Below are 56,797 nucleotides of genomic sequence, written 5' to 3'. Positions count from 1 at the left end.
ATGCCAGCTTCTTGAAGAAGGCTTACGGTTTGATCGTACAAGCCTGTTTTTTTGACGCTGCCTGATCCGTAAACGAGCAGGACCGTTTTGCCGTATTTGGAGGTTAATTGGCCTACTTGCTTGGCTGTACCTTCACCAAACACAATATGAGTTGGATTAACGAATTGAAATGAGTTCATCTTAATTCCTCCTAAAACTATTTAGATAACTAAAAAGGTAACTAAATATCTTTTGAGTTATGTATACGCCGTTTATTTTAGTGAATTCTACTCCATAAGTCAAGGTGGAGCAGGGAAGTGTTGAAAGGATAACTTTTTAGTTATATAATGATTTGAAATTAGCTAGAGACAGGGGAAGCAGCAATGGAAATTGAAGTGAGCAGCCGCAATATGAAGTTTCTTGAATGCTTCTCATCACACACACGGGTCAAAATGATTGAATTGCTAGGCGTGCAGCCTATGAATATAAAAAGCTTATCCGAGGCGCTAGATATAAAGTCTCCTATCGTTACAAGACATATTCATATGCTGGAGGAAGCCGGCATTGTTCGCAGCGAAAGCGTGGCGGGCAAGCGCGGCATGCAAAAGATATGCCATCTCCAGCTGTCGCAGGCGATGTTGGTTTTTAAGAGTGAACCCGTCACGGACGAAACGAAGCGTTACTCGGTTTCACTTCCCGTGGGACATTATTCATCGTACCAAATTAAACCAACCTGTGGACTGGCATCCGATACTCAAATGATCGGGATGTGCGATGATCCACGTTATTTTGCCGATCCAGAGCATGTCCATGCCAAAGTCTTATGGTTCGGTTCAGGATTTGTGGAATACCGTATACCTAATTATATGGTGAATAACGAAATGCCAGAGTCGCTCGAAATTGCGATGGAGATCTGTTCGGACACGCCTTGCAGCGTCAACCACCTGCCATCGGATATTGCTTTTACGATTAACGGTGTCGGTGTTGGAACGTGGACGTATCCAGGCGATTTTGGAAGCTCACGAGGGTTGTATACTCCCGAGTGGTGGCATAAAAATATTCAGTATGGATTTATGAAAACGATTCGCGTCAATCAGCAAGGATCTTACATTGACGGGATAAAAGTATCTGATGTTACGATTGGCGAGCTAATGCTCGCTTATGACAAAGAAATTTTATTCCGCATCTCATCCAGCACAACGACGAGAAATTGCGGCGGCGTTACGCTGTTTGGCAAAGGATTCGGGAATTATAACCAAGATATTGAAGTGACGCTGCGCTGCCAGTAAGGCATGCTGCGCAGTGTATATAATGAAGAGATGCCCCTTTAGGTTTTTTACAACCTTGAGGGGCATCTTTTTTTGTTTGTCCACTAAGTACATGCTTGCTGCCCGTAACTGTGGGAATAGCTTGTTTAGTCAAAAAAATAAAAAGAAAACGACAAATATACATTTTTGTTTGTGTTTGAAATAATCGTATTCAAACAGAAACAAATGTGATATGATCGATTCAAACAAATACAAAACATCATTCGGAGGTATATCCATGGTACAAAGTTTGTGGGAAAACGAAAAAGCATCGCAGTTGGAAGGCGGATTGGCTGAGCTCGTATATCGCTCCAACATCATTGGTGCAGATCGCAGAGTTTGCAATTACGGCGGCGGCAATACGTCTAGCAAAACAATCGTAAAAGATTTCCGCGGTCGCGACGTTGAAGTGATGTATGTAAAGGGCAGCGGTTCGGATCTTGCTTCTATGAAAGCAGGCAATTTTACTGGACTGCGGATGGATGATATCCGTCCATTATTTGAACGTGCTGAAATGCCGGACGAAGAGATGGTTGCTTACCTTGTCAACTGCATGATCGATTCGAAGCACCCGCGTGCGTCAATTGAAACGCTATTGCATGCTTTTCTTCCATTCAAACATGTGGATCATACACATCCCGATTCTATTATTAGCTTGTGCTGTGCGGATAACGGCAAAGCGCTTGCGAAGGAAATTTTCGGCGACCGTTTCGTCTGGGTTCCTTATGTACGTCCAGGCTTCAATCTCTCCAAAATGATTGCCGAAGGTGTTCTTGCCAATCCAAATGCCGAGCTAGTGCTGATGGAAAAGCACGGCCTTGTTACTTGGGGCGAGACAAGCGAGGAATGTTACGCACAAACGATCAAAATCATTTCCGAGGCAGAGGCATTCATTGAATCTCGTTTTGACGAGGCTTCGTTGTTTGGCGGCGTGAAATACGAGGTGCTCGAAGCCGATGTTCGCAAAAGCGTAGCTGCACAGGTTATGCCTACAATTCGCGGCGCAGTGAGCGATGCGAAGAAGATGATTTTGACATTTGACGATGAAGCGGATGTGCTTGCATTCGTAAGCGGGAATAATTCTCCAACATTATCGCAGGTCGGCGCTGCATGCCCGGATCATTTGGTGCATACGAAGGTTGTTCCATTGTTTATTGACTGGAAGCCAAATGCAGAGGATATCGATGGTTTGAAGGCGAAACTATCAGAAGGAATCGCTGCATACAAAGAGCAATATAAAGCTTATTTTGAACGCAACAAAAATGAAGGCGACGTCATGTTTGAAGCAGCGCCTCGCGTAATTCTAATTCCGGGTATCGGTATGATCAACACCGGCAAGAGCTGGGCGATGGCACAAGTGAGCGGAGCGCTATACCACCGTGCGATTGCCGTGATGCGCGGCGCAACAGCATTAGGTGATTTCGTATCGCTTAGCGAGAACGAGTCGTACAACGTGGAATACTGGCCATTAGAGCTATACAAATTGTCTCTTGCTCCAGCTGAAACGGAATTTTCACGCAAGGTTGCTTTCATTACAGGCGGCGCTGGCGGTATCGGAAGTGAAACAGCACGCCGTTTAGTATCAGAGGGTGCGCATGTTGTGCTTGCAGATCTTAATCTTGAAGGCGCGCAAAAGGTTGCCTCAGAGATTAACGAGAAATTTGGCGAATGCCGAGCAACAGCAGTGAAAATGGATGTAACGAGCGAAGAGCAGGTCAAAACTGCTTATGCAGAGACAGCACTTGCTTACGGCGGCGTGGACATTATCGTAAACAACGCTGGTCTTGCGACTTCAAGCCCATTCGATGAGACATCGCTTAAGGAATGGAATTTGAATATGAATGTGCTTGGAACAGGTTATTTCCTGGTCGCTCGCGAAGCGTTTAAATTAATGAAGCAGCAATGCATTGGCGGCAACATGGTGTTCATCGGATCGAAAAACTCTGTGTACGCGGGTAAAAATGCATCAGCTTATAGCTCAGCCAAGGCGCTTGAAGCTCATTTGGCACGCTGCATCGCAGCTGAGGGCGGCGAATTCGGCATTCGTGTAAATACGATTTTGCCGGATGCGATTTTGCAGGGGTCGGCGATTTGGAACGGCAGCTGGCGCAATGAACGTGCAGCGGCTTATGGCATTGAGCCAGATCAGCTGGAAGAATACTACCGCAAGCGCACGACGCTGCTCGTCAACATTTATCCGCGCGACATCGCAGAGGGCATTGCATTTTTTGCCTCCTCCAAAGCAGATAAAACGACAGGCTGTATGTTAACTATTGACGGCGGCGTACCCGCTGCATTCACCCGTTAGGAGGTTAGGCGATATGATCCAAGGGAGAGGCGAGAAATCTTGGTATATACCGGATGGTTATATACCGCCAGACAGCACGGGAACGCTTACCAGCCATGAATCGATATGCGTGTTGAATTGCTCCACCGAAGAAGCCATTATTCATATTACGATTTATTTTGAGGATCGCGAGCCGATGGAAGATATTCAAGTTGTTGTTCCTGGCAGACGAACAAACCATATACGCACCAGCACATTAATGAAGGAAGGGGCGTCGATTCCAATCGGCGTTCCTTACGCCATTGAGGTGCTGAGCAATATTCCAATCATTGTACAATACAGCAGATTAGATTCGACGCAGGCAGAGAATACGTTGATGTCTACGATGGCTTTTCCAATCAAATAGGTTGAAAATATAAATGAGAGGGTGTTCCATAATGACTGATCGCGCTTATACGTTTTTTGAGGAGCAGCAGAAAGAAAGAGGCATTAACATTGAAGAGGTAAAAGCAAAATTGAAAGCGCTCAAAATCGAAACCCCTTCATGGGGCTATGGTGATTCCGGTACTCGTTTTAAGGTATTTCAGAAGGAAGGCGTGCCTCGCAATCCGTTTGAGAAATTTGAGGATGCTGCACAGGTGCATCGTTTGACAGGAATCGCTCCGTCTATCGCTATCCATATTCCTTGGGATAAGGTAGAGGATTACGGCAAGCTTAGAAGCCATGCGGAAGATCTTGGACTCTCGATTGGAGCGGTAAATCCGAATCTATTCCAAGATGAAGACTATATGCTTGGAAGCGTAACGAATTCCGATGCTGCAGTGCGCCGGAAAGCGACTGATCACTTGCTTGAATGCGTGGATATTGCCAAGGAAACGGGCTCGCGTGAATTTAGCTTATGGTTCGCCGACGGTACAAACTATCCAGGTCAAGGACATATCCGCAAGCGTAAAGCTTGGATGCAGGAAGCTTTGGCCGAAATGTATAGTGCAATGACGCCGGACATGCGTATGCTCATTGAATACAAATGTTTCGAGCCGGCGTTCTATCATACGGATCTTGCCGACTGGGGCATGGCTTACAACTTGGCGCAAAAGCTAGGGCCGCAAGCGGAAGTGCTTGTTGATACTGGCCACCATCTGCCAGGCGCAAACATCGAGCATATCGTTGCTTATTTGCTGGACGAGAAACGTTTGGGAGGTTTCCACTTCAACAGCCGCAAATATGCGGATGATGATCTCATTGTAGGTTCTGTGAATCCTTATGAGCTGTTCTTGATTTTCTATCAAATCTTGAGTGCTGCAGGCGATGCGGATGCAGGTGTTCGCGGCAATGCAGAGAGCATTACTTATATGATTGACCAGTCGCATAATATCGAGCAAAAAATCCCTGCCATGCTCCGCTCCGTCCTGAATGTGCAAACCCAGCTGGCAAAGGCGCTGCTCATTAACCATGATGAAGTAAATGATGCTGCTGAACGCAATGATGTTCTTGGCGCTGAGGATGCTGTGCGCCGCGCATTCGAATTCGATGTTACACCGCTTTTGCACACGATTCGCGAAGAGCAGGGCTTGCCGCATGATCCAATGAAAGTATACCTAAGCAGCAGCTATGGCAAAGACATATTGGCGAGAGGCAAGGGCGGTGCCAGCTGGTGACCATCCTTGCTTACGATCTCGGAGCAAGCAGCGGAAGAGCGCTGCTTGGCAGGCTGAATAATGGCAAGATCGAGGTAGAGGAGCTGCACCGGTTCTCCAATGATCCGGTGCAGGTCGGCGATCGACTGCACTGGGATATTTTGCGACTGCTTCATGAGTTAAAGCAAGCGCTGCTGCTAGTTAAGCATCGCGACATTAGGCTGGACAGCCTTGCGATTGATTCTTGGGCCGTTGATTTTGGCTTGATAGGAAGCAATGGGGAGCTGCTTGGCAATCCTTATCATTATCGCGATCATCATACGGATGGCGTAATGGAGCAGGTAGTAGAGGAATTGACGGCAACGGGGATATTTGCGAAGACGGGTATTCAGTTTCTGCCGTTTAATACGATTTACCAGCTGGCTGCTTTGAAGAAGGCAGATTCACCGCTGCTGCGGGATGCCAAACATTTTCTAATGATTCCGGATTTGCTCCGATATTTTTTGACGGGTGAGAAATATAATGAGTTTTCCAACGCAACGACAACGCAGCTGTATAACCCTGTTGCTGGCAGCTGGGACGAGGAACTGATTCGCTCGATTGGCATTTCGCCGGAACTGTTTGGTGAGGTTGTACAGCCAGGGGCGAAGGTTGGCAGCTTGCGAGCTTCCCTTTGCGAGGAGCTTGGCATAGAGTCCGTTCCTGTTTATGCAGCAGCGGAGCATGATACGGGCTCAGCGGTTGCCGCAGTGCCTGCTCTTGAAAAGTCATTTGCTTACTTAAGCTGCGGCACTTGGTCGCTTATGGGTACAGAAGTCGACGAGCCAGTCATTAATGAATTGTCGCAGCAGCTAAACTTTACGAACGAAGGCGGCGTTTATGGCACGTATCGTTTGCTGAAGAACATTATGGGACTGTGGATTTTGCAGGAATGCAGACGTTCATGGGAGCGGGCAGGAATTTCTTATACGTTCCCCGAATTAGTAAAGCTTGCCGAAGAAGCTAAGCCATTTGCTGCGTTTATTGATCCGGATGATCCGTTGTTTTTGCACCCGGGTGATATGCCTGCTAGAATAACGGAGTATTGTTTGCGCACAAGGCAGACGGCACCTGCTGATACAGGGGCGATTGTTCGGTGTATTTTGGAGGGCTTAGCCTTGAAGTACCGAAATGTGCTAGAGTTAACAGAGCAATTGTCTGGTCAAGCGTTCAGCGGTTTGCATATGGTTGGCGGCGGCATTCAAAATACGCTGCTCTGCCAATGGACTGCAAATGCGATTGGCAAGCCGGTGTGGGCAGGACCCGTGGAAGGCAGCGCAATAGGCAACATGATTTTGCAGTGGATTGCCAATGGTCAGCTTGCTGACATTTGGGAAGCGCGCAAAGTGATACGCGAGTCATTCCCAGTTGATGTGTATGAGCCAGAGCAGCATGAGGCTTGGGAGAGCGCATATCGTGCTTTTAAAGAAACAACAGGAATCGCTTAAGCAGCGAATACAAATATAAGTAAGAAAGAGGTACGTTATGCTGGTCCATGAACGATACGATAAAATTGTACAGCTGGTAAATGAGAGAGGCAGCATCCGGGTTACGGAGCTGAGCGAGCTATGTCAGGTGACCGAGGAAACGATTCGGCGTGACCTTGACCGCTTGGAGCAAGCCGGACGTTTGCGCCGCTCCCATGGCGGTGCGGTTAGCGTAAAGGATCAGCAGCCGGAAATTCCGTATTTCGAGCGGGAGATTACGCATGCGGAGGAGAAAAAACGAATTGCTGTGGAAGCGATTAAGTTGATTCAGCCGAATGAGCGTATTTTGCTTGATGCGAGCTCGACGGCTTGGTATATGGCGGCAAGCATGCCGGATATTCCTCTAACGGTGCTAACCAACTCCATCAAAGTTGCGATGGAGCTGAGCAGCAAAGAGAAGATTGAAGTCATCTCGACGGGCGGCATTTTGGCTTCGCGTTCATTGTCCTATGTTGGTCCGTTAGCCGAGCGTTCTCTTGATGCATATCATGTGGATAAAGCATTTCTCTCCTGCAAAGGTGTCCATTTGGAGCGCGGCGTAAGCGAGTCGAACGAGCTGCAAGCACGCATCAAGCACAAAATGGTAGGTATGGCGGATCAAGTCATTCTGGTCGCCGACTCCAGCAAGTTCGGTGTTCAAGCGTTTACCCATGTGGCAGATTTAGATGATGTAGATGCAATTATTACGGATGAGCGGCTGCCAGCAGCGATCTTATCGCAGCTTAAGGAAAAACAAATTTCCGTTACAAAGGTGTAGAGCATAGGTGGCGCTGGCTTCAGTAGAAGCGCAGCGCCATTATTGTTGTATAGTATAGGGTTACTGGCGAAAGTGAGCTGTAAGAGTTTATATGTTCTTACAGCGTTGAAAGTCACGTTCATGAGTGTCTGTAAACACATATAGGTGCTTATTGAGCAACTTAACAGGCTGGTTACCTACGAAAGAGAGCTTTAAGCGCATATGTGTTCTTACAGCGGTAAAAGTGGAGTATCTGAGTGCTTGTAAGCACAAATAGGTGCTTATTGAGCAATTTAACTGGCAGGTTACCTACGAAAGAATGCTGTAAGCGCATATGTGCTCTTACAGCGGTAAGAGTGGCGTTTCAGAGTGCTTGTAAGCACATATAGGTGCTTATTGAACAACTTAAGAGGCAGGTTACCTACGAAAGAATGCTGTAAGCGCATATGTGTTCTTACAGCGTTAAAAGTGGCGTTTCTGAGTGCTTGTAAGCACAAACAGGTGCTTATTGTGCAACTTAACAGGCTGGTTACCCACGAAAGTGAGCTTTAAGCGCATATGTGTTCTTACAGCGGTAAAAGTGGCGTTTCAGAGTGCTTGAAAGCACCAATAGGTGCTTATTGAGCAATTTAACAAGCATGTTGCCTACGAAAGAGAGTTGTAAGTGCATATGTGTTCTTACAGCGGTAAAAGTAGCGTTTCTGATTGCTTGTAAGCACATATAGGTGCTTATTGAACAACTTAACAGGCTGGTTACCTACGAAAGAGAGCTTTAAGCGCATATGTGTTCTTACAGCGGTAAGAGTGGCGTTTCAGAGTGCTTGTAAGCACATATAGGTGCTTATTGTGCAATTTGACAGGCAGGTGACCTACGAAAGAGAGCTTTAAGCGCATATGTGTTCTTACAGCGTTAAAAGTTACATTGTTGAGAGTCTGTAAGCACATATAGGTGCTTATTGAGCAATTTAACTGGCAGGTTACCTACGAAAGAGAGCTTTAAGCGCATATGTGTTCTTACAGCGGTAAAAGAGGCGTTTCTGAGTGTTAGTAAGCACAAATAGGTGCTTATTGAGCAACTTAACAGGCTGGTTACCTACGAAAGAATGCTGTAAGCGCATATGTGTTCTTACAGCGGTAAAAGAGGCGTTTCAGAGTGCTTGTAAGCACCAATAGGTGCTTATTGAGCAACTTAACAGTCTGGTTACCTACGAAAGAGAGCTGTAAAGCGCATATGTGTTCTTACATCTAAAACATTTTTCACATAAAAAATTTTACCAAACTTGTCTGATAACCTGATATTATAAAAGTATAAGTTACGAAAGGGGTGCGGGTATGAAGGTCTCATTATTTATTACTTGCTTAAGCGATGCGTTATATCCAAGGGTCGGCGAAGCGATGGTGCGCTTGCTGGCAAAGTACGGTGTTTCATTAGAGTTTCCGACGGTACAAACCTGCTGCGGACAGCCGGCCTACAACAGCGGCTATTGGAAGGAAGCGAGGGAGTCTGCCAAAACGATATTGGATGCGTTTGAAGACAGCGACTTCGTTATTTCACCATCAGGCTCCTGCACGGGAATGATTCACCATTATCCGAAGCTGTTCGAGGATGATCCGGTCATGCTGAAACGGGCCAACAAGCTTCAGAGCAAGTCTTATGAATTTACACAGTTTCTGGTGCAGGTGCTCGGCGTTACCGATGTTGGCGCTRCATTTCCTCATAAAGTGACATATCATCCTTCCTGCCACGGCAGTCGGATACTTGGCGTAAAGGATGAGCCGCTTGCGCTTATTCAGAATGTGAAGGGACTTGAGCTCGTACCTCTCCCATTTGCTGAGGATTGCTGCGGCTTTGGCGGAACATTCGCTGTCAAGATGGCTGATATTTCTGGAGCAATGGTGACCGAGAAGGTCGATCATGTGCTGGAGACGGAAGCGGAAGTGTTGGTCGGGCTAGATATGGCTTGTTTACTCAACATTGCTGGAAACCTGCGTTATCGCAACGAACCCGTCCGTGTTATGCACTTGGCTGAGCTGCTATATGAAGGGGTGAAATAAGATGGCTGTCGTGAAAAAGGAAGCTACAGTAAAAGCAAGAGCGGATCTTGCCCTCAACGACGAGTTTTTGCGCAAAGCGGTGCGATTCACAACAGAACGGCTGCGCAATGGGAAGAAAAAAGCGACTGACGAACACGGGAATTGGGAAGAATGGCGGGAGCGGGGCAGACAAATTCGTCTCCATACGATCGCGCATTTGGATTATTATTTGAACTTGTTTGTGAACAATGCCCGCGCAAACGGTGTTCACATCCATTTTGCGAATACGGCTGAGGAAGCGGTCAAGCTGACGCTAGACATAGCAGAGCATGCGAATGCGAAGTCGGTCGTCAAATCCAAGTCAATGGTTTCAGAGGAGCTGCATCTTAATCATGCGCTTGAATCCATTGGCGTTGAAGCGGTAGAAACCGACTTAGGCGAATATATTATTCAGCTTGCAGGTGAAATGCCATCCCACATCGTCATCCCAGCCATTCACAAAAACCGTTATCAAATCGCCGAATTGCTGTCCAAGGAGGCTGGCTATACGCTGCCGCCGGATACGACGGCGCTTGCAGGTTTCGTTCGCAAAAAGCTGCGCGAGAAGTTTTTGGAGGCTGAGATCGGCATGACCGGCTGCAACTTTGCGATTGCGGAGACGGGATCGATGGTGCTTTTTGAAAATGAAGGCAATGCTCGGATGGTGAGTACCGTCCCTAAAACTCAAATAACGTTGATGGGTATGGAGCGAATCATTCCATCATGGTCTGATCTTGAGGTGATGGCTACATTGCTGCCGCGCTCGGCAACTGGACAAAAGCTGACGATGTATATGAATGGCATTACAGGCCCGCGCCGCTCCGAGGATGCAGACGGCCCGGACGAAATGCACATCATAATAATTGATAATGGCCGTTCTTTGCAGCTTGGCGATCCGGAGTTCCAAGAGCTGCTCAATTGTATTCGCTGCGGTGCATGTCTGAATGCTTGTCCGGTATATCGCCACATTGGCGGTCATGCTTATGGCAGCACGTATAGCGGACCAATTGGAGCCGTGCTTACGCCGTCCTTGAACAAAAACATCGCTGAATGGGATGATGTCGCCAATGCTTCCAGCTTATGCGGCGCTTGCTATGAGGCTTGTCCGGTGAAAATCCCCCTTCATGATATGCTTGTTTATTTACGCAGACGCAAGGTGGAAAGTGGAAATGGCAGCAAAATGGAGTCCATTGGTATGCAAGGCTTCGCCACCGTAATGGGCAATTCCTCGCGACTTGGCGGAGTACTGCGACTCGGTAAGCTCGGTCAGAAGCTCGTTGTACGAAGCGGCGTCATTAAGACGAAGCTTGGGCCGCTAAAGGGCTGGAACACCTATCGTGTAACACCTAGCCTGCCAAAGGAATCGTTCCGTGATCGCTGGGATACGCTTGATCAAGAGCTGAAGCAGGGTCTAAAACAGATGGAGCCGTCGATGCAAAATCGGATGGAGGAGCTTGTACGTAATCGTGAGCATGAGGAGAAGCAAGGTAAAGGAGGACATGGTCATGGCTGAGACACATAAACAATGGCTGGAAAAGCTTGAAGCAGATTCGCGGGTGAAACAGGAGCTTTTTATGAATGATATTGCGGCTAAGCTGAGACATCCACGAATGACACATAAGCCGCAGCATCCATTTCGCGGAGCTCCCGATTTCTGGAACTCATTCGAATGGACGGAAGAAGAGCGAATCAAACAGTTTACAGACAATTTTCTTTCAGTAGGCGGTCATGTAGCACGTCTTCCATCGATGGATGATGTGAAATCCTTTATCGTTTCCAAAGCGGAGGAAATGAGTGCTAAATATATTATTCGTCAAAATCAGCCAGAGCTGGATGAGCTCGATCTTGAAGGCGCTTTGAAGGATTCGCAGGTATCGGTGTGGAATACGGATGTTGAGCAGCATTGGCGCGCTCGTGCAGCTGAAGCAGATTTTGGCATCGTGATCGCGGATCATGCCGTTGCCTATACGGGTTCGGTTACTGTATTATCAGCTCCGAATAAAGGGCGGTCCGTTAGTTTGCTGCCAACCGTACTTATTATTATTATCCCGATCGAACGTTTAAAAACGAGGCTTGGCGAAGTGCTCGTGACGTTTGATGAAGCGGGACGCGAGCAGCTGCCAGCAGGTATTCATTTTATTACTGGCCCAAGCCGTTCATCCGATATTGAGAATGATTTGACTATCGGCGTTCACGGACCAGGCATCGTGTATGCGCTGTTAGTCGGGTAGCTATAAAGGTAAGGGTAGGAGAAGCGGCTTGGCGTTGTTAGAAGGCAGTGCATGCCGTTAAGGTTGGAGGTGAGAGTTTATTCCGTCATTAGAAGTAGAGAAGCTGTCAAAACGCAATCATTACGAGGAAATTACCGAGCAAGTGAAGCGTCTTATTATAGATGGCAAATTAAAAGTGGGAGATAAGCTTCCCTCTACGAAACAAATGTCCGAGCAATTTGGGGTAGGGCGCTCAACTACCCGTGAAGCGCTGAGCGCACTTAAAGCGATGGGCTTGATTGAAATTCGGCAAGGAGGCGGCTGTCGCGTCATTCGCAGCGTACCGATTGATATGGAGCTGCCGGAGCTAGCGTCTCTCCGTATGAACCGAAAGACGGTGCTGGAATTACTGGAAGCTCGCGAATCTCTTGAGGTTTCCAATGCTGCAATCGCGGCTGTAAAGCATACGGATGAGGATCATAAACAGCTGAGCCAAATTATCGATGAGATGGAGCGTGCCGCTGGTGATGAGTCCGAAGGTGAGAGACTGGATTTACGATTTCATCTCACGCTTGCCAATGCGACCCATAACACGATCATGGTACGTTTGTTCGAATCGATTATGAATCATATCGAAACAGCTATCCATGATATTAGGCGGGTGGAGCTTTATTCGAGCGCGGCGGTAGCGGAACGACTTCATAGGGAGCATTCTACAATAGTTGAAGCGATTGCGAAGAAGGACCCTGAGCTTGCAGCTGAGCAAATGAAGCAGCATTTGAAGCATGTTGAGAGCATCGTGCTGAAGCATTTGGGAGAGGGCTAGTTGATGGAGAATCCTTGAATAGCATGCGATAAGATGTTTTTCAAAAGTACTGTCGGCCAGTCAACATTTAAAAAGCCCGATTACCGCACATACCATCATTATGGCTGTCGGAATCGGGCTTTTTTTGTTATTTAGCTATTTTATTGTAGCCAGGTATTTATTAATGAATGCTTTGGCTTTGTCTGGATTTTTGCTGTCGACTCTGATGCCGATAATCATGTTTTCTTTGTACAGCGGAAGCTGGTTGACCAGTGCACTCTTGCTGAGGTCAATTCCGTATACATGCTCTTGTGTATCCTCGTCGGTCTTAAGCTTCTTCGAAAGGCTGTCAGTCATGTGCGGCTTGAACACTCCGTTAACATCGTCGTCTAGCTTCATAAGCATTCCCTGAACGCCGATCCAATCGAAAATGCTCTCATCCATAATATATACATCCGGATGCTCAGTAGCTAGTACGAGCACTGCTTTCTGCATATAGGCAAATTGCGATTGCTGGTCTTTAGGGACAAACGTAAGCGTAGAAACAAATCTTTTCCATTCGGGAAACGCTGTCAAAAGAGCGGTTTCAATCGGCTCTTTCTTAGGCGCATCATCCTTCAGCATGTAATTGCCCATAAATGAAACGTTCAAATCGACGGGCGGCAAATTAGCGAGCCGCTCTTGTTCTTCACGATAGTTCATGAAGCTGATTACACCATAAATAATAAGTGCTACCGCAGCGATGGCTCCGAGCGTGTGAAACTTGTAATAGCGCCAGAAATGATCCATTTTCTGAGCTTGTCCAGCCATCTTCTTGTATTTACCGTACTCTTGCTCGTTGAAGGCAGCGGTTAGCTTGCGATCCTCGTACTCTAGAATCAGTCGATATGCTTTCGTAATCGTTGCAAAAGATTCATCCGCATCCCCCGCGTTATCCTTCTGCAGCTGTGCTCTGGAGCGTGATTGACGCATAAGTGTCGTATAACGCTTCTCCACTTCCTCTTTGGCCGCAAGCTCTGGCAGCCCCATCGTTTCATAGGCTTGTTTTAACTCGTCCACTTGTGTCACCTCAATTAGTAAATAGCTCCTATATGATTCCTATCTATTAGTATACGGAATTCCGCGGGTAACGCAAATTTTGACGAATTTATTCGTATGGAATTTTTCTCGTATGCAGAACTAGAAGAGAGCCATCGAGTGAAAAAGATAATGCACTGCGCTCTTTCATAAGGCAATCAAACGCAGGTGGACTGAATTTTGAACAAAAACCCCTTCTATTTAACTTCCTATCTTGTCGTATTTTGATATTCTAGAATGACATAAATAAACCGTTAGGATGGTGCCTTCATGACTGTTTCGCTTAAGTTTGATTTTGGGATCGGCAGCGCTCCCGCTTCACCATATATACAAGTACTGCCGAATACGATCTATAACAAAGATGCAGGCTACGGTTTTGAGTCAACCCTGCGTATAGGCTCACGGAATAGAGAGGAGGCGGATCGTCTTCGCGGAGCTTTCTGTATTCCACTTGAAGCCGCGTTTGTTGTTGATCTGCCAAATGGCTGCTACACGATAACAGCTACGATAGGCGATGCCATTGCTCCAACCTCTACGACATTAAAATATGGCGTAGGGCGCATAGTGCTGCACAAGGCCGTTACATCAGCAGGACAATATGCGGTGCACAGCTTCACCGTCAAAGTAACCGATGGACGGCTGCGGCTTGCCTTCTCAGGGGTAGCGCCGCGAATAAATGCACTTCAGATTGACGAGGCGAAGCAAGCGACGACGATTTATTTGGCGGGAGACTCTACCGTAACCGATCAAGATACGTTCCCATATGCCGGATGGGGGCAGATGCTTCCGCTTTATTTTAAGACGGATGTAGCGATTGATAATCATGCTATGTCGGGAAGAAGCTCACGAAGCTTTATTAACGAAGGTCGATTGGCAGCAATCATGGAGCAAATAAAGCCGGGCGACTATTTATGGATTCAATTCGGACATAATGACGAGAAGCCGGATGAAGAGCGGGCAACTGAACCGTTTGGCAGCTTTAAGGAAATGCTGGCCGTTTATGTAGAGGAATCAAGAGCACGCGGTGCAAAACCTGTATTAATTACACCGATGCATCGCCGCAAATTCGACGAGCAAGGCAGGATTATCGATACTCATGGTGATTATTTGCTCGGAATGAAGCAGCTTGCGGCAGAGCTGGATGTTCCGCTGATCGATTTGGCTGCAAAGAGTAAGGATTTGTATGAGCGTTTGGGAGACGAGCCCTCTAAAGCGCTGTTCATGTGGGCTTATCCGGGAGAATTTATTCATTTTCCTGATGGCGCTCAGGACGACACACATTTTCAAGAGCTGGGCGGCATTCAAATTGCTGGATTAGTAGCAGAAGGCGTGCGTGAGCTCGCTTTATCGCCGCTGCTTTTATATTTAAAGGGGCGTTAGAAGCGGCAGCGGTGGTGAAGCTAAATAGCTGAATTATTGACATACGAAGAGGCTGCTCCACATGTAGATAAATCTACTTGAGGAGCAGCCTCTGTGGCTTCTTTTATGCTGAGAAACGATGGATGATGGCTGGAATTTCACGTAAATCATGACATATCGCATCTGGAAATTTAATCGAGTGGTCATTGCTCTTCAAAATCGTTCGCATCCCTAATTCGTTCGCCGGAATAATGTCAGCCTTGAGATTATCGCCAACAAAAACGGACTGCGCAGACGAAGAGCTTAAATTAGAGAGCGACAATTGAAAAATAGCATGATCAGGCTTTCGCAAATTGACCGCATCTGAAATCACAATATCATCAAAGAGCTCCATAATACCGAGAGCAGTTACTTTATTTCTCTGATAAAATTCCCTGCCATTCGTAATCATGCCTAATTTATATCCTCGCTGCTTTAAGGAGAGAAGCATTTCATTCATGCCGGGAAATCCGACGCTGTATTGATGAAAGTGATTGTTTAAATCATTAAGCAGCGGCGAAAATAGAGCGTCTTCAATCTTGAAAAATCCGATTAACTCGTTATAAACATCTTCTTTGGGTATGAGCCTATTATTTAATTCAGTAAACTTCGCTATAAAATCATCTCTGTTTGCAATGAGGGCATGGAGTGCAAAACGTTCATACTGATACTTTGCAAAGTTGATCAACGATTGGTTTTTATCAAGCAAGGTCTGGTCTAGGTCAAAGATAATCGTATCAATGGTGCTCAATGGATCACCTCCGTCTGTTCTTGCGAAACAACATCGTATTTACTAGGTGGGGTTTAATAGATCGCTATGCCTTCCATTTCATAAGGGTAATCCATTTGTATTTTAATACTTTTCACCTCATGCTCTTGTAAGAAAAAACCGATGATGTAAAGACCCAAATCAATCGAGGTGGCGACTCCTCCAGCTGTAATGACATTGCCGTCCCGTACAATTCGTGAGCGAATAACCTCTTTGCAGTAGGGCTCTAATAAATCATAGGCGAACGGATGGGTGGTCGCGTTTTTATTGGTCAGATAACCAGCAGCTCCAAGCAGCAGCGATCCTGTGCAAACCGATACGATATACGCTGCCTGCTGAGCCTCCTTTATCCAAGCAGTGAACGATTCATCAAACCTTAACGCTCTTGTTCCGAGTCCACCGGGAATGAAAATGAGGTCATATTGCATGAGATCCGGTTTGACTTGATTGACTTTAATCGTCATGCCAAGCTCATCCGTAACCTCATCCTGCAGCCCACAAATATCCCAAGAGAACTCTTTTGTTGATTCGTAGTACTTCAAGCGAGTGATGACATCATAGAAGCCGACAAAATCCAAAAAAGTAACGCCATCAAATAAAATAAAAGCTATTTTCATCGATGCAGCACCTCTTTTCTTTATTGCAATAATATTACAAATATGGACTTCGGTATAGATTAAAGTGTCAAAAAAGCGGATCGAAGGCTCGATTCTGTTTCTCTTATCGACTACAATAGCAAAGACGATATTGTAGTATAAGTGAGGGAAATCAATGTTTGATCCAACTGTTTATGAAAATTTGAAAGTAGTCTTTGAGAATCAGCTCTATGATTTGGATACGCTCGACCGGAAAATTGATATTATCAACCGGGTAGATCGTCTAGAGCTGGCGGTTATGTCGCGAGAATTTATGCTGGAGTTTAAGCTTGCTGAATATGCTGGGGTGTCTGCGGAAATTCAGCTGACTGCTTCGCTGAAGGATTTGGCGGCGGAAATATTGGAGCTGACGGRCGAGACCCCTGCATGCTCGCTTCGAATTCGTTTCTTCATGGAAGTGACGGATGTCACAACGCAGTGCAGCCAAATTAAGCAAGTCATGCAGCGTATTTGGGAGCCGGATATAGAACCGACACAAACGATAAGCTACCTTTTTGGCACGGAGCTGCCTACCTTTTCGAATGTAATCGAGCTTGGCTTTAGTCGCAAAATAGGCGAAGAGCAAATGGAGGATATTCCGGAGCTGATTGATCATGTCCTTAAGACATTGATGAAGCTGAAAGAGATTGCTGAATAGATGTTTTTTTATATTCCAGCCCTCTAAGTTCCTRATATTTACAGTGAAATACTGTCTGTTTCTTTAAGCAAGAAGCTATGCTATAGTACTTGTGAATGAACAACTGAAGAAGAAACTCCGAAGCTGTTGTCTACGGACAATTCTAGCTCTCGGGAGAGGTTCGCGAACTCCCTCTATAAAAAACTATGCGAAACGATTGTCCCATTAGGTGACATCGTCGTTTTCGCGTTCGGCGCGAAGCGGGTTTTTAACGCTTCGCGCCGTTTCTTTGGTTTTTTATGTACATACGAAGGAATTCAAGCGATCTCGGTCTTCTCACATCAGAGAGGGAGATGCAGCATGAAATCAGAAAAAGCGATCGTTGTGTTTAGCGGCGGTCAGGACAGCACGACCTGTTTATTTTGGGCAATGGAACGATTCGCGGAGGTAGAAGCCGTTACATTCAACTATGGACAGCGGCATAAGCTTGAGCTGGATTGCGCGGCGGATATCGCCAAGGAACTTCAGATCAAGCATCATATTCTTGATATGTCCCTTCTTAATCAATTAGCACCCAACGCACTCACAAGAGACGATATCGCGATTGAGCAAAAAGAAGGAGAGCTGCCTACAACTTTTGTTGATGGCCGCAATCTCTTATTTCTTACGTTCGCAGCAGTGCTTGCAAAGCAGCTTGGTGCGAAACATATCATAACAGGCGTATGCGAAACGGACTTTAGCGGATATCCGGACTGCCGGGATATATTCGTAAAGTCGTTGAATGTGACATTGAACTTGTCAATGGACTATCCGTTTGTGATCGATACGCCGCTTATGTGGCTGAACAAAGCCGAGACATGGAAGCTTGCGGATGAGCTGGGCGCCTTCGATTTTGTCCGTGAACGCACATTGACCTGTTATAACGGGATTATTGCGGATGGTTGCGGCGATTGTCCCGCTTGCCAGCTTCGAAAGAATGGGTTGGACGAATATTTAGTCCAGCGCATGTAGGGTGAAGCGATGATGCAGCAGATTTATCCGGCCGCACAGCATAGCTATAGTTATGAGCTTAATAAGGATTTTCACTTTGCAGCTGCTCACTTCGTACCGAGTGAAGAGGCTGGAAAATGCCAGCAGCTTCATGGCCATACGTATTATGCGAATGTAACAGTTGCAGGCGATGAGCTTGACGAGGCAGGTTTTCTTGTCAACTTCGCCATAATTAAAAGGTTGATTCATGATCGTTTTGACCATTCTTTGCTTAATGACGACAACGAGCACTTTAGCAATGTGTTGCCCGATCGTTTTCCTACGACTGAAGTGGTAGCACGAACGATTAGCGACATCGTTCAGCGCCATTTGGATGGTACTGTAAATCGTCCGCAATGCGTTCAAGTCTTTTTGCGTGAAACGCCGACGAGCTATTGTATTTATCGTCCGAAGCGGGAGGCGGTCTAACGATGCCATCCAATAAACGAATTCCTGTAATGGAAATATTCGGCCCTACGGTCCAAGGAGAAGGTATGGTAATTGGCCGGAAAACGATGTTTGTTCGTACTGCTGGCTGCGATTACAGCTGCTCTTGGTGCGATTCGGCATTTACTTGGGACGGCAGCGGCAAAGAAGATATTCGCATGCTGACAGCATTTGAAATGATAGAGCAATTAAAAGAAATAGGTGGAAATGCGTTTGAGCATGTGACGATTTCCGGTGGCAATCCCGCACTGCTCCCGCAGCTGGGTGAATTTGTTGATGAGCTCCATAAACAAAACATCAGCGTTGCACTGGAGACACAAGGGAGTCGTTGGCAGGACTGGTTTTGGTCGATTGATGAGCTCACTTTGTCGCCTAAGCCGCCGAGCTCTGGCATGAAGACAGACTGGTCGAAGCTCGATGAAATCGTGTCCAACCTGAATCGGAAATCAACTAGTTTTTGCTTAAAAACAGTCGTTTTCGACGAGGATGATCTAGAGTACGCGACATACGTTCACCTCAGGTATCCAATGGTTCCATTTTATTTGCAGGCAGGCAATGGAAACTTGCAGGAAACAGAGCCGCAGCTCATGCTTCCTTATTTATTGGAGCGTTATGAATGGCTGATCGAGAAGGTTATGCCGAATCAGGATTTAAAGCGGGTGCACGTTCTGCCGCAGCTTCATACCTGGGTATGGGGCAATAAGAAAGGCGTTTAATTCAAAACAGCTGAGAGAGGTGGAAACGAGCATGGAAGGAAGAAGCAAAGAGGAGCTGAGCGGTGTGACGCTGCTAGGCAATCAAGGAACACAATATTTGTTTAACTATGCACCGGAAATTTTGGAGGCCTTTGATAATAAGCATCCAAATCGCGATTATTTCGTGAAATTCAATTGTCCGGAATTTACGAGTCTTTGCCCAATGACGGGACAGCCGGATTTTGCAACCATTTATATATCATATATTCCAGGTGACAAAATGGTAGAGAGCAAGTCGCTTAAGCTGTATTTGTTCAGCTTCCGCAATCACGGTGATTTCCACGAGGATTGCATGAACATTATCATGAATGATTTAATTGCGCTGATGAGTCCAAGATATATAGAAGTTTGGGGCAAATTCACACCTCGTGGCGGCATATCCATCGATCCGTATTGCAATTATGGCCAGCCTGGCACAAAATATGAGCAAATGGCTGAGCATCGTCTCATGAATCATGATTTGTACCCAGAGAAAGTGGATAATCGTTAATTTAGAATTGCAGCTCAAATTAGTAAAAGAGATACATTTATGATAGATTTTTCTGAATTGCCCGACTAAGGTCTAGGTGAATTTCATGCCTGAAGTCCATTTCAATTATTCTATTAAAGTCTATACTTAGTTTAGAGTTATTAGAGAATAGGTGGACAAACGATGATTAAAAATGCGATTTGTATGTCTGTACTGCTTTGCACCATAGCATCTGCATTAACGAACTTTGGAGTATCTCCCGTTCGAGCGCTTGCAGCTCCAAGCGCGTCACAAGCTGAATATATTAGTATAGATAATATGATTGAGCCCTTCTTGTTGCAGCCAAAGCAGGATGAAAAGGCATGAAGGCTGTTTTAACACAAGCCTAAACTTGCATGAAAGCATGACTAATTAGTAAACGCCGCGACCTATATGGAAGCGGCGTTTGCTGTTTCTAATAGAATACAATCAGCTCAAGCGCTGTCTGTCCCTATAAGCAAAATGATTGGTTGGGCCATGACCGCTCCCAATCCCCAGCTTATCTTCAATAGCGGCTTGAATGAAGGCTTTGGCAGTTCTTATAGCTTCAAGTACAGGTTTGCCTTGAGCAATTTCTGCAGCAATCGCAGCGGAGAAAGTGCATCCAGTGCCGTGAGTATGCTTAGTGTCGATACGTTTGCTTTCCAAATATACAAATTGTTCTCCATCGTAGATGAGATCAACGAGCGGTTCGCTGCTTGAACCGTGGCCGCCCTTAATGACAACATAGCGGGAGCCCATCTGATGCAATATTCGGGCCGCTTCCTCTCGATCGCTTAACGTCCGGATCGGGATTCTTGCGATAAGCTCAGCTTCTGGAATGTTAGGAGTCGTTATAAGCGCGAGCGGCAGCAAATACGTAATCAGTGTCTGAATAGCTTCTTGCTGAAGCAGAGATGAGCCGCCTTTCGCCACCATGACAGGATCAATGATGAGATTATGCCAGTTATATTGCTTTACTTTCATTGCAACGATCTTTATAATCTCTGCGCTGAACAGCATGCCTGTCTTAACTGCGGATGGCTCCAGATCCTCGCCGATCGAATCGAGCTGGCAGCTAACAGCCTCAGCATCCAGCGGGTAGATGCCCTGAACGCCAAGCGTATTCTGCGCAGTCACTGCGGTAATAACCGACATGCCGTAGGTGCCGAGCTCTTGAAATGTTTTTAGATCAGCTTGAATACCTGCGCCGCCGCCGGAGTCCGAGCCTGCAATCGTAAGTGCTTGATATCTTCTCATCCGTGCATCTCCTTCGAAAGAGTAGAATTAATTTACAAGTTTGAAAAAGCATCCTCAGCCTTTATATTGTCTGGCAGCAAGTCGTTATCGACGAGCCAATCCCTAACATTAGACCAAGAAGCAGGCTCCTGATATCCAAATGATTGCTTCCCTGCATCCATGAGAGGCAGAAGAATGTCCAAGCTTTTTGTCTCGATTTCTTGATCGAGAGGGGAGGTCTGGTTCTCATGCTCAAATAAAATCGACAACGATTTTTGTTTATTTTCAGCTACAAATTGTTGACCCTCCGTAATGGCTGCGATGAAGCTTTTGAACAACGCCTGCTTCTCAGCTAGTCCTTGATCACTTGCTACAAGCACAAGCTCGTAATAATCCGGCACGCCAAAATCAGTTGGGTTTATCGCCGTCATGGGATGCCCTTCCTTGGCAAGCAGCAATTGCTCATGATTAATAAATCCACCGATGATCGCATCTACTTTGTTGGTTGCTATAGCCGGAATAAAGGAAAAACCAACGTCAATCATTTCCACATTTTGCGGGTCACCGCCGTCATGCTTAATCATGGTGCGCATCATTGCTTCATACAGAGGGATGGAGGAGAAGCCGACCTTTTTACCAACAAGTTCCTTGGGTGATTTGGCGCTTCCGCCTTCTGGTACCATTAGATGATTAAGTGGATGCCTGACGATTGCTGCAATGGATTTAACAGGAATTTCCTCGCCGCGAGCCATCAATACCTGTGGCTGGTAGCTGAGCGCCAAATCAACCTTGCCGGCAGCCACTAGCTTCAATGCATCATTCGTATCCGCGGGCATTTGAATGTTGACCTGTAAACCATGCTTCGCAAAATAACCGTTTGTTTGAGCCGCATAGAGGAAGGAATGCACCGCATTTGGATACCAGTCGAGCATAATGCTAATAGTCTGAGGATTCTGTTTTGCCGTAGTGTCCTCGGGTTTGTTTTCAGTTGGGACAGCGTTGCTGCTGCACCCGTTAAGTACGAGCAGCAGAGAAGCAAGCATCGGAATAATCCATTTCATTTTTGCTTTGATGATCATGTATTGAACCTCTTTCTCTTTAGTATTGATTTCTCCAATAGGACAATGGCAGCAAATAATAAGATGCCAATGAGGGATAGCAGAAAAACGGATGCAAACATGGAGTCGGCGTTCAAATTGCTGGACATTCGGCGGCTATAGTAGCCTAGGCCTTCACTGCCTCCAAGCCATTCACCGATGGTGGCGCCTACAACGCAATAAACGATCGATAACTTAAGCCCTGAGAAGAAGGACGGTAGGGCGATGGGGACTTGTATTTTTCTGAAAATACCCCAGCGCGTTGCTCCCATTGTGAGCAGCAGCTCTTCATATTCGCTACCGCTTTTCTTAAGCCCGTCATAGGTGCTCACAACGATAGGGAAAAAAGCAGTCAAAAAAACAACAGCGACCTTGCTCCAAATCGTATAGCCAAACCACATAATGAAAATTGGAGACAGAGCGATAAGCGGGATGGTCTGACTGATGACGACAAACGGGTACAGCGCCTTCTCCAGTATTCGGAAAGTGTGCATGCCTGCTGCGAGCGTAGTCCCAATAATAATCGACAATAGAAAACCGAGGGACACTTCTTTAAGCGTAGCCAGCAGATGGTTGCCAAGCAGCAGATGGCCATCTTCGATTAATGCCTGAGCTATTGAGCTAGGTGACGGCAGTATGTAGGGTGGAACCAATCCGAGCTGTGCGACCGCTTGCCAAACGAGCAGTAAGCTAATGAGCAGCAGTATGAATAGTCCGTAATGGCTCAGCCACTGGTTAATTAGAGGTTTGCGCATGCAGTCTTCGCTCCAAATCTTGCCGCAGCTTGATGAAGTCGGGTTCGTAATTTTGCTCATAGTGTCTTGGTCTCGGCAAAGGAACGACTATTTCCTGTATCCCTTGCGCCTCGTTAGCTGCACTTGGCAATAAATAAATGCGGTCGCTCAGCAATATCGCTTCCTCAAGATCATGTGTGATAAAGAGTACTGTTTTTCCAAGGTCGCTCCACAGCTCTAGCAGCCACTTATGCATACCGCGTTTGGTCATGGCGTCAAGCGCGCCAAACGGTTCGTCCAGCAGCAGCAGCTCTTGTCCGGTTACTAGTGTGCGCAGAAAAGCTGCCCGCTGTCGCATGCCGCCTGACAACTCGTCAGGGTAAGCTTGTTCATAGCCTGCCAGTCCGAAGCGCTCTAGCAGCTCCAAGATTTGGATCGTGTTATAATGGGGATTGCTGCGTGTCATCTCAAGTGGAAGCAGACAATTGCCGAGTATTGTTCTCCATGGCAGAAGAAGATCCTTTTGCGGCATATAAGCAATCTTGCCGAGACGATTGGGGGCAGGCTTGCCATACAGCCTAATTTCACCTTGGCTAGGCTGAAGCAATCCGGCCATGAGCTTAAAGAGCGTGCTTTTGCCTGAGCCGCTAGCACCGATGATAGAGACAAACTCACCTGAGTAGGCTTGAAGCGAAAGATTAGACAGTATAGATGTTTCAGCAAGCATGTCGTAGGTGTAGCTTACTTGGTGAAGTGAGATTATAGCTGTAATACGCATCCCTCCGTAAACAAATAAAGACCCACCCATTTCCGAGGGGAAATGAGCGGGTCTAACGATCACACAAGGCTTGCGCGCATGAATGAATGCTTTGCTGCTCCACTTCCCTCCGCTGGAATGATCCAGATCAGGTTCCAAGGGTCCGGAGCAGTTGCTCCATCTCAGCCGGTAGGCTCCCCTAGTGAAATAAATAGGTTTATATGCAATTTGTATTTTTTCTACTATAGCATACACTGGATAGATGTAAACCATAATTATCCGAAAAGGCGTTGGACAAATGAAAAATTTACTCGTAACGGGCTACCGAGCGCATGAGCTTAATATTTTTAGCCAGAAGCATGAGGGCATTGTTTATATAAAAAAAGCGCTGACAGGCAAGTTGGTTCCGCTTATAGAAGATGGGCTTGAGTGGGTGATTACCCCGGGGCAATATGGCGTGGATTTGTGGGCGTGCGAGGTCGTGATTGCGCTGAAGGAAATTTATCCTCATTTGAGACTTTCAATTATTTCGGCATACAGCAATCCGGAAGAGAAATGGAAGGATGATAAAAAGGAGTTTTATCAGCAGGTTTTAAAAGGGGTCGATTATTATGCTTCGGTCAGCAACCAGCCGTATAATGGCATTTGGCAGTTTACGGCTAGGGACGAGCTGCTGTTTCGGAAAACGGACGGTATTCTGCTCGTTTATGATGAGGATGCAGGCGAGGGCAGCCCCAAGTTTTTTAAAGAAAAAGCGTTAAAGAAACAGCAGGTTGAGGGTTATGGTTAYTTCAGCATAAGCTCGGAGGACATTCAGAGCATCGCGGATGACGACAACCTGTATTCGGAAAATTAACGATGCATGGCAGTTGAGTAAGAGGAGTTTATTTCATGCTGGCAGGCAGAGACCTGTCAGCTTTTTTTATGCGCAAAGCTGACAGTTTGTATTTTCGAGATTATTGTGTTTGACAAATAATAGGTGGCGTATTATTATCTGATTAGATAAACATCTAATTAGATGAAAGTTAAATTTGTTTGGTGGAGGAAGAGGTGGCGAACGGTGCAATTAGATAAGGTGGTAGCCTATCATAAGGCATTATCCGATCCGACGAGAATTAAATTGTTGATTATGCTGGCTGAAGGTGAGCTTAACGGACAGGTGCTCGCAGAGAAATTAGGCGTGACGCCTGCTACGATTACGCATCATGCAACCAAATTAAGAGAGGCCAGCTTAATTAATGAACGCAGAGAGAAAAATGCGATTTATTTTTCGTTGAACCATTATTTTATTAAGAGCAACGCTAATGCGGCGGCGGAGCTCATTTACCGGAATGCAGGTGCAGAGAAGGGAGTGGACAACATGGAGGATAGCAATAAGAAACTGAAGGATTCAGTCATCCGCAACTTTTTTACAGCTGAGGGTAAGCTGAAGCATATGCCGGCTCAGCATAAGAAAAAATTGATCGTGCTTCAGCTTATGGTTTCTCATTTGACGAGAGGGAAACAGTATACAGAGAAGGAAATTAACGAATTTATCAAAGGTTATCATGATGACTTCGCGACCATTCGCAGAGAGTTCATTATGCATCAATTAATGTTTAGAGAAAATGATATTTACGAATTGAATCCGCAAGAAATATGGGCGAAGTGGGAGATTCTTTCGTAAGCGGAAGTTGTTTTTGATAATAACGGACATCAGATGCCTTATTTGCTTTATTTCTCTCCTATTGGCCGTGGTTGCGGACATGAAGGCCGTTATTTGGCTCTAATCGTTATAAAAGGCTGCGATTTCTGCCAAATAACGGACTCTATGTCCGTTAGAAGTAAATATGAACTCATCGAGCGGTGATTGTGCTTACGCGTCATAAAGGAAAAGTAATTTTTTTATCGAATTTTTTTAATCATAAGAAATGGAAATAAGCAGGACCTGGGGGCTTGGGAGATGGGGAAGGCTGATGGGATTTACAATCAATTGGTAGCAGATATTTTTGAACATGGTAATTGGGACAAAGATCAAGCTGTTAGAACCAAATGGTCTGATGGTACGCCTGCCTACACAAAAAGCTTAATTTCTAAGCAGCTAACATTTGAAAATACAGAGGTGCCTATACTTACAACAAAAAGAGTAGCGTGGAAATCTGCCATTCATGAAATGTTATGKTTTTACGTAAAGCGAACAAGCGACTCCACTTATTTGGATGAACATGATGTGAAGATATGGAGAGAATGGACCAATTCTAATCATAATATCGGCAAGGCATACGGATATCAATTGGGAAAACCAATTATGCTAAAAGGCAAAATTACAAACCAAGTGCATCATTTGATTGATCAGCTCATCCAAAATCCTTCATCAAGGCGGCATGTCATATCACTCTGGAATATTGATGACCTTGATCAAATGGAGCTATATCCATGTGTTTGGAATAACCAATGGCTCATTAAGCAAGGTGCTCTTCATCTCATCGTAAATGCAAGGTCCAACGACATTGGCTTAGGGCATCCATTTAATGTGTTTCAATATTACGTTTTACAACGAATGATCGCTCAGGTGACAGGATATAAGTTAGGGACACTCACGTTTAATATTAATGACGCTCATATCTATGAAAGACATGAAGAACCATTAAAGGAGCAAATGTTGCGTGAGCCATATCCTGCTCCTGAGCTCTGGATAAATCCAGAAATCAAAAGATTTGATGATTTTACAATTCATGATTTTGAATTAAAAAATTACATATACCATCCATCTGTTAAGATGGAGATTGCGATTTAAATGGGAACATTAGGGAGTCGTAATGTGAAGAAGGTTACTTTGTTGTTATTGCTTGCAGCAATAGGAATAGTTGTAATTTTTCAAATTCAAAAGCCCATCCTAAGCGAATACAATGCTATGATCAAAGCAAAAGAATATGTGGACATCGTAAATGAAAAATTGAATTCTAAATTTGACACTGAGATTAATGCAAAGTATGTTGTCCTAGAGAAGAATACGATTTGGAACAAATTGTTGGGCAATCAACAATGGTCTTCTATGATTAATGGTGTCGTTGTAAATGTAGATGCTCATTCGGGGGAGTTTGTTCAAATGGTATTTCCCTTGGATGGCGTCATCAACAAGCTTCCAGAGTAAACATGTAGTAACATCTGAAGGATATCTGAAAGATAAAGTACATAATAAGAGTGGATTACAAAAGGAGCGAATACATATGACGTTGGCAGAAGGTACAAAAGAAAACCCATGGAAATTAAAAACACCCCCTCAGACATCTGAATATGAAATGTATAAGGATGAAAAGGACGGTATAGAAATTTTAGTATGCACAGTTGGGAAGACGGTCTTGCATTATGATTTCCGCTGCATTGATGACTTAAGCGCGATGCTCAAACAACATGGTGACTGGATTGAGCTTGGCAGCGCCGATGAGCAGAAGCCTGCTAAAGAGGGTACTGTTGAAGCATGGGGACGCTCGTCTGAAAACCCAATTGGCGGGTGGTATGGATTGAAAAAAGGGTTGCGCGGCAGATTCGGAATGTATCTTCCACCGTTAATGGAGAAGCTGGGACTTGCAGAAGTAGAGCATAATCCAAGGAATAATCGGATGAAGTCCATTTAATCGCAGTGGTGTGAAAACTTGAAATGGGACGAGAACCATACAATCCTAGTGTGAATGACTATTGAGTTTGAATGATTGGCTGCCGCAATGGCAGCTTTTTTTTATTGTAAGAGTGATTGAGAACTTACAAATATTTGTATATATTTATTTAAAAAGAATGATTAGGAGGGTTATTCCTTGACATCCTCACATTTGAAACCCGATAAACTAAAACCCGGAGATACCATTGGAATTGTTTCACCATCCTCGCCGGTTGCTTTTTATTGCCCTAACAGATTGAATCGTGGAATAAATGCTTTAGAAAATATGGGATTTAAAGTAATTACAGGACAGCATAGCAGGAAGAGAACAGGTCACACGGCTGGCAGCCTAAATAATCGTTTGGATGATTTTCATCATATGATTCGAGACCCTGATGTAAAAGCTATTATCGCTACAATAGGGGGATACAATTCACATCAGCTTCTTGAAGAATTAGATTATTCGCTCATTAGCAGCCATCCAAAAATTATAATGGGGTATAGTGATATCACTGCACTTTTAGCAGGCATACATGCGAAAACAAATCTTATTACATTTATGGGACCCGCTATTATGCCGCAATTCGGAGAATTTGGCGGACTCATTGATTTTACATACCATTCCTTTGTAAGAACCTTAATGAAAGATACACCAATAGGAATGATTGACTCCAGCGATCATTGGACAGAGGAACATTTAAGCTGGGACATTGACGATTCACGCCCAAGAGCGACCGTCCCTAATACAGGCATGAAGATTTTAAAGCCAGGGCAAGCGAGAGGGCCTATACTAGCTGCGAATATGGGTACACTTCTCCTGCTGGCAGGTACACCTTATTTACCAAGCTTCGAGGGCAAAATTTTGTGTCTTGAAGACGACGAGAGTGAGCACCCAAGTACAATTGATAGATATGTTACACAATTTCGCCAGATGGGTATTTATGATCAAATTTCCGGTCTGATTATTGGAAGATTCCATTCAAATGTAGGATTTAATGAAGAAGATTCATTGCAAGAGCTGCTGCAAAATGCAACGAGAGGATACGATTTTCCGGTTATATATGATGCGGATTTTGGCCACACGGACCCTATGATTGTACTTCCGAATGGTGTTATGGCAAGTTTGCAAGCCACTGAGGAACGAGGGGTACTTTTTTCGATTGAAGAATCCGCCGTGCAATAATAAAATCTACTATATGTCATTTATTTCAGTACATAATATTGTGAATATTATTTTGGACAGAAATCAGCTGCTGTTTTAAACTAGAATAGAATTCAAACGATAATTTGGAGGGTAAAATATGAAATTAGAAAATGAAAAAGAGATCCTGACAATCGTTAATTCAGATGTTACAGCTTCCAGCTTCAAAAATGTACGGGCAGAGCAGGTCACGCTTAACTGTTGTAATCTTAGCGGTATGAATATGAATGATGTGAATTTAACGGGATTACATATCTCCGATGCTAATTTGAGTGAGTTTGTCATTGACGGTGCACAGTGGGGCGGAGCCCATTTTCGCAACATTGGATTCGGCAATCCAAATCAGCCTGATGTTGAATTCAACAGAACACCTGTGCAATTAACCAATTGTAATTTACATCAAAGCGTATTTACGGATTGCAATTTAAAAAACGCTAAATTGGACAACTGCGATATTTCTGGTTTAACTATAAACGGAATTGATATCGAAGGTTTAATTAAACAGTTTGAAGCTATGGAGAAAAAATAGGAATAAAGCAACTTTATCCAGCGAGGCACAATCACTTAAAGCCGTAAAAAGTTCGCCAACAAGGCAGCCTTTTGCGGTTTTTTTTAGAATCAATGGTATGAGTTTTGCTAGTAGGAGTTGTTCACGATTTAGAAGTGTCAGTAACGGACATGGAGGACGCTATTTATGCGGTTAACGTACAATCGGTTTGCTAACGGACATAGGATACGTTATGGCTGTGAAAAGGAGGATAAATATAACTTTTGAAGCTGAATAAGGTCCTCTATGTCCGTTAGTTTGCAAAAAAGGGTGAAAATGCAGCAAATAGAGTACCTGATGTCCGTTAGCAAAGCAACATTGATCTAAATTGTCACGTCTCTATAATATCTGATCGAAAAATAGGAGGAGAGCAGCTATTCGAAACCATATTTTAACTGCTTTGCCGATTCATTTGTTGGCATGGGCAATGATTCTTTCGGCAATGTTATTTGATCCATTTCGTTGGTTTTTAAACCCCATCGTTAATAACACTCCAGCATTTTTAACTGTTTCAAGATGGTTGGCTCAATCATTATTCATAACGGGCCTAATTGGCTTTTCCATATATAAGTTAAGAACGAGTCCCCAGCTGACAAGAAAAGATTTGAATGTAGTTTCTGTACATGTTTTATTTTCTATTGTTCATATTGCAGTCGTTAGTGCGGGTATTTTTATAGCGGTCGGCTTTGAAGATTTATAGTAAATTTTTATCATAAATAAGCAAATGGATGCTGCGAATTAAATGTATTTTTATATGAAGGCTGCCGAAGGGCAGTCTTTTTGTATTGTTAGGTCGGCCTGATTGAGCAGAAAATGATGACTAAATAAAGCCGTTATTGCGAGTACTACGTAAATGTAGGGCTACACGAATCCATAAATCTCTTATAAAGTGGAGTAATCGAAGGTAAGTTAATGATGGAAGGAGAGATAACGTTGAGTATAACGTCCAATAAAGATGGTTTTGAGCTATTGGCATGCCTGCCTATGAAAGAGGATGAGCTTAGTGAGGATGTACCTTTGGCGGGATCATACGCGGTAATCAACTGTGGCGAGCGATTTCTTATTTGTTTTAACAAGTGGAGACAACAATGGGAAGTACCCGCAGGGGGAAGAGAGGAAGGGGAAACACCGAGGGAATGTGCAAGCAGGGAGTTATTCGAAGAAACATCGCAAATCGTTAATGACTTCGAGTTCATCGGGTTGATAAAAGTGAAGAAGCCTAATGGAGATATCAAATATAATCCCATTTATTATGCTAGTGTAGATAAGCTCGTCCCATTCCAAGCAAATGAAGAAACTGAGCAGATCGTACTTTGGGATTTAATTGAAGAAATTGGTCATATGGACGAAGTCGACAAAGCAGTTCTTGAGTGGTGCAAGGTTATCTCTGCTAAAGGTAAAAACGAATGAAATAATGTATGACAAAATAACGATGACAACCGAGCAAAGAAAAACTTAATAAATAAAATATATTTATTGACACTTTCATTTTTTAGCTGGTATACTATGGAACATTACTCATACCCGATTAAAAACATCGGAATTAGAAACATGGAGGCAATGTTCATGAAAAACACAAAAGCATCATACACAAAACTGCTAGTAGCACTCCTCTTATCTTTCTCTGTTATCTTTACACAATCAGCAGCCTTTGCGGCTCCGTCTGAAGCAGCGGCACTAAAGGAAGATGGCGCAGCACAGTATAAGCAGTTTTTGAAAGAAAAATTTAATGTCAGCCTCTCCAGCAAAGTGACGAAGGGTGAATTCATTGAAGCAGTAGCTGATATTCTTGGTTACGAGCCATCAGGCAAAGAGGTCACTTTCTCCGATGTAAAGTCAGATAACAAGCTTTATCCTGCAGCGGCGGCTTTGTATGAGAAAGGCATTTTGTCTGGCCCGGCCATTCAAGGCGATCAAGTACTTACAAGCGCTGTAGCGATTTCCATTGCGGTAAGAGCAGCAGATTTGAAGGAGCTTGCTTATACATACCCGGCTGTTAAAGTAAACAAAGTACTAACGAAGCTGAACGTTAAAAGCAGCGCGCTTGGCACAAAAGGTGCGCAAGAAGTTGCAGCAGCAGTAGATACTGGCTTGCTGCCAGCTGAATTTTACACAGGCTTCAAACCAAAAAATGCAGCAAGCGATCAATTGATCCACACATTGCTTGGTAAAGTGCTTATTACAAAAGGTCTTTACAAAAAGTATATCGGTTATGTTAACGACAACGATATTTTCCAAAAGCTAAGCAGCGCTTACGAAACTTCTGATATTATCGATGCGCCAAAGCTGCAAAAGCTGGTAAATACTGCTTTGGAGCAAAGCTTGATCACAGGCTACAACATCAAGGACTCCCGTTTCAATGCTAACTTCATCGATTCTTTGTCTCTAATTTACGGTCATTCCGATTTTAATCATGCGATTCAGCTTATTGGCTTGCTTCGCAGTGAAGGCTTAAATGCGAAAGTGCAATTTGAGCCAAAAACATCCGCATTTATTTTTCTAGCAGAATGGGGCAACCCTGGTCCAAACGTAGTTAAAATTGCAAATGGCAACTATATTTCGTATTCCAAAGAGTATGACCTTGAATTTGAATTTGCAACTGCGGCAGATAAAGCAGCTTTCCAAGATGTTGTTCTAGCTTATGCGAAGAAAGATGAAGAGGATCAAGCGGGACTTATCGTTGCATCATGGTGGCAGCCGCTTTACTACTCACAAACTGCACTGAAGGATTATGAAATTATTACGAACAACTTTATTACAGATCCAGACAGCCCTTATACAGTTAACCCGTTCTCGCTTAATGAGGATTCTGCGAAGGTCGTTGCAGGATTTAAAGCCATTGATCCTAATGTCAACATTATGCCTACTCAATTTTGGGTAGATAAGCCATTCTTTAGATATTTGCATAACGAAGCGGCTTAATAAGATTATTTGGCAAAATAGTTACGATGAAGCAGCCCTGACCATCATTGATGGTTAGGGCTGCTTTGTGTTATCGTTCAAGAAAAGGAGCTGGTATTTGATGACTGCAATTGCGCATGCTTTGGAAGCAAAGTTCAGGGAGCACGCCAATCCGGAGACGGCTCAGCCTATGGAGGCTTACATGCGCGACCAATTTATTTTTCTTGGCCTAAAGACTCCAGAGCGAACGCAGCTGCTGCGCGAGTTTTGGAAGCAAAATGAAAAGCCAAAGGGCGAGGAGCTGCTGCAAACTGCAGAGCAGCTATGGCAGCTGAACGAGCGAGAGTTCCATTATGTGGCGATGGGTTTGATGGAAAGATACAGCAAAGAGGCCGAGCCTTCACATATCGACAGGCTGGAGCGGTGGGTAACGACCCATTCTTGGTGGGATACCGTTGATTTTCTGGCAGCACATTTAGTCGGCAGTCAGCTCTCGAAATATCCGGAATTAACAGCGGAGTATACGGAGCGCTGGATCGATTCAGATCAGATGTGGCTCCGGAGAACTGCTTTGTTGTTTCAACTTAGGTACAAGCATGATACGGATACAGATCGGTTATTTGACTACATACGCCGCACGAAGGACGAAAGCGAGTTTTTCATTCGCAAAGCGATCGGCTGGGCGCTTAGAGAATATGCAAAAACCGATGCAGCCTGTGTGCATCGGTTTGTAGAAGAAACGCCGCTCTCGCCGCTTAGCAAGAAAGAGGCGTTAAAGCATATCGTTTAGCTTAACGTCGATTTGACTCATCGAGCTGCTGCTTTGAAGAGAAATAGTACAGCCACGATGCTGCAATGGCGAAGGCGGCAATGACGCCCATTCCCCAAAATATATTTGAAAATGCGCGGCCAAGCGGAACATTGCTTTGTGCCGCGAGAACGATACCGCTAATCGCTACGCTGAAAGCACCGCTAATGAATTGCGACAGCTGGAATAAGCCCATTCCAGCACCTACATGCTCACTTGGTAAAATTCTTGACAGCTCGTTCGAAACGCCCGAGTTTAACGCGGAGAAACTAACGCTCATCACGATATAAATTGCCATGACAACGTAGATGGATTGATCCGCGAACAAGGCGAAAGAAACAGCAGCGAGCAAGAGAAAGCAAGGAGTTAGCCGAAGCAGCAAGCTGTTGCCGTGTTGATCAATGATTTTTCCAATGCGATTGGAGGAAAGCATAGCTACAATGGCTCCCGGAAAAATAATGAGACCTGCTTGACCTGGTGTCAGCTTGAACAGGTGAATCAGCACCTGAGGCAGCAGAAAAAGTGTAGAAAAATTGTTAATGTAAGATACGACACCAAGTGTAATCAGACGAATATACCTTTTATTGCGGAACAGAGTAGGCTGAACAAAAGGATTTACTGCACGATTAATCCGTATCCAGAATAAGATTAGTGCAAGTATTCCGCCAATAAGAGCAATTAAGAAATGGTTCGTAATATAGAGCAGAACTCCTGTGGAGCCAATTCCGACAAGCGCGGCACCGAGAATATCGAAGGACCCCTTGTTCGATGGTTCAACCGGCAGCAGTCGATAAAACACAGGAATGAGTAAAAGTGAGATTCCGGTAACGATAAACAGATCGTTCCAGCCTAAATATTGTGTTATAGCACCGCCGATGACGGGGCCTAGACCAAGGCCGAGTGACGCAGCCGAAGTAATAAGTGCCATGGATTTGCCCCGGCGAGCAAGTGGAATGAATCGTGTAATGAGAACGATGGTTAAACTAAGGACGGAGCCCGCTCCGCAAGCTTGAATCAGGCGTGCGACAAGCAGCAGTACATAATGATGACTAAAATAACCAAGCACAGATGCGCCGCCCATGGCGATTAAGCCAATCGTGAGCAGCAGACGAATCGGAACAAAGTCAGAGAGTCTGCTGAAGGTAATCGATGAAATGGCAAATATAATGGAATAACCCGTTATGATCCATGAAGCTGCCGATGGGGATAGCATAAACTGAGCCGTTACTTGGGGCAAGGCCAGATTAAACATCATCGTATTCATGATCACAATAATTACGGTTAAACCTAGCAGCGGGATAACGAGACCGTCTCTAAAGGCGGGCCGCTCCTCGGTGAATACGGGTGGGACAGTAACAGCGGCACTGTTTCTCATATAGAACCTCCAAAGTTGTCTCTTTATCTATTTTCATTGTACGAATATTATCGTACAATGAAAATATAGCATGAGCTATGGTATAATGCAATAAGTACTTAATGAGAGAGGTGCGAATGCCTTTGAAAATATTATTCCATCCCAATCGTGAGGATATTGAGCTTACTTCTGTTTTATATGCATTAAGTGATCCTATTCGGCTTAGCATTGTTGTCGCTATTGTTAAGCATGGCGAGCAGTCCTGCGGCCACTTTGATCTTCCTGTCGTAAAGTCTACAATGACGCATCATTTTCGTACATTGCGTGAAGCGGGTGTAGTGAATGTTAGAAAGCAAGGCACCCAGCATTTTTTGACGCTGCGCACAGAGGATTTGGATGCTCGGTTTCCAGGCCTGTTAACGGCCGTTATTCAACCGGCTTCTGTATAGACGAAAGTAAGGACTATTTCTTTTCTCGCCCATATACGCTAAAATAAGGCTGTACTTTGGCAACGAGAGAAGGAACAACTGTGGGTACACGCAAAGGCTTAAAACTTCGATTCGTCTTGGGACTGTTCGTAATCGGCTCTGTTATCTTAACCGCCATCATCGGCGGTTATTTTGCATGGACGACAAATAAGACTTCACTAACGTCGGGTTATTTGGAAAGCAATTATCAATATGCGCAAAAGCTGTCCTCTAATACGAAAGAATTATTGGATATTATTAGCAACAATGTTGATGCCATAGCGGCAAGAGCAGGCATACAAAATATATCGCAAAAGGAATTGGATAGCTGGTACGATGCGAATGAGCAATATTTTAATGCGATTATCATTGTGGATTCCAATCGTAAAGTGATGTTATCTAGTTTGTCAAACGGAGGAGTCAAGGCAGGGGCAGTGCTGAACTCTTACGCATCGAAGCAAGCGGTTGAACAGAAACGCCCGCTTATTTCAGAGCCTTATGTGGGGACAACAACGAACCAGCTTCTTATGCTAATTTCTTCACCCATATTTAATGAACAAGGCGAATATGAAGGTTTTGTAGCTGGAACCATTTATTTGAGCGAGAGCAACGCGCTTAGCAAATTGCTCAACGAACATTTTTACGGAAACGGATCTTACGTCTACGTAGCAGATAAGCAAGGCCGCCTTATTTTCCATCCGGACCATCAGCGAATTAATGAAATAATTGCTTCAAATGAGGTTATTAATAAGGCGTTAGCTGGCCATAGCGGATCGCAGGAGATCGTTAATTCAAAGCAGAATCGTTATTTTGCGGGTTATGCGAACGAGTCGATAACCGGTTGGGCCATCGTAGCACAAACGCCTGCTTCAATTATTGATAAGCCGTTAAATGAATTGATATGGAGTATACTGCTGCAATTTCTCCCGTTATTTATCGTAATCCTGCTGCTTGCGTGGTATGTTTCCCATTTAATATCGAAGCCTCTATTTGAACTAGCTGCTTTCTCAGAGGAAGCGATTTTATCAACAAAGGCGATACGTTCCAAAATGCCCAAAACAAATTCTTACATCTATGAAGTGAGACAGCTTAATCAAAGTATAAATAACCATTTTAATTTACTGAACAAGGAAATTCGATTGGATGGGCTTACGGGACTTGCGAATAGGAAAACATTTGATTTGACCATTCAGGAGTGGATTGCCGAGGATATACCGTTTGCGCTTATACTGCTGGATGTTGACCATTTCAAAAAAATTAACGATCAGCACGGGCATCTTATAGGAGATGAAGTATTAATCTATACAGCTGCGCAAATAAAAGCATTTTCCAGAAGTCACGATCTTAGCTTCCGCTACGGCGGTGAAGAGTTTGGCATACTGGTTAAGCTAGGAAGCATTCCTACGGCAACCAATATTGCGGAGCGGCTTAGAGAAGGAATCGCTGCTGGCGCGAGTCCGACTGGCAGTCCAATCTACGTTTCAATCGGCATTTCAATGTCGAGTGGGAAGGCGAAGGATGCGAAGGAAATAATTGAMATGGCGGATCAAGCGCTTTATCGCTCGAAGGAAACAGGCAGAAACCGAACAACGGTTTACAACAATAAGCCATTAAGCGGACGAGAGGATTAGTTGTTCGGTTAAGGCTGCTCTGCTCCATACGCCATTCATCCTAAATAGAAAATCATACTGGTTTGTTTAACAGTACTCTAAAGCAATATAACGTTCCCCACATATTTGAGCTAATGGCAGTAAAGCTGGGCGTCGCCTCAAATTCGCCGCCATATGTGAGTCCTGCGGATTCGGCGGCGCGTTTGAGCTGCTGCAAGTCAACGGTCGGATAATCGAAGGTTAGCGCGATCCGGCCTCCTGGTTTCACTGTTCTTGCGAATTCTTTTAAGCTGAGGTCCTGATCTACATGTCTTAGATGCTCAAGCACAGAAATACAGAAGATGATGTCAAAATAATTATCCTCATAAGGAAGGTCAGTTATACTTGCCTGAGCATATTGAACCTTGGACCAACCCTGGTGGTTGGTTATTAACTGGAGAGCTGGCTGTCCTACGTCCTGAATAACTTCCTGAGAAATAGCCTCCCACGAGCTAATGCGCGCATCGAAATCGCAAGCATGCACCTCCTTGCAAACGCCACCCAAATAAAATTTTAATGGGTGCGAAATGCCGCAGGCTGCATCCAGTACGATATCATTTGGTGAAATGAGCGTTCGGCACCATTCATACTCATAGGGACGGCTCCACCAGGTTTCAGGCAAAGGATAGATAAGCGTATCTATCCTCGGATCAGTCGATGTGAAGAAGCGTGCTTCTTCGCGGCTGTGTTCATTTGGATTTAACATGCATTATTTTCCTCCCGCAAACGTGATTATATGGCAAGTTCACATGCAAGGCTCATTTTTCAAGCTTATGATGCAAGGGAAAGATTATGTATTTTACGTGTTTGTATGATGGGAAAAGGGGTTGAATAGATGGGTGCGTCATTCTCATTTCAGACGTTTCCGCGAATAGAGACGGATCGTTTTATTTTGCGAAAAACAGAGCAGCGGGATGTGCATGAATTGTTTGAGCTCTATTCCAATGATGATGTTGTCAAATATACACCGCTGCTGCCTTTCTCGGCAGAAGACGAGGCATGGCAGGAAATGAATTGGCATTTGGAGATTTATGCTCTACAAATAGGCATCAGATGGATAATTGAAGAGAAGAGCTCGGGTAAAGTAATCGGCACCTGTGGGTTTTTACATTACTTGAAGGAGCATGCGCGTACGGATTTAGGTTATGATCTATCTCCAAACTACTGGCGGAAAGGGATTATGAGTGAGGTAGCGGCGCCCATTATCGCTTTTGGCTTCAACAGCATGAAGCTCCATTGCATCGAGGCAAAGGTAGATCCGTCAAACACTGCATCGATCAACTTGCTCTGTAAGCTCGGTTTCAAACAGGATAGTCAGCCAAGGGAATTTGAGTTTGAGGATGGGAATTTTATTGAGCTGCTTGTATTTACGATGCTGCGCAAGGAGTTTGAATTATTGCACGCACGTTAGCGTCTTTCGCAAAGGACGTTTTCATCGTATAATAGGAGGAAGCGAGCCGCAGGAAGCTAAATGTATACTTGCTCGGCGGTGCTGCTTTATAATACTTTTTTTGGGAGGCATTACTAATGTCTATTAGCAAGGCGAGAAAAGCAAGGCAGAAGCTGGCGCAGCAAGGGCGCATGACGCCGGATGCACTGCGGGGCAGCTGGCTGGGCGTCAATCCAACGATCAAACGTACACCTACTTTGCAGGAGAAGCAGGCGAAGCTGAATAAGAAACACCGAAGGAATCACGCGAATTACAGCGATGGTTCCTTTTGTATTTATAGGGGTTGTTTGGTTTGGGAGAAGCAGGTTAGTTGACTTTGAATTTCGTGATTTTACTATGGTAATATGAAGACGTACATAATGAAAGCATGTTGCATTACATTGGGTTTGGTAAAAATTGATTTATGCCTATGTCATGCAACGGATACGAATCAATGACTCACAAACAGTCGTGCCAAGCAGGATTAAAAGTTAACTTTTGGGTATTAGTAAATTAACTTGCATCAAATCCTCGCTCCTCGCTATAATAAGAACAAACGTTCTTATTTGGAGGGGTGGCAATGGCCGCTAAAGAGGAAGAAGCCCGCGGAAAAGTCAGAATGGCAGCTAATCCACCGATACAGACCGAGGAAGAGCTTGTGCTGGTGAAGCAGTACGTTTTGCTTGGCATTGTTATGCGTATTTTGGATCATGATATACGTGTGATCGGCACTTCAGCCATTAAACTGCCGCGGTTTTATGAATCGATGATGCGCGGCATGCAGGATCGGGTGCTGCTTGACCTCGCTGGAATTAGAAGGAAATTCCGCGAAACAGGAATAAAGGTGTATGAGGAGAAGCGCGAAGCCGATGGTTTGCATGCCGAATATGTGTGCAGAGGGTACCATCATCGTTTTTTTATGCTCTGGGGCTTTGTAAAAGCGGAGTCTGAACGGGTGTTAAAACAGTATTTGTCCAGCTAATTTTGTAATTGTTCATGGTTTTGTCAAAATAACAAAAAAACTTTTCAGCTTTCCGTAGTTTAAGGTTGAGAACTTCGGACGATCTTATGTAATATAAGAGGTAGACATTATGATCGCAAAGGGGAGCACATAGCAATGCATAAGTGGATTATGTTTACTGTATTCGCAGCGGCGTCTTTGCTGGGCTTATATTTGCTCACATTCGCACTGCCAGCTAAGCCGGTTGATGAGTCTGCCTCGTTGCCAGAGGGCATGACTTTATTGAAGGTTGTAGCGTCCAACGATTTTGTATTTGATCAAAAAGAGTACAAAGTTAAAGTTGGAGACAAAGTTAGACTAAAACTTTCCAACAAAAGCGGTATCCACGGGATGCATATTGACGAGCTTCAAGTAGCTTTGGATAACGATCACCCGGAAACAGATTTGGAATTTAAAGAGCCAGGTACTTACAGAATCTATTGTTCCATTCCATGCGGTCAAGGACATACAACGATGGAATCGACTTTAGTGGTTGAAGCAGCCTAGTGCGTAATTGATTCATGTGCTGTAGAAATGAGAAAGGAGCCGAAAGGCTCCTTTTTGCCTAAAATAAAGCTATCGTGCTGAACGAGGATGATGCTCTTTATCACGACTGCGTACGATTAGAACGTCGGCGAGAAAGCCAAGCAGCGCCCATGTAGCAACAGTAAGCACATACATGAGCAAGACGTTAACCTCGTGCACGTCAACAAATAAATCAACGACCCAAGCGGGAATGCTAAACATGAAGAAAACAAGATTGTGCGGGTCGTAACCCGTGGAGTTGAACAAGCAGATAGCTAGTCCAATAATTGTTGCAACAATTGTAACCGGATAGCGCATAACGTACACCGAGCCCCTTCGTGTTAAAGATTGCCGTAATGCGACTGCATAGGTTATTATGTGACAAATAGACAAAAGTTATGCGTCAATATTAGAGGAGGAACTAAATAATGCTTACTCATATCGTATTTTTTAAATTAAAAGATGGCAGCGCAGAGAGCGTAGCGCGTACCGCACAAGTGCTTAGGGATATGGAAGGGCAAATCGAAGTATTAAAGTCGATTGAGGTTGGCGTGGATGTTGTGCATTCGGAGCGTTCTTACGATATCGCTCTTATTACGAAGTTCGAATCTTTGGAAGCGCTAGAAGTGTATCAAGTGCATCCTGTACATAAAAAAGTTATTGAACACATGATGCAAGTTCGTGAAGCTTCCGTCAGCGTTGATTTTGAAAGCTGAGAGGCAGGTTGAGCAGTTATGAGCGACATGAGGGATGTATACGAAATATTTACTTATTTGCTTGTTATCATATTTAGCAGCATTATTATGGTGGCGTGGCTGAAACGCAAAGGGAAAAAAAAGAAGCAAGGCTGAAAGCGGGCGACTGATTGATGTATTATGTGAATCGTGAACAAATAGCGGTAAGGTTGAATTCGATTACTGAAATTGCTTCGGCGCTGGACTCGCTTGCCGCTAATTGGCAGGGAACGGTGCTGGAGGGGCTGGCGCAGGAAAGAGCGCTGCATCTGGCTATTGAAACCGTAACAGATGTTGGCAGCTTCTTGATCGACGGGTTTATTTTGCGGGATGCGAGCAGCTATGAGGACATCATCGATATTACTGGCGAGGCAGGCGCGTTTCCGCTTGAAATGCAGGCGACGCTGACGGAGCTGGTGAAGCTTCGGAAGCCGTTAGTGCAGGACTATTATGTTTGGCCGAGAACTGAGCTTCATCCGCTTACGAAGACGCTTACTACTCTGCTGCCTGCCTTTAAGCAATCGATTGATGATTATTTAGAACGCGAGCTGTAGGCGTTTTTGCTATTTGCATGTAAACCATTACGATTGCAGAGCAAGCATAGATTATGACTTTATGATTGTTTTACGCTTGATTTACGAAAAACTAAAAATACGTTACAATGACGCTATCAAGCCTGCAAAGGTGGTGAAGGGTTGAAGCGGATGAAAACGGCAAGTGCATCAGATATAACGGCAGCTTCGCGCGGCGATCATTCCACGCGAGAGCGCATATTGATGCTGCTGAAAACAGGCGGCAGATTGAATGCTGGTTCCTTGTCAAGCGAGCTCGGACTAACGGAAATGGCAATCAGGCGGCATATGTATGCACTAGAGAGCGAAGGCAGCGTGAATATCGTATCGGTGCGGCAAGCCATGGGCAGACCGCTCCATGCGTATGAGCTGACAGCTGAGGCGGATGAGCTTTTCCCAAAAAATTATCATATGCTCGCACTCGACTTGCTGGGCGAGCTCGCTGATGACCCGGATACCGCAGCGCTTATTGACCGGATGTTTGATGGACGCAAGAACAAGCTGCTCGAGCGTTATGAGCCGCGGATGGCGGGCAAGAGCTTGGAGCAAAAGGTGAGTGAGCTCGCAGCGATTCAGAACGCTGGAGGGTATATGGCTGAAGTGGAACCACAAAGCGATGGCAGCTATATGTTGTATGAGTATAATTGTCCGATTGCTCAAGTAGCCGGCAAATATTTGCAAGCTTGCAAATGTGAGCTCTCCTTGTTTAAATCGCTGCTTGACGTGCCTGTTGAACGAACGGAATGTTTGGCGAAGGGCGGCGGCAAGTGCAGCTACCATATCGGTTGATGAAATAAATAGAGGTTGTCTTTGCAAATCGGAGAAGATTTGCTGAGGCAGCCTTTTTTTATTGCCAATGTGGAGAAAGCAGTGATGCTTTATCATTTTTATTTCGGTTGTGTCATGACAAGCCCATGCTGCTTATACTGTCATTACGCAAGTGGGCATTCGTCTAGGAGCATATACGTATGATCCTGCAATTGATAGAGGAGTAGGGATGCAGGCATGGTCATGATGTGGAGCGCAGCGGTAGTTGCTGGAGCATTTGTCATTCTAGTTGGCGGTATACTCATTGCCTTGCGGTCGGCGCTAAGCAGAGTGAAGCAAGTGCAGGCTGAAGCGGAGGTTATGAGGCAGGACCTCAGTAAGTTATCCGCTGAGATTAGCGGGCTTGTGCAGCCGACCGAGGAAGCGATTCGCGCGGTACACCGTCAGCTGCAAGCCATGAGCAAGCTATTTGAAGCGGCAGGGCAGGTCGGCGGAGCAATTGCCCACACGACATCGACGGTTGAGCGGGTAACGTCTATATTATCGGAGTCGGCTGAGCAGCATGCGAAGCGGCACGAGACGAAGCGGCAGGTCGGTGAGGCGCTTGAATGGGCAGAGCTAGGGATGGCGGCATGGCAGCTGTGGCAAACTAGCCGAAAGGCAGCAACGACTGCCGAAGATGAGCATGGACCTGTATTCGAATCGGAATCTTAAGTCAAGGTGCTAAGGTCGAAGAGCACGCTAAACACGAAAGGAGCAAAAACAATGACAACACGTAAACAAACAAAAGGATTTTTTCTCGGCGCATTAGCTGGAGGTGTTGTAGGCTCGATTGCTGCATTGTTGCTAGCACCGAAGCCGGGCAAGGAATTGCGTCAGGATATTTCAACAGGCGCGCAGAAGGTTGGAGAAACGACGGTTAGAGTTGCAGGTCAAGTAGGCGATACGACGGGCCGTATTGCTAAACAGATCAGCGGCCAAGCGATTCAAATTGCCGATCGTACGAAACAAGCGGCAAGCAGCGTTGTAAGCACGGTAAGAGGCCGCAACAAGGGTACAGAAGAAACAGAAGCGGTTAGTGGCGATATTGCATTTACAGAAGAGGGCAATGAGCAAGCAGCAAGCGCAATTGAAGCAGTAGAAGCCGGAGAAACAGAAGCTGCTACAGCAAAGGAACAATAGAGACTTAGCGGTAGATGCAACATACGTAAATTAGACAATGGGTAAAATGGTTCACTCGTATAATACAAAAAAACAAACGGCAGGGAGCGAAGTCTCCTGCCGTTTGTTTTTTTATTCACGAGTATGGATAGGGGTTAGCCAACAATATGGTTGTGAACGTAATTGGATACGGGACGAAGCAAGCTTGCGAGCGGCTCCATATTGTAGTCGTTCATCGATGGTGAAGTTGCGGTAATGGCTTCACCTGGCCCTACTACAGAAATTTCATCATCTAATCGACCGACGAACGCGCCGTCATGAATGATAGCACCTTCACCGATAATGGCGCGATGGAGCGTAACATTTCTTCCAATTCTGGCTCCCGGCATGATGATGCTCTCATAAATTTCGCTGTTTACGCCTATCGTAACGCCTGAGCAAATGATGGAGCGTGTTACTTCTGCTTCCACAGCGCAAGCGGGGTGGAGGATGGAGTCGGTAATTGATGCTTCGGGGCTTAAGTAAGGCTTTTCGCTAGACTGGTTTGTTCCGGATTGAGCTGTCCACTTGGTTGCGCCAAGCTTTAGCTCGCCATCCAGCAGATCCATGTTGGCTTCCCATAGGCTGTTGATTGTGCCGACATCCCGCCAGTAGCCGTTATAAGGATAAGCGATCATATTGGTTTTGGAGGAAAGAAGAGCAGGAATAATATCTTTGCCAAAATCATGAGTTGACGCTTCCGAAGCAGCATCTTCAATGAGTATTTTTTTCAAGTCTGCCCAGCGGAATAAATAAATGCCCATGGAAGCTAAGTTGCTGCGAGGATCCGAAGGTTTCTCATGAAAGGAATTGACCCGAAATTGTTCATCAGTTTCTAAAATACCGAAGCGGCTTGCTTCGCGCCAAGGAACTTGTTTAACGGCGATCGTAACGGCTGCACCGCGATTTTTGTGAAATTCAAGCATAGGCTTGTAGTCCATTTCGTAAATGTGGTCGCCCGAGAGGATTAGTACATGCTCAGGAGCTTTCTCATCGATAAAGTCGATGTTCTGATAAATAGCATCGGCCGTTCCTGCATAGCCCTCTAAACATTTGCTTGAAGAAGGGAGGAAGGCTACTCCGCTATTCGCTTGATCCGTTTGATAGCCGTTCGTGGATTGATTTACATATTTATGAACGCTTTCGGCGCAGTACTGCGTAAGCACGCCAATCGTAGTAATATTTGAGTTTGCACAATTGTTAAGTGGAAAATCAATCATTCGGAAGCGATCGCCAAAAGGTACGACAGGTTTGGCAAACTGACTTGTGAGCGGGGCTAGGCGCCGCCCTTCTCCACCGGCTAACAGCATAGCAATACATTCAGTATGGTTCTTCAATTCAATTTCCCCCCTGACCAGTAAGTGTAGTAGTGTTGGCTCTGTTTCTTATATGGAGTCATTAACCTTTCATGGTGACTTTGAAACCGATACGGAGAAAAAAAGGGGGAAATAGATAAGTGAAAAGGGCTCTTGCTCCGCCAGAAAGACGGTGCAAAAGCCCTCAAATGATTAGATATTTCTATACAAAATTCGGAAGTCATGCGGACTGAGCTCAAGCTGAAGCTGCTCTTCGAATGTGGTTACTTCTTCATTCGAGAGCGCATCTTTCCAGTCGTCCGCCTCCATTGGATGCGTAAGCTTAACGGTTTCTTCGGTATGGTTAATCCAGATGGTGAAATGTTGATTGGCGTTTAAGCGTTCATAAATGAAGGCGCCACGTTCGTTATCTGCAAATAAGAAGCGGAATCGTCCATCACGAAGGACGGTATGCTGCTTGCGTAGGGCAATGAGGAGCTGATAGAAATCAAACAGCTCGCGGTCCTGTTTGTCCGCATCCCATTCCATGCATTTGCGGCAGTCCGGATCATCGCCGCCATCCATTCCAATCTCGTCGCCATAATAGATGCAAGGGATACCCATAGAAGTCATCATGAATACAACGGCTTGCTTTAAACGCTGCTTGTCTCCATTTAAACGAGTTGACGCACGAGGTGTGTCATGACTGGATAGGAGGTTGAACATCGCCTCATTCGTTTGCTGAGGATATCGCATAAGTAAACGGTTGATTTGATCGGCGAAATCCGATGCTTTTCCTTCGGAGGAAGCAAAAAAATCCAAGATGTGCTGCGCAAATGGGTAATTCATCGAAGAGTCAAACTGATCGCCGTGCAGCCAGTTAAGAGCATTGCTCCATACCTCGCCGATAATAAAAGCATCCGGCTTTTCAGCCTTAACGGCATGACGGAAATCCCGCCAGAAAGCATGATCAATTTCGTTGGCAACATCGAGCCGCCATCCGTCGATATCTGCTTCCTTAATCCAGTGCACAGCAACATCAAGCAAAAATTGTTTTACTTCTGGGTTTGCGGTATTCAGCTTCGGCATATTGCCATAAAATCCAAACGTAGCATAATTTGCTGCACCGTCTTTGACCTCTACAGGGAAGCCATTCAGATGAAACCAATCCTTGTACTTCGAATTTTCTCCATTTGCCAGCACGTCTTGGAAAGGTGGAAACTGCTCGCTCGTATGATTAAAGACAGCATCCAAGACAACTCGGATATTTAGATCATGACAAGTGCTAACCAGCTTCTTAAGCTGCTCGGCATCTCCGAACTGCGGATCGATTTGCATATAATCGACCGTATCATATTTGTGATTTGACGGTGCTGTAAATAAAGGCGTCAAATAAATCGCCGTAACTCCGAGGTCCGTCAGATGCTTGAGATTATCCATTATGCCTTGCAGATCGCCGCCAAAGTGGCTTTCGCCGCTCGGCGCTTCACCCCAGGGCTGTATGTGGTCGGGGTCGTTGGCCGTATCGCCATTTGCGAAGCGGTCGGGCATAATTTGATAGAAAACAGCTTCCTTTGCCCATTCAGGCGCATCAAACAAATCGACCGTATGAATAAAAGGAATTTCAAAATATCCGCCAGCTGGGGTGGGCTGCTCCTCAAAGATGCCATTCTCGATGAGCCATAACGTTTCTTCGCCGCTGCGTACACGAAAGCCGTACGAAAAACGCCGAAACTCCGGCTTGATGGCAGCTTCCCAATAATCAAAGAGGGAATCGGCAGCTATTTTTTCCATCGGAACATCATGATGATGCTGATCCCAATCGTATTTATCTCCTGTTACCGCAACAGCCTCTTCAACGTCATTTCTTTTGGTGCGAAGTCTAAGATGGAAAGTATCACGATCGTATGCATATGCCCATTTCAGATCCGATGAATGATGTAAACATTCTTTAAACAATGGCGTTCGCCCCTTATCATATGGTCTTCTATCTATTCTTAATAATTGCTATCCGCGCAGCAAGGATTCTGCTCCGTCTATGTAAACAGTGGTACCTGAGACATGGTCCGAATCATCAGATGCGAGGAATAATGCAAGCTTGGCCACTTGAGCTGCGCTGCCAGGCCCATCTTCCAGCGGCTGGCTGCCATCTGGATATTCAACGGGAATCGACACACTCTCGAGCTCTGGCGTACGCTCTGTATTTTGCTCGATATTCGTCTCAATAGCTCCGGGGCAGATGGCATTCACGCGAATTTTGTACTGGGCAAGCTCCAAAGCAGCCATCTTGGCAAAAGCGACCTGTCCAGCCTTCGTGCTGCTGTAGGCGCTGAAACCGATATTCGAGAACACCCGATTACCATTTATGGAGCTGGTGATAATAATGCTTCCGCCTTTATCCTTTAACAATGGAATAGCGTGTTTTACAGTCAGGAATGTGCCGGTGAGATTAACTTGAAGCGTCGTATTCCAGTCTTCGATATCCATCAGTTCAATCGGTGTTAATACACCGTTAATACCTGCATTGGCAAATACAATGTCTAGGTGTCCATAATGCTCGCGTGCTTGTCGATAGGCGTCTGCAAGCTGAGCTTCATTGGAAATATCAGTTTCAATAGGCAGGCAGTCGACATTGTATTCTCGAACACTGCGGCATACCTGCTCCATGGCGGATTCTTTAACATCAAGCAGAACCAAATTGGCGCCTTCCTTCGCGAATTTCAAAGCTGCTGCCCTGCCAATACCAGAGCCTGCCCCGGTAATGAGAGCGACCTTTTCTTGTAAACGGCCGATCGGATATTTCACTTTTGTCATCTGAACGCCCTCCTTTTTGTTTTCAATCCAAATGCAATGCTCCACATTGTTTCTACACGTATGTACCCGATCCGAGATGATCTAAACCGAATGCAAAAGGCTGCACCCATTTATTCCTCTGCATTATTGCTGGATTAACCAAAAAAGGACTGTCAATGCTACGTAACGTAGTCATTGACGGTCCTTTGTCATTTACATTGAGCTTTCAATTTTAAATTTCAGACCGCTTGTCCGAAATGTCGATAAGATACTGGTACGTTTTTGTGCCTGTATTCATATGCTATTTTGTCTCTATTCATCACATTATGTTTAGGAAAGCGGTGTGTTTGTGCAGCAACCGATTGCAATACTGGACTCAGGCGTTGGCGGCCTCACCGTTGCCAAGGAAGTTATGCGCCAACTGCCGCGAGAAAAAATCCTTTACTTTGGAGACACGGCTCGAACGCCTTATGGACCGCGTTCTTCAGAAGAGATTGTTCGTTTTACGAGGGAAATCGTCGATTACTTAATTCAGTTTAATCCGAAAATGATTGTTATAGCATGTAACACAGCAACAGCGGCCGGACTTGAAGACATTCGCTCAAGAGTCGCGATCCCGGTTGTTGGCGTCATTGATCCTGGTGCAAGAGCAGCTATAGGCCTTACAGCTACGGGTTATGTTGGTGTCATCGGCACAGAGGGAACGATCAAAAGCGGTGCTTATGAGCAAGCTTTAAAGACGTTGTCGCCGAAGGTGCAAGTGATAAGCGAAGCGTGCCCGAGATTTGTGCCGCTAGTGGAAAAGGGGAATTTTCGTTCCTTTGAAACATACGAAACGGTGCAGAGCTCCATTGGGCATTTGCGGCTTTTTCCAATGGATACGTTAATACTTGGCTGCACGCATTATCCTTTTCTAGCAGAAACCATATCCGAGGTGATGGGCCAGAGCGTGAAGCTCATCAGCTCAGCGGACGAGACGACACGCGAGATCAGGAGTATTTTGGAAAACAATGACCAGCTTGCGAGCGAGGAGAGGGAACCGGTGCATCAATTTTTTTGCAGCGGAAATCCGCGGATGTTTCAATCCATTACTCAGCAGTGGCTTGGGAAGCAGATTGAACTGACGCCTGTAGTTTGGCAAATACCCAATATCATTTAAATGATAAGAAACTGAAGCCGGGCTTAAACATAGCAAGGCTTCTTTTTGTTGATTGCTACATAGGACAAGTAAGACCTTGCATAGCATGATAGGAGCAAATTTATGCAGCTGGGGGCGATGGTTATATACTCCTTACAAACGTATGGCTATCTTGATTTAGTGGAGGGTGTTCGGCAGCTATCAGGCAGATACTCGTTTTTATCGGCACATATTATTGGGGAGAGCGTAATGGGCAAGCCGTTATTGGCGCTCCGCTGCGGCAACGGCCCGCGTCAAATTCATATGAACGGCTCTTTTCATGCAAATGAATGGATTACCTCTGCACTGCTGATGCGCTTCGTTGCTGATTTGTCGGCAGCTTATTGCAGCGGGGAGCGAATGGGTGGACAGCAAGTGGCCGATTTGTGCAAAGACGTGACTTTATGGGCTGTCCCGATGGTAAACCCAGATGGTGTAGAGCTCGCACAATACGGAGCATTGCCGAGGCATCCTTATTATCAGCAGCTAATGGAGTGGAATGGCGGCTCCGATCAGTTCAGCAACTGGAAGGCCAACATTAGAGGTGTTGACTTAAATGATCAATTCCCTGCGTTTTGGGAAGAGGAGTGCAAGCGCAGAGGGGTAGAGGGACCTGGACCACGCGACTATCCAGGACCGTATCCGCTAAGTGAGCCGGAGGCGAATGCCATGGCTCAATTTACGAGTAGAATCGGTTTCGATGCGGTTCTTGCTCTTCATACGCAGGGGCGGGAAATCTATTGGAATTATCGTGATTATGAGCCTGCAAATGCAGAGCAGCTTGCCAAACGGCTCGCTCAGGCAAGTGGATATGAAGCGGTAAAGCTGACTGGCAGCGATGCGGGATATAAGGACTGGTTCATTCATCAGTTCCGCAGACCTGGCTTTACAGTGGAAGCGGGTTATGGCGAAAATCCGCTGCCGATGAGTAATTTTGATCAAATTTATGTGGAGCTGCAGCCGCTGCTGCTAGAGGCGCTTCGCCTTTAGCGGCCGCTGGCCTCTAGTAGTTAATTACGCCATGCTTATGCTATACTAATCGGAAAAGGTCAGCAAAGGTGGGATTTCATGCGTAAGTTGCTGTCGCTGCGCCATTGGCAGCGTACGTTTGTCCGTATTTTTCAGCTGCTTCGATCAAAGGATGTTTCACTGCTGGACAAGCTGATTTTTTCCGTGCCTGTTTTTCTTTACTGGGTTTTGCCGGACGTCATGCCGTTCATGCCGATTGACGACATCGCGGTTACGATGGTGCTTGCCGAATGGTTTGCCCGTAGAATGGAGAGCAAGTATAATATAAAATAATAACGATTGCCGAAAGGCCTAACGATAAGAGGAGCTGGATAATTTATGAACTGCAAAATTTCAAAAAATGCTGCTAAAGTTCTACAAGTAGAGCTGGACAAGCCTGAAAACGAAGGTAAAAAGCTGCGTATTTATGTCACTCATTCGCACGGCGACCATGCTCATTACGGTATGGGAATCGACGAGCCGACTGAGAAGGATATTGTTGTATCCACTGACAAAGGGATCGATGTTATTTTGGAGAAAGACAATGCTTTTCTGGACGGCGTTCGCATCGATTATTTCTATGTGCCTGAAGAAGGTTTTGCCGTTACGAATCCAACCAAGGGCAACCACGGTGATCACTAGCATTTTTCCGTATTCGGTTGAGACAGGACGATGAATAATGGCTAACGATATAATGGTTTGCGACAAATGCAAGCATACGAAGATCAAATCGATTTTGCCCAAGCTGCAGAAGCTGGCGCCGGACACAGAGGTTCGTGTAGGATGCAAGTCGTACTGCGGGCCATGTGCCCGCTATGCATTTATTTTTGTTAATGGACGGTACATTAAGGCGCCTTCAGAGGATGAGGTCATCGAGAAGATCATTCCTTACATCAAGAAATAAATAACAATATTAATATTATAGAACGACATACACGACAAGACCCTGCGACAGTTTGATTTCGTAGGGTCTTTGTATTTTCATACGAGGAGCCAAACGAAAGGAGTGCGAGCGTGGACATAACGACGCCTCAGCTTTTATATCATGGAACCACAAGCAACACTGTGCAATCATTTGGGCAGAAGCTGTTGAATTCACCCTATTGGCGGCCGGGGAAAGATTTTGGAGAAGGATTTTATACGACAATATCGGCTGAGCAAGCACGCAAATGGTCGCATAAGGCAGCAAAGGAGTCATGGGACGGCGGTCGTCCATGCGTGCTTGTCGTAGAACTGACCTCGGTACCGGAACAGGTCGAGCCTCTTTTGTTTTTATCCGATTCACCGGCATGGGCGTCCTTCATTCTTGCTCACCGCAAGGCAGCGGTCAAAGGTGCTGATCCCTGTGATGCACATCCAGATATCATCATCGGTCCTATGGCGGACAATGACACTGGAAAAATCGTACATAAAGCAGTACAATTAAAGAAAGATGAGCAATGGTTTTATGAGCAAATTACAGTGTCGCGCAAAGGCAGGAAGCTCGATTCGCTGCGGCTCGGCAATCAGGTCGTTTTTTGCTCCGAACGGTGGGAATCTCATTTGAAACTAGTCGGCTACCATATTTATACGGGAAGCAGGTGGATGTATCATGAAAGTGAAAACACAGGTCAGGTTAAGCTTATATGAACGCGGAATTGCTGAGGCTTTAGCTGCCGAATACGGCTATACCGCAGCGGATGCAAGAGAACTTGTCGTCGAATATATTCAGGTTATCCGCAAGCTTAGCGGGTATGACAATTGTGCCCAGTATGCTCAACTGCTCGATCGTGCACGTCGTATGAACCATTCCCCAGCGCAGTGGCTTGAACGTATCCAAAGCGTGGAGAAAGGCGAAATGAGAGACAGAGGCATTGATTCGGAACAGCGGCAATATTTGCAAATGAAATAGGACCCCGCGATGTGTATCGCCCGGGTCCTTTGTTTATCCTAAAAGAAATACATATGCTTCGTTTGAGAAAGCTTAGGGGGAAAAGAATGCTGAGGCCAGCACGTTATTACCTATTTGGACTAGTCCTAGCGCTTGTCTGTTTGGCTGCAGCAGAGCTCATTTGGCTGCCGGCCCCGCTGAAGACATCCGGCGGGATACAGTGGATAGAAATGATCGATTGGTTGTTCAATATATTAGCCCTTATACCGATTAGCTGGGCGGCTGGTGCCTTGCTCGGGGTTTGGCAGCAGCGGAAAAGAAAAGGCTGGACGCTTATTTTACAGCTAGTACGCATTATAATCGCTGGACTAGGCATAATCGGAGCAGGTTATGTGCTGTTTGCGCCAGAGATGCTGTTCCAGATGCTGCTGGTTATCGGCGCTGCTGCACCGCTAGTGTTTGTAGATATGCTTCTTACTGAAGCGTTAGAGCGGTCGCGAGCGGCGAGGGCATTGAATATAGGAGGGAATCGTTCGAACGCTCCCAAGAGGCTTCTAAGCCCTCTGTGGCTGCCAAAGCGCGGGGTGGTCACTCTAACGATTACGATAGTGCTTCTATTGGTTTTGCTCTGCCCTACCGGCTATCGCGTCACATACCCGGGGATGACGCTCAATATGAATCGTTATGCGCATGTAGAGAAGAGCGAAAACAGCGGAGGAACGGTAAACGGCATACTCGTATTCGAGAGGCCGGCCGTACCGGCTGATTGGTTGTATGCCAAGCTGCTTCCGATGTATAGCTTCGAGAAAATACCAGAAAATGAACCGCCGCTGACGGAATCGTACACACAAGTCGTTAATATGAAAACAGATGCGAATCGTGTTGCAGCAGCTGTTGCCATGCAGAAAGCAGGCGTTGGAGGCGGAATTAAGCCAGATGGCATTCGAATTGTTGCCATCGTAAAGGATAGTCCAGCCGAGCAGAAGCTGCAAGCTGGCGATATTATTGATGCGATGAATGGGCAAGCGGTTAAATCGATTGGCGAGATGACCGACTACATGGAGAAAGCGGTAAAGCCTGGCGAGTCCGTACAGATTACGCTAAGGAGAGCAGGGGTTCAGACACAAACGGAGGTTAAGACGAAGGCCTCAGCTGATTCGCCAGACCGAGCAGTGTTCGGCATTTCGGTGCAAACAGAGCTGCTTCTCGATATCCCGCTTAACATCGATTACAAACGCTTTATGGCGCATATTGGAGGTCCATCTCATGGAGCGATGCTGACGCTGGCTATTATTGATCAGCTGACACCAGGCGGCGTTACGTATGGCAATCAGGTGGCGGGTACAGGTACAATTGAAGCAGATGGCTCGATTGGATTAATTGGCGGCATCAAGCAAAAGGCTTATGCAATCAGCCGGACGGATGCGGATGTGTTTTTTGTGCCGGCAGAGCTGGAAGGAGACGCTCGCAGCGGAGCGCCTGATCTCAATATTGTGCCAGTGAACACGATTGACGATGTGCTGAATTGGCTGTCTGAGCATAAAAAGTAGCTAAATGTGAAGTAAATGATAAGAGTATAAAGGATATAAAAAAAGAACCTTGAAATCCGCTATTGAATGTGGATTTGAAGGTTCTTTTGTTTTGCTTTATCATAGCTATCCAAGCTGCAACGTTAACGACCAGCTGTCTCAAGCCCATTGCTGCTGCGAGCTTCTGTAGCGGTTTGCTCCTTGAAGTCAGCGATGAGATTGTTCATGACGATTTGATCCGACATGTTCAGCTCGGTGCGCGAGTCTTCAAAGGCACTTATGCAGCCGCTGACTGGTATGGATGCATTGTCTTGGATGTTCCAGCATGCTCCGTTCTCAGCGATGCCATCTGCTGAAGGCATAAAGTAGAGGGTACCATCAGTGAAGGCTCCGTTTCTTTGCACAACCTTCTTGCCAAGGAGAGGATTTTCCATAAGCAGAGGCATGCCAATTAAATATTGATCAGCCGTCGAGATGCCGAGCAGATGCATAATCGTAGGCGTTACATCCAGCTGACCGCCTACATTCGTATACGTTCCTGCATGCTCGTTCTTAGGCAAATGTATGAGCAGAGGTACCTGTTTCACAATCATTTGACGCTCTAAATCATTCAGCGGTTTGCCAAGGAAAGCCTCAAACAACGACCAGTCATTAATTGAGTTGTCGTGATCCCCGTACATGACGAGAATCGTATGATCCCAAAGCCCTTCTGCTTTCATTCGATCAACCAGCTCACCGAGCGCGGCGTCTACATAATGAATGGATTGCAAATAATCCCCCATTAATGTACCATCTAGCTCGCCAAGGTTAAGCTTTTGCTCCTCTTCCGGCATCGTGAACGGATAATGGCTGGAGAGTGTGATCAGAAAGGAGTAAAAGGGCTGTTTCTGATCGGCAATGACGTCAAAGGATTGTCGGAAGAAAGACTTGTCTCCGAGAGCCCAGCCGATTTTTTCATCTAGTTGAAAATGCTTTAAGCTGTAAAACTGATCATATTGCATGTTTTTGTACATCGTATTTCGGTTCCAAAAACCACCCTCATAAGAGTGGAAGACGGATGTCCCATAATCGTTTGCTTTCAAGGTGCTGGACATACAATCGAATTCGTTTGGTGCATATTGGATGAAAACCGAGCCGTTCGTGACGGGCTGCATGGAGCAGTTTGCCATGAAATCGGCATCCGAGGTTCTGCCTTGAGCGGTTTGTTGATAAAATTGACTGAAATAGGCGCTCTGCTCGATTAAATCGTTTAAATTCGGGGTAATTTCTTGACCGCCGATTGATTTGTTAACCATAAAGTTTTGGAAAGCTTCGAGCTGAAGCATAATGACATTGCTGTTTTTATATGCGCCAAATAAAGCATCCTGTTCAAACGTTTTCCGCTGGTCGCCGCGTTCTTGAATCCAGTTTTTTGCACCCGAATACTGCTCAGCGGTAACCGTCTCTGCATCCAGCCAGTGTTGTTTGACATACAGATACACATCATAGCCATGAAAACCAAGCGCACCCGTCATGTTGTAGATGGACAGATTCCACCAATTGCCGACCAAAATACCTTGTCCCCACGTACGCTTCGCTTCATTTACGTTTGTGAAAACAAGCGATGTTCCGATGCCAAAAATCACAGCGCTTAGAACGATGCGGACGATTGCCTTTTGCATGCCTGCAGGCTTGCGACGATACTCATTTGCTTGACGAAGATCGCTCCGCCCTCGCCATAATGCGTAGATCGCAAATGGAATGATAACAATCCAATCTAGGAACAAAATAAAATCCGTCGCTCGGAGAAGTGTGCCGATACTCTCGCCTAGGGAGTCCACTTGACTGAACTGAAGCAATACCGGAACGGAGATCAGATCTTGAAAGTAGCGATAATAAATAATATCGGCATACAAAACAAAGGATGCGATCAGGTTCAACACGATAAGTGCAACGATCCGTCCGCGTGCGGGCAGCCAAATGGTCCAGAAGCTGAACAATAAAATGGCTCCGAGCTCGATAAGGGCATCTTTATCGGTCATTTTCATTTTTGGTACGTCAAGAATGGCATTGAATAGATAAACCTTCGCCATCATCACAGCSACAAATAAAAGCAAGTCTACAGCCTTCAGCCGCTCGAGCCCTATCAGAATCTTGCTCATCAAGCGGCGTAAAGCTGAGTGGTTATTATATAACATCTATAAAATATCCTTCCTCTTTCGTTACTATCGATTTCCGCGAGGGGGAAGCGGGCCAAAAAATTGCAAGTAATTACACTCGATACGCCCATTAAACAGCTTCCGCTTCTTATCCGCAGGACGTCCGAAATAGTGCTCGATTGTCGTTGATGGGCTAATCGAGAAATACGACCAAGTTGGGTAATGGAGCGCAGTCAATCCGAACTGACGCAGCGCAGCCTCTGCTTGTACATCATCGCCGAGACGTTCGCCGTATGGCGGGTTCGTAATAATAACGCCGTAATCGCCTTCAAGCTTCACTTTGGCAACGGGCTGTACAGTAAGCTTGATTTCTTTGCCGAAACCCGCTTTCTTAATAGCAGCTTCTGCGATTTCAATCGCTCCTGGATCAATATCAGAACCTGCAATTTGAAGCGGAACATCATCTTTTACCAAATCAAATGCTTCATCGCGCGCTTCATCCCACAGCTCATTCGGAATAAGCGGCCAGCCTTCGCTGTTAAAGCTTCTGCGCAGTCCTGGTGCGATGTTCCAGCCAATCATTGCTGCTTCAATCAATATCGTACCGGAACCGCAAAATGGGTCATAAAGCGGCCGATCAGGACGCCAGCGGCTAAGCTGAACAAGAGCAGCGGCAAGCGTTTCCCTAATTGGAGCTTCGGTAGCTACTTTCCGGTATCCACGTTTATGCAAGCCATCGCCTGTAGTGTCCAGTGTCAGCATGGCACGGTCATTCATAAGCGTAACTTCTATTACATAACGTCCGCCGTTTTCGGGAAACCATTCGGTACCATAACGTGCAGACATTTTATCAACGACCGCTTTTTTTACGATACTTTGGCAGGCAGGTACACTTGTCAGCTGAGATTTTTGTGAGCGGCCATTTACAGGGAATTCACCGTCGTTCGGAATCCATGTCGGCCAATCAAGCGCTTTGGTGCCCTCAAACAATTCATCGAAGGTGGTAGCAGGGAATTCTCCCATTTTGATTAGAATTCTGCCTGCTGTGCGCAGCCAAAGATTGGTGCGGCAAATATCGATAGGACCGCCTGTGAAATTAACGCGTCCGTTCTCTACCTGAAGATCCGTATAACCTAGATCCTTCAATTCACGTGCAACAACCGCTTCAAGCCCCATTGGCGCAGTTGCGATCAATTGTAACTTTTCCATTTTACACTCTCTTTTCATTAATTCTTGGTGACCTTAGCTTCATATCTAAAGCATAAGCTTGTAACCCCGTGAACAAAAACATACAATCAAGTATAGGACAAACTAGCTTGTTTTTACAAATTGTAAAATTGGAGAGAGTAGAATGACGTTGCAAAATGAACAATATGTGGATTCGCTTTATGTGGCAGATGCTGATCTTGAGCGTACAAAAGCAGGTATAGCGGCTAATGGAATGCCGGATATATCAGTTGCTGATGGGTATGGCAGGTTGTTAACGATGCTTGTATCGCTGTCGAAAGCACAAAATATTATTGAAATTGGAGCACTAGGCGGCTATAGCGGCATTTGCTTGGCACGGGGCTTGCAAGAGGGCGGTAAATTAGTATCGCTTGAGCTGCTGCAAAACTATGCTGATCTAGCCAAGCTGCATATGGAAGCAGCTGGACTCGGAGATAAGGTAGAGTATATGGTTGGTGATGCGAAGCAAAGCCTTGCGGAGCTGAAGTCTGCTGACAGGAAGTTTGATTTCTTTTTTATCGATGCAGATAAAGAAGGATATCCCATCTATCTGGACTACGCGATTGCACTCGCTAATCCGGGAGCGATTATTGTAGGCGATAATATTTTACTGCGAGGAAGAACGATCGATCCAGCCAAGGAAGGTCCAGCGGTTCGTGCCGTGCGCTCTTTTAATGAGATCATCGCAACAGACGATCGTTTGCAGAGCACGATATTACCGGGCTACGATGGATTAGCGATAGCGATTGTGAAGTAATAGAGCAAGCCCTGACTCCCATCGGTATAATGCTGGAGGGGATCAGGGCATTTTTTTGATAGTTGGTGGGAGTTAGGTTTGTTGGAAATACTCGAAGTAGGTTTTAAGAGCATATGTGTGCTTATGGGGTAGGAGTAACGTTGAATTGTGAGCTGTAAGAACCTATGTGTTCTTACAGCTTCTATTTGGCGTGTTGGGAGTGCTCGGAGTAGGTTTTAAGCGCATATGTGTGCTTATGGGGTAGGAGTAACGTTGATTTTTGAGTTGTAAGAACCTATGTGTTCTTACAGTTTCTATCTGGCGTGTTGGGAGTGCCCAGAGATGGCTTTAAGCGCAAATATGTGCTTATCGGGTGAAAGTAGCGACGATTTGTCAGTTGTAAGAACCTATGTGTTCTTACAGCTTCTATCTGGCGTGTTGGAAATGCTCGAAGTAGGTTTTCGGGTTAACCCCCTAAATTTGGACACATGCGCACTCATTCTTATTCAATCGCATCATACTGCAATTTTTTGAGGCTTTAGTTTTTCAGAAAGTATCAACTGTAAATATTCGTAAGGTGACCAGTCCTGAAGACTTCCATGAATACGGAC

Annotated in this window: 63 protein-coding genes and 2 riboswitches (1 of these 65 cut by a window edge); of the genes, 47 read left to right on the top strand and 16 right to left on the bottom strand. The window is 45.5% G+C overall.

Annotation, left to right across the window (positions count from 1 at the left end; all coding sequences use genetic code 11):
- Positions 1-179 carry the 5' end (the start) of an iron-containing alcohol dehydrogenase gene (locus AC1DPK_RS18975; protein WP_076266747.1) on the bottom strand. 988 nt of this gene lie to the left of the window's left edge, so 179 of the gene's 1,167 nt are visible here — the first part of the coding sequence; its start codon is at positions 177-179; its stop codon lies beyond the left edge, outside the window.
- Between the two features lie 183 nt (positions 180-362).
- Between AC1DPK_RS18975 and AC1DPK_RS18970 the strand changes: the two genes are divergently transcribed.
- From AC1DPK_RS18970 to AC1DPK_RS18925, 10 genes are all read left to right on the top strand, one after another.
- Positions 363-1,268, top strand: coding sequence for an ArsR/SmtB family transcription factor (locus tag AC1DPK_RS18970; RefSeq protein ID WP_076266748.1), 906 nt, complete (start codon positions 363-365; stop codon positions 1,266-1,268).
- A 256-nt stretch (positions 1,269-1,524) separates the two neighbouring features.
- Positions 1,525-3,594 (top strand): bifunctional aldolase/short-chain dehydrogenase, encoded by a 2,070-nt coding sequence (locus AC1DPK_RS18965; protein ID WP_477511318.1) that lies wholly within the window; start codon positions 1,525-1,527, stop codon positions 3,592-3,594.
- Between the two features lie 13 nt (positions 3,595-3,607).
- A complete protein-coding gene (locus AC1DPK_RS18960; protein ID WP_477511317.1) occupies positions 3,608-3,979 on the top strand; it encodes a sensory rhodopsin transducer in 372 nt (123 codons plus the stop codon).
- 31 nt (positions 3,980-4,010) lie between these two features.
- Positions 4,011-5,231: an L-rhamnose isomerase gene (gene rhaI / locus AC1DPK_RS18955; RefSeq protein WP_477511316.1), complete on the top strand. Its 1,221-nt coding sequence runs from the start codon at positions 4,011-4,013 to the stop codon at positions 5,229-5,231.
- Complete coding sequence (locus tag AC1DPK_RS18950; RefSeq protein WP_477511315.1) at positions 5,228-6,697, top strand: rhamnulokinase; 1,470 nt, start codon at positions 5,228-5,230, stop codon at positions 6,695-6,697. Before rhaI ends, AC1DPK_RS18950 begins: the two co-directional genes overlap by 4 nt.
- A 37-nt stretch (positions 6,698-6,734) precedes the next feature.
- The gene (locus tag AC1DPK_RS18945) at positions 6,735-7,493 is read left to right on the top strand and encodes a DeoR/GlpR family DNA-binding transcription regulator (protein ID WP_477511314.1); all 759 of its coding nucleotides are present in this window, start codon (positions 6,735-6,737) and stop codon (positions 7,491-7,493) included.
- 1,311 nt (positions 7,494-8,804) lie between these two features.
- Positions 8,805-9,527, top strand: a complete 723-nt coding sequence (locus AC1DPK_RS18940; RefSeq protein ID WP_477511313.1) for a (Fe-S)-binding protein — start codon at positions 8,805-8,807, stop codon at positions 9,525-9,527.
- Between the two features lies 1 nt (position 9,528).
- Positions 9,529-11,058, top strand: coding sequence for a LutB/LldF family L-lactate oxidation iron-sulfur protein (locus tag AC1DPK_RS18935; protein ID WP_477511312.1), 1,530 nt, complete (start codon positions 9,529-9,531; stop codon positions 11,056-11,058).
- On the top strand, positions 11,051-11,776 hold the full coding sequence (locus AC1DPK_RS18930) for a LutC/YkgG family protein (RefSeq protein WP_477511311.1): 726 nt from the start codon (positions 11,051-11,053) through the stop codon (positions 11,774-11,776). Before AC1DPK_RS18935 ends, AC1DPK_RS18930 begins: the two co-directional genes overlap by 8 nt.
- A 79-nt stretch (positions 11,777-11,855) precedes the next feature.
- A complete protein-coding gene (locus AC1DPK_RS18925) occupies positions 11,856-12,581 on the top strand; it encodes a FadR/GntR family transcriptional regulator (protein ID WP_477511343.1) in 726 nt (241 codons plus the stop codon).
- Between the two features lie 135 nt (positions 12,582-12,716).
- Here the strand turns inward: AC1DPK_RS18925 and AC1DPK_RS18920 are convergent, their stop codons facing one another.
- Entirely contained in the window at positions 12,717-13,619 is a 903-nt protein-coding gene (locus AC1DPK_RS18920) for a J domain-containing protein (protein ID WP_477511310.1), read from the bottom strand.
- A gap of 288 nt (positions 13,620-13,907) precedes the next feature.
- Between AC1DPK_RS18920 and AC1DPK_RS18915 the strand changes: the two genes are divergently transcribed.
- On the top strand, positions 13,908-15,017 hold the full coding sequence (locus AC1DPK_RS18915) for a rhamnogalacturonan acetylesterase (protein WP_477511309.1): 1,110 nt from the start codon (positions 13,908-13,910) through the stop codon (positions 15,015-15,017).
- A gap of 103 nt (positions 15,018-15,120) precedes the next feature.
- Here AC1DPK_RS18915 and AC1DPK_RS18910 read toward each other — a convergent pair whose 3' ends face one another.
- Both AC1DPK_RS18910 and AC1DPK_RS18905 read right to left on the bottom strand, forming a co-directional pair.
- Entirely contained in the window at positions 15,121-15,786 is a 666-nt protein-coding gene (locus tag AC1DPK_RS18910) for an HAD family hydrolase (protein WP_477511308.1), read from the bottom strand.
- A gap of 53 nt (positions 15,787-15,839) precedes the next feature.
- On the bottom strand, positions 15,840-16,421 hold the full coding sequence (locus tag AC1DPK_RS18905; RefSeq protein WP_477511307.1) for a DJ-1/PfpI family protein: 582 nt from the start codon (positions 16,419-16,421) through the stop codon (positions 15,840-15,842).
- 154 nt (positions 16,422-16,575) lie between these two features.
- Here AC1DPK_RS18905 and AC1DPK_RS18900 point away from each other — a divergent pair, with 154 nt between their 5' ends.
- The 6 genes from AC1DPK_RS18900 (at position 16,576) to AC1DPK_RS18875 (ending at position 20,142) form a co-directional block, all read left to right on the top strand.
- The gene (locus AC1DPK_RS18900; protein ID WP_477511306.1) at positions 16,576-17,097 is read left to right on the top strand and encodes a hypothetical protein; all 522 of its coding nucleotides are present in this window, start codon (positions 16,576-16,578) and stop codon (positions 17,095-17,097) included.
- 149 nt (positions 17,098-17,246) lie between these two features.
- A riboswitch (PreQ1 riboswitch) is annotated at positions 17,247-17,290 on the top strand.
- Positions 17,291-17,436: 146 nt separating this feature from the next.
- Positions 17,437-18,087 carry a 7-cyano-7-deazaguanine synthase QueC gene (gene queC, locus AC1DPK_RS18895; RefSeq protein ID WP_477511305.1) on the top strand — a complete coding sequence of 217 codons (651 nt, stop codon included), beginning with the start codon at positions 17,437-17,439 and terminating at the stop codon, positions 18,085-18,087.
- A gap of 9 nt (positions 18,088-18,096) precedes the next feature.
- Positions 18,097-18,534 carry a 6-carboxytetrahydropterin synthase QueD gene (gene queD / locus AC1DPK_RS18890; protein WP_076266764.1) on the top strand — a complete coding sequence of 146 codons (438 nt, stop codon included), beginning with the start codon at positions 18,097-18,099 and terminating at the stop codon, positions 18,532-18,534.
- A gap of 2 nt (positions 18,535-18,536) precedes the next feature.
- Entirely contained in the window at positions 18,537-19,268 is a 732-nt protein-coding gene (gene queE, locus AC1DPK_RS18885; RefSeq protein WP_477511304.1) for a 7-carboxy-7-deazaguanine synthase QueE, read from the top strand.
- Between the two features lie 31 nt (positions 19,269-19,299).
- A complete protein-coding gene (queF, locus tag AC1DPK_RS18880) occupies positions 19,300-19,797 on the top strand; it encodes a preQ(1) synthase (RefSeq protein ID WP_339203627.1) in 498 nt (165 codons plus the stop codon).
- Between the two features lie 162 nt (positions 19,798-19,959).
- Entirely contained in the window at positions 19,960-20,142 is a 183-nt protein-coding gene (locus AC1DPK_RS18875) for a hypothetical protein (protein ID WP_076266766.1), read from the top strand.
- A 102-nt stretch (positions 20,143-20,244) separates the two neighbouring features.
- On the opposite strand, the gene thiD is transcribed toward AC1DPK_RS18875, so the two are convergent.
- Genes thiD through AC1DPK_RS18855 form a run of 4 tightly spaced genes read right to left on the bottom strand, consistent with a single transcriptional unit; the run spans position 20,245 to position 23,642 of the window.
- Positions 20,245-21,054, bottom strand: a complete 810-nt coding sequence (gene thiD, locus AC1DPK_RS18870; RefSeq protein WP_477511303.1) for a bifunctional hydroxymethylpyrimidine kinase/phosphomethylpyrimidine kinase — start codon at positions 21,052-21,054, stop codon at positions 20,245-20,247.
- A 32-nt stretch (positions 21,055-21,086) separates the two neighbouring features.
- Entirely contained in the window at positions 21,087-22,112 is a 1,026-nt protein-coding gene (locus tag AC1DPK_RS18865) for an ABC transporter substrate-binding protein (RefSeq protein ID WP_477511302.1), read from the bottom strand.
- Entirely contained in the window at positions 22,109-22,885 is a 777-nt protein-coding gene (locus AC1DPK_RS18860) for an ABC transporter permease (protein WP_477511301.1), read from the bottom strand. The genes AC1DPK_RS18865 and AC1DPK_RS18860 overlap by 4 nt, the downstream gene beginning before the upstream one ends.
- Positions 22,866-23,642, bottom strand: a complete 777-nt coding sequence (locus tag AC1DPK_RS18855) for an ABC transporter ATP-binding protein (RefSeq protein ID WP_477511300.1) — start codon at positions 23,640-23,642, stop codon at positions 22,866-22,868. The genes AC1DPK_RS18860 and AC1DPK_RS18855 overlap by 20 nt, the downstream gene beginning before the upstream one ends.
- A gap of 87 nt (positions 23,643-23,729) precedes the next feature.
- Positions 23,730-23,832, bottom strand: a riboswitch (TPP riboswitch).
- Positions 23,833-23,919: 87 nt separating this feature from the next.
- Here AC1DPK_RS18855 and AC1DPK_RS18850 point away from each other — a divergent pair.
- The 10 genes from AC1DPK_RS18850 to AC1DPK_RS18805 all read left to right on the top strand — a co-directional run bounded on the left by AC1DPK_RS18850 (position 23,920) and on the right by AC1DPK_RS18805 (position 32,697).
- Positions 23,920-24,477: an SLOG family protein gene (locus tag AC1DPK_RS18850; RefSeq protein ID WP_477511299.1), complete on the top strand. Its 558-nt coding sequence runs from the start codon at positions 23,920-23,922 to the stop codon at positions 24,475-24,477.
- Between the two features lie 204 nt (positions 24,478-24,681).
- On the top strand, positions 24,682-25,287 hold the full coding sequence (locus AC1DPK_RS18845) for a DUF2087 domain-containing protein (RefSeq protein WP_477511298.1): 606 nt from the start codon (positions 24,682-24,684) through the stop codon (positions 25,285-25,287).
- A 276-nt stretch (positions 25,288-25,563) separates the two neighbouring features.
- Complete coding sequence (thyA, locus tag AC1DPK_RS18840) at positions 25,564-26,397, top strand: thymidylate synthase (protein WP_477511297.1); 834 nt, start codon at positions 25,564-25,566, stop codon at positions 26,395-26,397.
- Positions 26,398-26,754, top strand: coding sequence for a hypothetical protein (locus AC1DPK_RS18835; protein WP_477511296.1), 357 nt, complete (start codon positions 26,398-26,400; stop codon positions 26,752-26,754). It abuts the gene before it with no gap.
- 76 nt (positions 26,755-26,830) lie between these two features.
- A complete protein-coding gene (locus tag AC1DPK_RS18830; RefSeq protein ID WP_477511295.1) occupies positions 26,831-27,238 on the top strand; it encodes a DUF6855 family protein in 408 nt (135 codons plus the stop codon).
- A gap of 177 nt (positions 27,239-27,415) precedes the next feature.
- Complete coding sequence (locus tag AC1DPK_RS18825) at positions 27,416-28,441, top strand: S66 family peptidase (protein ID WP_477511294.1); 1,026 nt, start codon at positions 27,416-27,418, stop codon at positions 28,439-28,441.
- Between the two features lie 118 nt (positions 28,442-28,559).
- Positions 28,560-28,988, top strand: coding sequence for a pentapeptide repeat-containing protein (locus AC1DPK_RS18820; RefSeq protein ID WP_477511293.1), 429 nt, complete (start codon positions 28,560-28,562; stop codon positions 28,986-28,988).
- A gap of 951 nt (positions 28,989-29,939) precedes the next feature.
- The gene (locus tag AC1DPK_RS18815; RefSeq protein WP_477511292.1) at positions 29,940-30,416 is read left to right on the top strand and encodes an NUDIX domain-containing protein; all 477 of its coding nucleotides are present in this window, start codon (positions 29,940-29,942) and stop codon (positions 30,414-30,416) included.
- 156 nt (positions 30,417-30,572) lie between these two features.
- Positions 30,573-31,928: a hypothetical protein gene (locus AC1DPK_RS18810; RefSeq protein WP_477511291.1), complete on the top strand. Its 1,356-nt coding sequence runs from the start codon at positions 30,573-30,575 to the stop codon at positions 31,926-31,928.
- A 100-nt stretch (positions 31,929-32,028) separates the two neighbouring features.
- A complete protein-coding gene (locus AC1DPK_RS18805; RefSeq protein WP_477511290.1) occupies positions 32,029-32,697 on the top strand; it encodes a DNA alkylation repair protein in 669 nt (222 codons plus the stop codon).
- Position 32,698: 1 nt separating this feature from the next.
- Here the strand turns inward: AC1DPK_RS18805 and AC1DPK_RS18800 are convergent, their stop codons facing one another.
- Complete coding sequence (locus AC1DPK_RS18800) at positions 32,699-34,090, bottom strand: MFS transporter (RefSeq protein ID WP_477511289.1); 1,392 nt, start codon at positions 34,088-34,090, stop codon at positions 32,699-32,701.
- Positions 34,091-34,212: 122 nt separating this feature from the next.
- Between AC1DPK_RS18800 and AC1DPK_RS18795 the strand changes: the two genes are divergently transcribed.
- Positions 34,213-34,518, top strand: coding sequence for an ArsR/SmtB family transcription factor (locus AC1DPK_RS18795; RefSeq protein WP_441880985.1), 306 nt, complete (start codon positions 34,213-34,215; stop codon positions 34,516-34,518).
- 80 nt (positions 34,519-34,598) lie between these two features.
- Positions 34,599-36,167 carry a sensor domain-containing diguanylate cyclase gene (locus tag AC1DPK_RS18790; protein ID WP_477511288.1) on the top strand — a complete coding sequence of 523 codons (1,569 nt, stop codon included), beginning with the start codon at positions 34,599-34,601 and terminating at the stop codon, positions 36,165-36,167.
- A gap of 52 nt (positions 36,168-36,219) precedes the next feature.
- Here AC1DPK_RS18790 and AC1DPK_RS18785 read toward each other — a convergent pair whose 3' ends face one another.
- A complete protein-coding gene (locus AC1DPK_RS18785; protein WP_477511287.1) occupies positions 36,220-36,891 on the bottom strand; it encodes a class I SAM-dependent methyltransferase in 672 nt (223 codons plus the stop codon).
- Positions 36,892-37,020: 129 nt separating this feature from the next.
- On the opposite strand from AC1DPK_RS18785, the gene AC1DPK_RS18780 reads away from it, so the two are divergent.
- The 4 genes from AC1DPK_RS18780 (at position 37,021) to AC1DPK_RS18765 (ending at position 39,121) form a co-directional block, all read left to right on the top strand.
- Entirely contained in the window at positions 37,021-37,596 is a 576-nt protein-coding gene (locus tag AC1DPK_RS18780) for a GNAT family N-acetyltransferase (protein WP_441880988.1), read from the top strand.
- A gap of 116 nt (positions 37,597-37,712) precedes the next feature.
- On the top strand, positions 37,713-37,949 hold the full coding sequence (locus AC1DPK_RS18775; RefSeq protein WP_441880989.1) for a hypothetical protein: 237 nt from the start codon (positions 37,713-37,715) through the stop codon (positions 37,947-37,949).
- A gap of 245 nt (positions 37,950-38,194) precedes the next feature.
- Complete coding sequence (locus AC1DPK_RS18770) at positions 38,195-38,596, top strand: YhjD family protein (RefSeq protein ID WP_083681694.1); 402 nt, start codon at positions 38,195-38,197, stop codon at positions 38,594-38,596.
- A gap of 135 nt (positions 38,597-38,731) precedes the next feature.
- A complete protein-coding gene (locus AC1DPK_RS18765) occupies positions 38,732-39,121 on the top strand; it encodes a cupredoxin domain-containing protein (RefSeq protein ID WP_441880990.1) in 390 nt (129 codons plus the stop codon).
- 69 nt (positions 39,122-39,190) lie between these two features.
- Here the strand turns inward: AC1DPK_RS18765 and AC1DPK_RS18760 are convergent, their stop codons facing one another.
- A complete protein-coding gene (locus AC1DPK_RS18760; protein ID WP_076266782.1) occupies positions 39,191-39,457 on the bottom strand; it encodes a hypothetical protein in 267 nt (88 codons plus the stop codon).
- Positions 39,458-39,567: 110 nt separating this feature from the next.
- Between AC1DPK_RS18760 and AC1DPK_RS18755 the strand changes: the two genes are divergently transcribed.
- From AC1DPK_RS18755 to AC1DPK_RS18735, 5 genes are all read left to right on the top strand, one after another.
- Entirely contained in the window at positions 39,568-39,855 is a 288-nt protein-coding gene (locus tag AC1DPK_RS18755; protein ID WP_076266783.1) for a Dabb family protein, read from the top strand.
- 152 nt (positions 39,856-40,007) lie between these two features.
- Complete coding sequence (locus AC1DPK_RS18750) at positions 40,008-40,427, top strand: DUF86 domain-containing protein (RefSeq protein WP_441881081.1); 420 nt, start codon at positions 40,008-40,010, stop codon at positions 40,425-40,427.
- 150 nt (positions 40,428-40,577) lie between these two features.
- Positions 40,578-41,234: a helix-turn-helix transcriptional regulator gene (locus AC1DPK_RS18745; protein WP_339209688.1), complete on the top strand. Its 657-nt coding sequence runs from the start codon at positions 40,578-40,580 to the stop codon at positions 41,232-41,234.
- A 216-nt stretch (positions 41,235-41,450) separates the two neighbouring features.
- A complete protein-coding gene (locus tag AC1DPK_RS18740) occupies positions 41,451-41,927 on the top strand; it encodes a DUF948 domain-containing protein (RefSeq protein ID WP_441913066.1) in 477 nt (158 codons plus the stop codon).
- A 51-nt stretch (positions 41,928-41,978) separates the two neighbouring features.
- The gene (locus tag AC1DPK_RS18735; protein WP_441880991.1) at positions 41,979-42,395 is read left to right on the top strand and encodes a YtxH domain-containing protein; all 417 of its coding nucleotides are present in this window, start codon (positions 41,979-41,981) and stop codon (positions 42,393-42,395) included.
- Positions 42,396-42,529: 134 nt separating this feature from the next.
- Here AC1DPK_RS18735 and AC1DPK_RS18730 read toward each other — a convergent pair whose 3' ends face one another.
- The 3 genes from AC1DPK_RS18730 to AC1DPK_RS18720 all read right to left on the bottom strand — a co-directional run bounded on the left by AC1DPK_RS18730 (position 42,530) and on the right by AC1DPK_RS18720 (position 46,522).
- A complete protein-coding gene (locus AC1DPK_RS18730) occupies positions 42,530-43,750 on the bottom strand; it encodes a sugar phosphate nucleotidyltransferase (RefSeq protein ID WP_477511286.1) in 1,221 nt (406 codons plus the stop codon).
- 171 nt (positions 43,751-43,921) lie between these two features.
- Entirely contained in the window at positions 43,922-45,667 is a 1,746-nt protein-coding gene (locus tag AC1DPK_RS18725) for an alpha-glycosidase (RefSeq protein WP_477511285.1), read from the bottom strand.
- Between the two features lie 48 nt (positions 45,668-45,715).
- On the bottom strand, positions 45,716-46,522 hold the full coding sequence (locus tag AC1DPK_RS18720) for an SDR family oxidoreductase (protein WP_477511284.1): 807 nt from the start codon (positions 46,520-46,522) through the stop codon (positions 45,716-45,718).
- 328 nt (positions 46,523-46,850) lie between these two features.
- Here AC1DPK_RS18720 and racE point away from each other — a divergent pair, with 328 nt between their 5' ends.
- From racE to AC1DPK_RS18680, 8 genes are all read left to right on the top strand, one after another.
- On the top strand, positions 46,851-47,660 hold the full coding sequence (gene racE / locus AC1DPK_RS18715; RefSeq protein ID WP_477511283.1) for a glutamate racemase: 810 nt from the start codon (positions 46,851-46,853) through the stop codon (positions 47,658-47,660).
- 102 nt (positions 47,661-47,762) lie between these two features.
- Positions 47,763-48,668 (top strand): M14 family metallopeptidase, encoded by a 906-nt coding sequence (locus tag AC1DPK_RS18710; protein ID WP_339203591.1) that lies wholly within the window; start codon positions 47,763-47,765, stop codon positions 48,666-48,668.
- A gap of 78 nt (positions 48,669-48,746) precedes the next feature.
- Entirely contained in the window at positions 48,747-48,980 is a 234-nt protein-coding gene (locus AC1DPK_RS18705; protein WP_076266789.1) for a hypothetical protein, read from the top strand.
- 45 nt (positions 48,981-49,025) lie between these two features.
- Positions 49,026-49,328: an iron-sulfur cluster assembly accessory protein gene (locus AC1DPK_RS18700; RefSeq protein WP_339203589.1), complete on the top strand. Its 303-nt coding sequence runs from the start codon at positions 49,026-49,028 to the stop codon at positions 49,326-49,328.
- Positions 49,329-49,365: 37 nt separating this feature from the next.
- Complete coding sequence (locus tag AC1DPK_RS18695; protein ID WP_076266791.1) at positions 49,366-49,590, top strand: YuzB family protein; 225 nt, start codon at positions 49,366-49,368, stop codon at positions 49,588-49,590.
- Positions 49,591-49,700: 110 nt separating this feature from the next.
- Positions 49,701-50,315, top strand: a complete 615-nt coding sequence (locus AC1DPK_RS18690) for a DUF3990 domain-containing protein (protein WP_477511282.1) — start codon at positions 49,701-49,703, stop codon at positions 50,313-50,315.
- Complete coding sequence (locus tag AC1DPK_RS18685) at positions 50,278-50,577, top strand: hypothetical protein (protein ID WP_076266793.1); 300 nt, start codon at positions 50,278-50,280, stop codon at positions 50,575-50,577. The genes AC1DPK_RS18690 and AC1DPK_RS18685 overlap by 38 nt, the downstream gene beginning before the upstream one ends.
- 86 nt (positions 50,578-50,663) lie before the next feature.
- Positions 50,664-52,106, top strand: coding sequence for a PDZ domain-containing protein (locus AC1DPK_RS18680; protein WP_477511281.1), 1,443 nt, complete (start codon positions 50,664-50,666; stop codon positions 52,104-52,106).
- A 122-nt stretch (positions 52,107-52,228) separates the two neighbouring features.
- Here the strand turns inward: AC1DPK_RS18680 and AC1DPK_RS18675 are convergent, their stop codons facing one another.
- Together AC1DPK_RS18675 and AC1DPK_RS18670 are read right to left on the bottom strand one after the other, a co-directional pair.
- The gene (locus AC1DPK_RS18675) at positions 52,229-54,262 is read right to left on the bottom strand and encodes an LTA synthase family protein (RefSeq protein ID WP_477511280.1); all 2,034 of its coding nucleotides are present in this window, start codon (positions 54,260-54,262) and stop codon (positions 52,229-52,231) included.
- 27 nt (positions 54,263-54,289) lie between these two features.
- Positions 54,290-55,432 carry a THUMP domain-containing class I SAM-dependent RNA methyltransferase gene (locus AC1DPK_RS18670; RefSeq protein ID WP_076266796.1) on the bottom strand — a complete coding sequence of 381 codons (1,143 nt, stop codon included), beginning with the start codon at positions 55,430-55,432 and terminating at the stop codon, positions 54,290-54,292.
- 142 nt (positions 55,433-55,574) lie between these two features.
- Between AC1DPK_RS18670 and AC1DPK_RS18665 the strand changes: the two genes are divergently transcribed.
- Entirely contained in the window at positions 55,575-56,207 is a 633-nt protein-coding gene (locus tag AC1DPK_RS18665; protein ID WP_477511279.1) for an O-methyltransferase, read from the top strand.
- Positions 56,208-56,797: the final 590 nt, after the last annotated feature.

The sequence above is a fragment of the Paenibacillus sp. 01T424 genome (assembly GCF_056398745.1).
This window is presented reverse-complemented; position numbering and strand designations above follow the sequence as displayed.

What these genes read in the sequence shown, in the direction of transcription:
- AC1DPK_RS18760 (WP_076266782.1), bottom strand. Translation starts at nt 39,457, where the DNA reads ATGCGCTATCCGGTTACAATTGTTGCAACAATTATTGGACTAGCTATC.
- AC1DPK_RS18875 (WP_076266766.1), top strand. Translation starts at nt 19,960, where the DNA reads ATGATTAAAAATGCGATTTGTATGTCTGTACTGCTTTGCACCATAGCA.
- AC1DPK_RS18665 (WP_477511279.1), top strand. Translation starts at nt 55,575, where the DNA reads ATGACGTTGCAAAATGAACAATATGTGGATTCGCTTTATGTGGCAGAT.
- AC1DPK_RS18860 (WP_477511301.1), bottom strand. Translation starts at nt 22,885, where the DNA reads ATGCGCAAACCTCTAATTAACCAGTGGCTGAGCCATTACGGACTATTC.
- AC1DPK_RS18915 (WP_477511309.1), top strand. Translation starts at nt 13,908, where the DNA reads ATGACTGTTTCGCTTAAGTTTGATTTTGGGATCGGCAGCGCTCCCGCT.
- AC1DPK_RS18745 (WP_339209688.1), top strand. Translation starts at nt 40,578, where the DNA reads ATGAAAACGGCAAGTGCATCAGATATAACGGCAGCTTCGCGCGGCGAT.
- AC1DPK_RS18735 (WP_441880991.1), top strand. Translation starts at nt 41,979, where the DNA reads ATGACAACACGTAAACAAACAAAAGGATTTTTTCTCGGCGCATTAGCT.
- AC1DPK_RS18810 (WP_477511291.1), top strand. Translation starts at nt 30,573, where the DNA reads ATGAAAAACACAAAAGCATCATACACAAAACTGCTAGTAGCACTCCTC.
- AC1DPK_RS18780 (WP_441880988.1), top strand. Translation starts at nt 37,021, where the DNA reads ATGGGTGCGTCATTCTCATTTCAGACGTTTCCGCGAATAGAGACGGAT.
- AC1DPK_RS18740 (WP_441913066.1), top strand. Translation starts at nt 41,451, where the DNA reads ATGGTCATGATGTGGAGCGCAGCGGTAGTTGCTGGAGCATTTGTCATT.
- AC1DPK_RS18705 (WP_076266789.1), top strand. Translation starts at nt 48,747, where the DNA reads ATGCGTAAGTTGCTGTCGCTGCGCCATTGGCAGCGTACGTTTGTCCGT.
- AC1DPK_RS18865 (WP_477511302.1), bottom strand. Translation starts at nt 22,112, where the DNA reads ATGATCATCAAAGCAAAAATGAAATGGATTATTCCGATGCTTGCTTCT.
- AC1DPK_RS18785 (WP_477511287.1), bottom strand. Translation starts at nt 36,891, where the DNA reads ATGTTAAATCCAAATGAACACAGCCGCGAAGAAGCACGCTTCTTCACA.
- AC1DPK_RS18710 (WP_339203591.1), top strand. Translation starts at nt 47,763, where the DNA reads ATGCAGCTGGGGGCGATGGTTATATACTCCTTACAAACGTATGGCTAT.
- queD (WP_076266764.1), top strand. Translation starts at nt 18,097, where the DNA reads ATGATGCAGCAGATTTATCCGGCCGCACAGCATAGCTATAGTTATGAG.
- AC1DPK_RS18800 (WP_477511289.1), bottom strand. Translation starts at nt 34,090, where the DNA reads ATGAGAAACAGTGCCGCTGTTACTGTCCCACCCGTATTCACCGAGGAG.
- AC1DPK_RS18770 (WP_083681694.1), top strand. Translation starts at nt 38,195, where the DNA reads ATGGCCGCTAAAGAGGAAGAAGCCCGCGGAAAAGTCAGAATGGCAGCT.
- AC1DPK_RS18670 (WP_076266796.1), bottom strand. Translation starts at nt 55,432, where the DNA reads ATGGAAAAGTTACAATTGATCGCAACTGCGCCAATGGGGCTTGAAGCG.
- AC1DPK_RS18750 (WP_441881081.1), top strand. Translation starts at nt 40,008, where the DNA reads ATGTATTATGTGAATCGTGAACAAATAGCGGTAAGGTTGAATTCGATT.
- queE (WP_477511304.1), top strand. Translation starts at nt 18,537, where the DNA reads ATGCCATCCAATAAACGAATTCCTGTAATGGAAATATTCGGCCCTACG.
- AC1DPK_RS18720 (WP_477511284.1), bottom strand. Translation starts at nt 46,522, where the DNA reads ATGACAAAAGTGAAATATCCGATCGGCCGTTTACAAGAAAAGGTCGCT.
- AC1DPK_RS18700 (WP_339203589.1), top strand. Translation starts at nt 49,026, where the DNA reads ATGAACTGCAAAATTTCAAAAAATGCTGCTAAAGTTCTACAAGTAGAG.
- AC1DPK_RS18960 (WP_477511317.1), top strand. Translation starts at nt 3,608, where the DNA reads ATGATCCAAGGGAGAGGCGAGAAATCTTGGTATATACCGGATGGTTAT.
- AC1DPK_RS18805 (WP_477511290.1), top strand. Translation starts at nt 32,029, where the DNA reads ATGACTGCAATTGCGCATGCTTTGGAAGCAAAGTTCAGGGAGCACGCC.
- AC1DPK_RS18755 (WP_076266783.1), top strand. Translation starts at nt 39,568, where the DNA reads ATGCTTACTCATATCGTATTTTTTAAATTAAAAGATGGCAGCGCAGAG.
- rhaI (WP_477511316.1), top strand. Translation starts at nt 4,011, where the DNA reads ATGACTGATCGCGCTTATACGTTTTTTGAGGAGCAGCAGAAAGAAAGA.
- AC1DPK_RS18695 (WP_076266791.1), top strand. Translation starts at nt 49,366, where the DNA reads ATGGCTAACGATATAATGGTTTGCGACAAATGCAAGCATACGAAGATC.
- AC1DPK_RS18775 (WP_441880989.1), top strand. Translation starts at nt 37,713, where the DNA reads ATGTCTATTAGCAAGGCGAGAAAAGCAAGGCAGAAGCTGGCGCAGCAA.
- AC1DPK_RS18680 (WP_477511281.1), top strand. Translation starts at nt 50,664, where the DNA reads ATGCTGAGGCCAGCACGTTATTACCTATTTGGACTAGTCCTAGCGCTT.
- thiD (WP_477511303.1), bottom strand. Translation starts at nt 21,054, where the DNA reads ATGAGAAGATATCAAGCACTTACGATTGCAGGCTCGGACTCCGGCGGC.
- AC1DPK_RS18965 (WP_477511318.1), top strand. Translation starts at nt 1,525, where the DNA reads ATGGTACAAAGTTTGTGGGAAAACGAAAAAGCATCGCAGTTGGAAGGC.
- AC1DPK_RS18930 (WP_477511311.1), top strand. Translation starts at nt 11,051, where the DNA reads ATGGCTGAGACACATAAACAATGGCTGGAAAAGCTTGAAGCAGATTCG.
- AC1DPK_RS18820 (WP_477511293.1), top strand. Translation starts at nt 28,560, where the DNA reads ATGAAATTAGAAAATGAAAAAGAGATCCTGACAATCGTTAATTCAGAT.
- queF (WP_339203627.1), top strand. Translation starts at nt 19,300, where the DNA reads ATGGAAGGAAGAAGCAAAGAGGAGCTGAGCGGTGTGACGCTGCTAGGC.
- AC1DPK_RS18970 (WP_076266748.1), top strand. Translation starts at nt 363, where the DNA reads ATGGAAATTGAAGTGAGCAGCCGCAATATGAAGTTTCTTGAATGCTTC.
- AC1DPK_RS18765 (WP_441880990.1), top strand. Translation starts at nt 38,732, where the DNA reads ATGCATAAGTGGATTATGTTTACTGTATTCGCAGCGGCGTCTTTGCTG.
- AC1DPK_RS18945 (WP_477511314.1), top strand. Translation starts at nt 6,735, where the DNA reads ATGCTGGTCCATGAACGATACGATAAAATTGTACAGCTGGTAAATGAG.
- AC1DPK_RS18905 (WP_477511307.1), bottom strand. Translation starts at nt 16,421, where the DNA reads ATGAAAATAGCTTTTATTTTATTTGATGGCGTTACTTTTTTGGATTTT.
- AC1DPK_RS18935 (WP_477511312.1), top strand. Translation starts at nt 9,529, where the DNA reads ATGGCTGTCGTGAAAAAGGAAGCTACAGTAAAAGCAAGAGCGGATCTT.
- AC1DPK_RS18830 (WP_477511295.1), top strand. Translation starts at nt 26,831, where the DNA reads ATGACGTTGGCAGAAGGTACAAAAGAAAACCCATGGAAATTAAAAACA.
- AC1DPK_RS18835 (WP_477511296.1), top strand. Translation starts at nt 26,398, where the DNA reads ATGGGAACATTAGGGAGTCGTAATGTGAAGAAGGTTACTTTGTTGTTA.
- AC1DPK_RS18685 (WP_076266793.1), top strand. Translation starts at nt 50,278, where the DNA reads ATGAAAGTGAAAACACAGGTCAGGTTAAGCTTATATGAACGCGGAATT.
- AC1DPK_RS18855 (WP_477511300.1), bottom strand. Translation starts at nt 23,642, where the DNA reads ATGCGTATTACAGCTATAATCTCACTTCACCAAGTAAGCTACACCTAC.
- queC (WP_477511305.1), top strand. Translation starts at nt 17,437, where the DNA reads ATGAAATCAGAAAAAGCGATCGTTGTGTTTAGCGGCGGTCAGGACAGC.